Source organism: Roseibium hamelinense (assembly GCF_007830545.1).
GTDB classification, from domain to species: domain Bacteria; phylum Pseudomonadota; class Alphaproteobacteria; order Rhizobiales; family Stappiaceae; genus Roseibium; species Roseibium hamelinense.
On sequence record NZ_VLLF01000007.1, the window covers coordinates 115,344 to 173,014 of the forward strand.

At 56.3% G+C, this 57,671-nt stretch carries 49 protein-coding genes, 1 tRNA gene and 1 pseudogene (2 of these 51 cut by a window edge); 35 read left to right on the forward strand and 16 right to left on the reverse strand.

Annotated features, from left to right (window positions below):
* The 3 genes from JM93_RS14545 to JM93_RS14555 all read left to right on the forward strand — a co-directional run.
* Positions 1-2,155: the 3' portion of a peptidoglycan-binding protein gene (locus JM93_RS14545; protein ID WP_145344726.1), read on the forward strand. Its footprint begins 2,018 nt before the window's first position; the window shows 2,155 of its 4,173 coding nt (coding positions 2,019-4,173); its start codon lies beyond the left edge, outside the window; the stop codon is at positions 2,153-2,155.
* Positions 2,156-2,273: 118 nt separating this feature from the next.
* Positions 2,274-3,203 (forward strand): sulfite exporter TauE/SafE family protein, encoded by a 930-nt coding sequence (locus JM93_RS14550; RefSeq protein ID WP_145344729.1) that lies wholly within the window; start codon positions 2,274-2,276, stop codon positions 3,201-3,203.
* Positions 3,200-3,979 carry a TIGR02186 family protein gene (locus JM93_RS14555; protein WP_145344732.1) on the forward strand — a complete coding sequence of 260 codons (780 nt, stop codon included), beginning with the start codon at positions 3,200-3,202 and terminating at the stop codon, positions 3,977-3,979. Before JM93_RS14550 ends, JM93_RS14555 begins: the two co-directional genes overlap by 4 nt.
* A gap of 19 nt (positions 3,980-3,998) precedes the next feature.
* On the opposite strand, the gene JM93_RS14560 is transcribed toward JM93_RS14555, so the two are convergent.
* Positions 3,999-4,574 carry a histidine phosphatase family protein gene (locus tag JM93_RS14560; protein WP_244300848.1) on the reverse strand — a complete coding sequence of 192 codons (576 nt, stop codon included), beginning with the start codon at positions 4,572-4,574 and terminating at the stop codon, positions 3,999-4,001.
* A gap of 172 nt (positions 4,575-4,746) precedes the next feature.
* Here JM93_RS14560 and JM93_RS14565 point away from each other — a divergent pair, with 172 nt between their 5' ends.
* Entirely contained in the window at positions 4,747-5,895 is a 1,149-nt protein-coding gene (locus JM93_RS14565) for an AI-2E family transporter (RefSeq protein WP_145344735.1), read from the forward strand.
* On the opposite strand, the gene pdeM is transcribed toward JM93_RS14565, so the two are convergent.
* Together pdeM and JM93_RS14575 are read right to left on the reverse strand one after the other, a co-directional pair.
* Positions 5,875-6,612 carry a ligase-associated DNA damage response endonuclease PdeM gene (pdeM, locus tag JM93_RS14570; RefSeq protein WP_145344739.1) on the reverse strand — a complete coding sequence of 246 codons (738 nt, stop codon included), beginning with the start codon at positions 6,610-6,612 and terminating at the stop codon, positions 5,875-5,877. The two genes, JM93_RS14565 and pdeM, sit on opposite strands and share 21 nt — an antisense overlap.
* Complete coding sequence (locus JM93_RS14575; RefSeq protein WP_145344742.1) at positions 6,609-9,116, reverse strand: ligase-associated DNA damage response DEXH box helicase; 2,508 nt, start codon at positions 9,114-9,116, stop codon at positions 6,609-6,611. The genes pdeM and JM93_RS14575 overlap by 4 nt, the downstream gene beginning before the upstream one ends.
* A gap of 94 nt (positions 9,117-9,210) precedes the next feature.
* On the opposite strand from JM93_RS14575, the gene JM93_RS14580 reads away from it, so the two are divergent.
* Together JM93_RS14580 and JM93_RS14585 are read left to right on the forward strand one after the other, a co-directional pair.
* Positions 9,211-10,251, forward strand: coding sequence for a ligase-associated DNA damage response exonuclease (locus tag JM93_RS14580; RefSeq protein WP_145344745.1), 1,041 nt, complete (start codon positions 9,211-9,213; stop codon positions 10,249-10,251).
* A gap of 41 nt (positions 10,252-10,292) precedes the next feature.
* The gene (locus JM93_RS14585) at positions 10,293-10,736 is read left to right on the forward strand and encodes a DUF4440 domain-containing protein (protein ID WP_145344748.1); all 444 of its coding nucleotides are present in this window, start codon (positions 10,293-10,295) and stop codon (positions 10,734-10,736) included.
* A 27-nt stretch (positions 10,737-10,763) separates the two neighbouring features.
* Here JM93_RS14585 and JM93_RS14590 read toward each other — a convergent pair whose 3' ends face one another.
* Positions 10,764-12,836: a DEAD/DEAH box helicase gene (locus tag JM93_RS14590; RefSeq protein ID WP_145344751.1), complete on the reverse strand. Its 2,073-nt coding sequence runs from the start codon at positions 12,834-12,836 to the stop codon at positions 10,764-10,766.
* Between the two features lie 241 nt (positions 12,837-13,077).
* On the opposite strand from JM93_RS14590, the gene JM93_RS14595 reads away from it, so the two are divergent.
* The 3 genes from JM93_RS14595 to JM93_RS14605 all read left to right on the forward strand — a co-directional run bounded on the left by JM93_RS14595 (position 13,078) and on the right by JM93_RS14605 (position 16,222).
* Positions 13,078-14,727 (forward strand): cisplatin damage response ATP-dependent DNA ligase, encoded by a 1,650-nt coding sequence (locus tag JM93_RS14595; protein ID WP_145344754.1) that lies wholly within the window; start codon positions 13,078-13,080, stop codon positions 14,725-14,727.
* Between the two features lie 51 nt (positions 14,728-14,778).
* Positions 14,779-15,399: a 2-hydroxychromene-2-carboxylate isomerase gene (locus tag JM93_RS14600; protein WP_145344757.1), complete on the forward strand. Its 621-nt coding sequence runs from the start codon at positions 14,779-14,781 to the stop codon at positions 15,397-15,399.
* A gap of 115 nt (positions 15,400-15,514) precedes the next feature.
* The gene (locus tag JM93_RS14605; RefSeq protein WP_145344760.1) at positions 15,515-16,222 is read left to right on the forward strand and encodes a hypothetical protein; all 708 of its coding nucleotides are present in this window, start codon (positions 15,515-15,517) and stop codon (positions 16,220-16,222) included.
* A 42-nt stretch (positions 16,223-16,264) separates the two neighbouring features.
* Here the strand turns inward: JM93_RS14605 and JM93_RS14610 are convergent, their stop codons facing one another.
* Positions 16,265-17,137, reverse strand: a complete 873-nt coding sequence (locus JM93_RS14610; RefSeq protein ID WP_145344763.1) for an acyl-CoA thioesterase — start codon at positions 17,135-17,137, stop codon at positions 16,265-16,267.
* 529 nt (positions 17,138-17,666) lie between these two features.
* Between JM93_RS14610 and JM93_RS14615 the strand changes: the two genes are divergently transcribed.
* Together JM93_RS14615 and JM93_RS14620 are read left to right on the forward strand one after the other, a co-directional pair.
* The gene (locus tag JM93_RS14615; RefSeq protein WP_145344766.1) at positions 17,667-18,353 is read left to right on the forward strand and encodes a response regulator transcription factor; all 687 of its coding nucleotides are present in this window, start codon (positions 17,667-17,669) and stop codon (positions 18,351-18,353) included.
* 186 nt (positions 18,354-18,539) lie between these two features.
* A complete protein-coding gene (locus JM93_RS14620) occupies positions 18,540-21,059 on the forward strand; it encodes a putative bifunctional diguanylate cyclase/phosphodiesterase (RefSeq protein ID WP_170230672.1) in 2,520 nt (839 codons plus the stop codon).
* Between the two features lie 21 nt (positions 21,060-21,080).
* On the opposite strand, the pseudogene JM93_RS14625 reads toward JM93_RS14620, so the two are convergent.
* A pseudogene (locus JM93_RS14625) lies at positions 21,081-24,603 on the reverse strand (PAS domain-containing hybrid sensor histidine kinase/response regulator).
* A 252-nt stretch (positions 24,604-24,855) separates the two neighbouring features.
* Between JM93_RS14625 and JM93_RS14630 the strand changes: the two are divergent.
* The 5 genes from JM93_RS14630 (at position 24,856) to JM93_RS14650 (ending at position 29,432) form a co-directional block, all read left to right on the forward strand.
* Complete coding sequence (locus tag JM93_RS14630; protein ID WP_155197388.1) at positions 24,856-26,043, forward strand: pyridoxal phosphate-dependent aminotransferase; 1,188 nt, start codon at positions 24,856-24,858, stop codon at positions 26,041-26,043.
* A gap of 114 nt (positions 26,044-26,157) precedes the next feature.
* On the forward strand, positions 26,158-27,318 hold the full coding sequence (locus JM93_RS14635; protein WP_145344773.1) for a PAS domain-containing sensor histidine kinase: 1,161 nt from the start codon (positions 26,158-26,160) through the stop codon (positions 27,316-27,318).
* A 52-nt stretch (positions 27,319-27,370) separates the two neighbouring features.
* Positions 27,371-27,973: a response regulator transcription factor gene (locus tag JM93_RS14640; protein ID WP_145344775.1), complete on the forward strand. Its 603-nt coding sequence runs from the start codon at positions 27,371-27,373 to the stop codon at positions 27,971-27,973.
* A 164-nt stretch (positions 27,974-28,137) separates the two neighbouring features.
* Complete coding sequence (locus tag JM93_RS14645; RefSeq protein WP_145344778.1) at positions 28,138-28,506, forward strand: response regulator; 369 nt, start codon at positions 28,138-28,140, stop codon at positions 28,504-28,506.
* A 215-nt stretch (positions 28,507-28,721) separates the two neighbouring features.
* A complete protein-coding gene (locus tag JM93_RS14650; protein ID WP_145344781.1) occupies positions 28,722-29,432 on the forward strand; it encodes a Crp/Fnr family transcriptional regulator in 711 nt (236 codons plus the stop codon).
* A gap of 87 nt (positions 29,433-29,519) precedes the next feature.
* Here the strand turns inward: JM93_RS14650 and hemN are convergent, their stop codons facing one another.
* Positions 29,520-30,896, reverse strand: a complete 1,377-nt coding sequence (hemN, locus tag JM93_RS14655; RefSeq protein ID WP_145344784.1) for an oxygen-independent coproporphyrinogen III oxidase — start codon at positions 30,894-30,896, stop codon at positions 29,520-29,522.
* A 254-nt stretch (positions 30,897-31,150) separates the two neighbouring features.
* On the opposite strand from hemN, the gene JM93_RS14660 reads away from it, so the two are divergent.
* The 10 genes from JM93_RS14660 to JM93_RS14705 all read left to right on the forward strand — a co-directional run bounded on the left by JM93_RS14660 (position 31,151) and on the right by JM93_RS14705 (position 41,100).
* Entirely contained in the window at positions 31,151-32,173 is a 1,023-nt protein-coding gene (locus tag JM93_RS14660) for an AbrB family transcriptional regulator (protein WP_145344787.1), read from the forward strand.
* Positions 32,174-32,423: 250 nt separating this feature from the next.
* Positions 32,424-34,079: a cytochrome-c oxidase, cbb3-type subunit I gene (ccoN, locus tag JM93_RS14665; protein ID WP_145344790.1), complete on the forward strand. Its 1,656-nt coding sequence runs from the start codon at positions 32,424-32,426 to the stop codon at positions 34,077-34,079.
* Positions 34,080-34,091: 12 nt separating this feature from the next.
* Positions 34,092-34,826 carry a cytochrome-c oxidase, cbb3-type subunit II gene (ccoO, locus tag JM93_RS14670; protein WP_145344793.1) on the forward strand — a complete coding sequence of 245 codons (735 nt, stop codon included), beginning with the start codon at positions 34,092-34,094 and terminating at the stop codon, positions 34,824-34,826.
* A gap of 4 nt (positions 34,827-34,830) precedes the next feature.
* On the forward strand, positions 34,831-34,986 hold the full coding sequence (locus JM93_RS14675) for a cbb3-type cytochrome c oxidase subunit 3 (RefSeq protein ID WP_145344796.1): 156 nt from the start codon (positions 34,831-34,833) through the stop codon (positions 34,984-34,986).
* A 3-nt stretch (positions 34,987-34,989) separates the two neighbouring features.
* Positions 34,990-35,862 (forward strand): cytochrome-c oxidase, cbb3-type subunit III, encoded by an 873-nt coding sequence (gene ccoP, locus JM93_RS14680; protein WP_145344799.1) that lies wholly within the window; start codon positions 34,990-34,992, stop codon positions 35,860-35,862.
* Between the two features lie 160 nt (positions 35,863-36,022).
* Positions 36,023-37,477 (forward strand): cytochrome c oxidase accessory protein CcoG, encoded by a 1,455-nt coding sequence (gene ccoG / locus JM93_RS14685; RefSeq protein WP_145344802.1) that lies wholly within the window; start codon positions 36,023-36,025, stop codon positions 37,475-37,477.
* A gap of 9 nt (positions 37,478-37,486) precedes the next feature.
* Complete coding sequence (locus JM93_RS14690; RefSeq protein WP_145344805.1) at positions 37,487-37,999, forward strand: FixH family protein; 513 nt, start codon at positions 37,487-37,489, stop codon at positions 37,997-37,999.
* 25 nt (positions 38,000-38,024) lie between these two features.
* Positions 38,025-40,214 carry a cation-translocating P-type ATPase gene (locus JM93_RS14695; protein ID WP_155197386.1) on the forward strand — a complete coding sequence of 730 codons (2,190 nt, stop codon included), beginning with the start codon at positions 38,025-38,027 and terminating at the stop codon, positions 40,212-40,214.
* Between the two features lie 49 nt (positions 40,215-40,263).
* Positions 40,264-40,425 (forward strand): cbb3-type cytochrome oxidase assembly protein CcoS, encoded by a 162-nt coding sequence (gene ccoS / locus JM93_RS14700; protein WP_145344811.1) that lies wholly within the window; start codon positions 40,264-40,266, stop codon positions 40,423-40,425.
* A 9-nt stretch (positions 40,426-40,434) separates the two neighbouring features.
* Positions 40,435-41,100, forward strand: coding sequence for a class I SAM-dependent methyltransferase (locus JM93_RS14705; protein ID WP_145344814.1), 666 nt, complete (start codon positions 40,435-40,437; stop codon positions 41,098-41,100).
* 20 nt (positions 41,101-41,120) lie between these two features.
* On the opposite strand, the gene JM93_RS21760 is transcribed toward JM93_RS14705, so the two are convergent.
* Complete coding sequence (locus JM93_RS21760) at positions 41,121-41,288, reverse strand: hypothetical protein (RefSeq protein WP_155197384.1); 168 nt, start codon at positions 41,286-41,288, stop codon at positions 41,121-41,123.
* Between the two features lie 251 nt (positions 41,289-41,539).
* Between JM93_RS21760 and JM93_RS14710 the strand changes: the two genes are divergently transcribed.
* On the forward strand, positions 41,540-42,058 hold the full coding sequence (locus JM93_RS14710) for a response regulator (RefSeq protein ID WP_145344819.1): 519 nt from the start codon (positions 41,540-41,542) through the stop codon (positions 42,056-42,058).
* Positions 42,059-42,071: 13 nt separating this feature from the next.
* On the opposite strand, the gene JM93_RS14715 is transcribed toward JM93_RS14710, so the two are convergent.
* Positions 42,072-42,299 (reverse strand): hypothetical protein, encoded by a 228-nt coding sequence (locus JM93_RS14715; RefSeq protein WP_145344822.1) that lies wholly within the window; start codon positions 42,297-42,299, stop codon positions 42,072-42,074.
* A 194-nt stretch (positions 42,300-42,493) separates the two neighbouring features.
* On the opposite strand from JM93_RS14715, the gene aroQ reads away from it, so the two are divergent.
* On the forward strand, positions 42,494-42,934 hold the full coding sequence (gene aroQ, locus JM93_RS14720; RefSeq protein ID WP_145344825.1) for a type II 3-dehydroquinate dehydratase: 441 nt from the start codon (positions 42,494-42,496) through the stop codon (positions 42,932-42,934).
* 9 nt (positions 42,935-42,943) lie between these two features.
* Here the strand turns inward: aroQ and JM93_RS14725 are convergent, their stop codons facing one another.
* The 3 genes from JM93_RS14725 to JM93_RS14735 form a co-directional block, all read right to left on the reverse strand.
* Entirely contained in the window at positions 42,944-43,570 is a 627-nt protein-coding gene (locus tag JM93_RS14725; protein ID WP_244300849.1) for a sugar transferase, read from the reverse strand.
* A 332-nt stretch (positions 43,571-43,902) separates the two neighbouring features.
* Positions 43,903-45,363: a chromosomal replication initiator protein DnaA gene (gene dnaA, locus JM93_RS14730; RefSeq protein ID WP_145344828.1), complete on the reverse strand. Its 1,461-nt coding sequence runs from the start codon at positions 45,361-45,363 to the stop codon at positions 43,903-43,905.
* A gap of 837 nt (positions 45,364-46,200) precedes the next feature.
* A complete protein-coding gene (locus JM93_RS14735) occupies positions 46,201-47,508 on the reverse strand; it encodes a UDP-glucose dehydrogenase family protein (RefSeq protein WP_145344831.1) in 1,308 nt (435 codons plus the stop codon).
* Positions 47,509-47,925: 417 nt separating this feature from the next.
* Between JM93_RS14735 and JM93_RS14740 the strand changes: the two genes are divergently transcribed.
* The 4 genes from JM93_RS14740 (at position 47,926) to JM93_RS14755 (ending at position 53,675) form a co-directional block, all read left to right on the forward strand.
* On the forward strand, positions 47,926-49,581 hold the full coding sequence (locus JM93_RS14740) for a DUF4214 domain-containing protein (RefSeq protein WP_145344834.1): 1,656 nt from the start codon (positions 47,926-47,928) through the stop codon (positions 49,579-49,581).
* A gap of 218 nt (positions 49,582-49,799) precedes the next feature.
* Complete coding sequence (locus JM93_RS14745; protein WP_145344837.1) at positions 49,800-51,488, forward strand: Ig-like domain-containing protein; 1,689 nt, start codon at positions 49,800-49,802, stop codon at positions 51,486-51,488.
* A 148-nt stretch (positions 51,489-51,636) separates the two neighbouring features.
* Positions 51,637-52,920 carry an amidase family protein gene (locus JM93_RS14750; protein WP_145344840.1) on the forward strand — a complete coding sequence of 428 codons (1,284 nt, stop codon included), beginning with the start codon at positions 51,637-51,639 and terminating at the stop codon, positions 52,918-52,920.
* A gap of 215 nt (positions 52,921-53,135) precedes the next feature.
* Positions 53,136-53,675 (forward strand): GNAT family N-acetyltransferase, encoded by a 540-nt coding sequence (locus JM93_RS14755; protein WP_145344844.1) that lies wholly within the window; start codon positions 53,136-53,138, stop codon positions 53,673-53,675.
* Positions 53,676-53,751: 76 nt separating this feature from the next.
* On the opposite strand, the gene JM93_RS14760 is transcribed toward JM93_RS14755, so the two are convergent.
* A complete protein-coding gene (locus JM93_RS14760) occupies positions 53,752-54,363 on the reverse strand; it encodes a phage tail protein (protein ID WP_208995195.1) in 612 nt (203 codons plus the stop codon).
* A gap of 324 nt (positions 54,364-54,687) precedes the next feature.
* Positions 54,688-55,047 (reverse strand): DUF6916 family protein, encoded by a 360-nt coding sequence (locus tag JM93_RS14765; RefSeq protein WP_145344847.1) that lies wholly within the window; start codon positions 55,045-55,047, stop codon positions 54,688-54,690.
* A gap of 281 nt (positions 55,048-55,328) precedes the next feature.
* On the opposite strand from JM93_RS14765, the gene JM93_RS14770 reads away from it, so the two are divergent.
* Positions 55,329-55,769 (forward strand): hypothetical protein, encoded by a 441-nt coding sequence (locus JM93_RS14770; protein WP_145344850.1) that lies wholly within the window; start codon positions 55,329-55,331, stop codon positions 55,767-55,769.
* Between the two features lie 25 nt (positions 55,770-55,794).
* On the opposite strand, the gene JM93_RS14775 is transcribed toward JM93_RS14770, so the two are convergent.
* Positions 55,795-56,097: a hypothetical protein gene (locus JM93_RS14775; protein WP_145344853.1), complete on the reverse strand. Its 303-nt coding sequence runs from the start codon at positions 56,095-56,097 to the stop codon at positions 55,795-55,797.
* Positions 56,098-56,321: 224 nt separating this feature from the next.
* On the opposite strand from JM93_RS14775, the gene JM93_RS14780 reads away from it, so the two are divergent.
* Entirely contained in the window at positions 56,322-56,762 is a 441-nt protein-coding gene (locus tag JM93_RS14780; RefSeq protein WP_145344855.1) for a tyrosine-type recombinase/integrase, read from the forward strand.
* 55 nt (positions 56,763-56,817) lie between these two features.
* Here the strand turns inward: JM93_RS14780 and JM93_RS14785 are convergent.
* Positions 56,818-56,892, reverse strand: a tRNA-Thr gene (locus tag JM93_RS14785).
* Positions 56,893-57,571: 679 nt separating this feature from the next.
* Here JM93_RS14785 and murA point away from each other — a divergent pair.
* Positions 57,572-57,671: the start of a UDP-N-acetylglucosamine 1-carboxyvinyltransferase gene (gene murA, locus JM93_RS14790; RefSeq protein WP_145344858.1), read on the forward strand. 1,190 nt of this gene lie beyond the right edge of the window; the window shows 100 of its 1,290 coding nt (coding positions 1-100); its start codon is at positions 57,572-57,574; its stop codon lies beyond the right edge, outside the window.

Here is a 57,671-nt window from a genome sequence, read left to right on the forward strand (position 1 = left end):
ATCGCATCGTTCAAACGACATGAGCGAAGTCGCAACAGCTCTCGAGCGCATTGAACGCAATCTTCAAGAAACCCGCAGCGAAGTCGTCGAGATCGCCAAAGAAGCGGCACGGGAGGCAGTCTCTGATCACCAGCCACAGCGCACAGCGGAATATGACGAAGCGATTTCAAGCCTCCAAAACGATTTGCGCCGCTTGCTGGATGCTGCGGAAGGCAGCGAAGAGCGTACGCGCAACACGTTCGACGGTGTGCAATCGATCCTGGGGTCTTTGACAGAGCGGCTGGAGTCGCTTGAAAAGTCTGACATGCCCTATGCGCAAACGACTAGCAAAGCGCAGTCCGATTATCCGCAACCCGAACTCGCACCGGAGCCGATCGACAACGAACCGCCGCATAAGTACGCGCCGGATTATGCCTCGGCCTCCATGGCTGCAGCGCCTTCTGAAAGCGAGCGAAGCAGTGACCGAAACCGGGACCGCAAGGCGGATTTCATCGCCGCGGCCCGCCGCGCCGCTCAGGCCGCGTCCGAGGAAGCGGCCAAGGTCGACAAACGGTCCCGCCGCAGTCGACAAGACGAAGCCGAGAGTTCAAAGGGAAAAGAGCGGGCCGGCTGGCTGCGCAGCGTCTTGAAGCGTAACAAACCGGAAGATGAACCGGCTATTGCTGACAGTCTTTCTGACAAAACGCCGGAAGCGCCGGTTTACACGCCAAACGCAGAGCCCCGCATCGAACCGGATGCACCTCTGGCTGGCGACCGGCCTGCGCCGGAAGAGGAGACCCCGTCTACAGGGGGCGGGCGCCGCCGGGCCTTGCTCTATGCGGCCGCCGCGGTCGTTCTTGCGCTTGGGACGCTTCAGGTCTTCAAAATGGCCACTTCGGGCGGTGACGGTGAACAAGTCGCCGCAACCGATCCGGCGCCGGTCGTTCAGGAACAATCAACGGCCACCGAGCCCGAAGATACAACAACAGCGACTGCCGGCGCGCCGGAAGCCGAGAGTGATACTGTCGGGGGAACGGTCGCTGCGACTGCACCGCCGAATACAGCCTCAGCACCTGCGGGCCTATCCGGGCCGGAGGCTCAAACGCCCGAACCGCTTGAAACCGCTGCAGCTCCAGAGGCAGACGGAGCCGGTATATCGGATCCGGCGGCCGAACTGGCCTTTGCGCCGCCGGCTGCTGTCAACGGCACTTTTGCAGACGGGTCTCAGCCGGGAACAGGCGATCAACCTTCGGCATTCGAGCCAGGACCTGCGGGCGTAAGCAATGCCGGCCTGGTATCCAGCCTTCCGCCGGAGGAAGTCGGCCCGATGGCGCTGCGCAGTGCAGCTGCCGGCGGAAACCCGGCTGCTGCGTTTCTTGTTGGCGTGAAATACACCGAAGGCGGCAGCGTGGGCGCCGACTTGGGTGAGGCTGCCAAATGGTATCAAAAAGCAGCTGACCAAGGACTGCCGCCTGCACAATATCGTCTGGCCAGCCTTTATGAAAAAGGCCGCGGTGTCGATCAGGATCTTGTAAAGGCGCGGGACTGGTACACACGGGCTGCAGAAGCTGGAAACGCCAAGGCCATGCATAACCTTGCCGTTCTTTATGCCGAAGGCGTTGATGGTGCGCCGGATTTCACGCAGGCAGCAAAGTGGTTTGAAAATGCCGCAAAATACGGTGTCAAAGACAGCCTTTTCAATCTTGGCATTTTGTATGCGCGCGGCCTTGGCGTGGAGAAGGATCTGACCGCAAGCTACAAGTGGTTTGCCATTGCGGCAGAACAAGGCGATAGGGACGCGGCAAAAAAGCGTGATGATGTGGCAAACACCATGGATCAGGCACAGCTTGCCAATGCACGACTCGCGGTGGAGAATTTCAAGCTCCTCACGCCTGATCCGGCAGCAAACAAGGTCGTCACCGAGCCTGAATGGGTGGGCGCACCTTCAGCGGCAACCAACGCATCTGCGGCGGGCGGCGTCTTCGACTATGAAGCGATGGTGCTCAAGGCGCAGTCTCAGTTGAACCAGCTCGGCTTCGACACCGGAACGCCGGATGGGCAAATCGGTCCGCGGACGCGCTCGGCAGTGCGTGCCTTCCAGCGCTCGCTGGGACTGCCGGAGACCGGTGAGATCGACGCTGAGTTGATGAAAGAGCTGGACAGCCAGTCGATTTAAACGGCTTTTCGGAAACTGGTTGTATGTTTGGTTGACAGCGCTTGGCCGAAGGCGCTTTAACCAGCGTATGTAGGATGTTGTGTGCTATAGTGCACACACGAAAACCCGGCTATATCCCGTGCAATTATATCTGCCCATCGCCGAAATACCGGTCAACATGTTCGTTATTTTCGGCATGGGCGGCGCGGTCGGCTTTTTGTCCGGCCTGTTTGGCATCGGCGGCGGGTTCTTGCTCACACCCTTGCTTATCTTCTCCGGCATTCCTCCAGCGGTGTCTGTGGCAACGGTCACGACACAGGTCGTCGCTTCGTCCGCGTCGGCTGTTGTCAGTTATTGGCGGCGTAAGGCGATTGACCTGAAACTCGCGTCCATGCTGCTCGTCGGCGGTGTGATCGGTTCGCTGCTCGGTGTCTTGTTGTTTGACCTGCTGCAGCAGGTTGGCCAGCTTGATGTCGTCATCTCTCTTTCTTATGTCACATTTTTGGGCACGATCGGCGGATTGATGCTGGTGGAATCTGTCCGGGCAATCCGTCAGCGCAAAAAAGGTGCGGCACCGCGTTCGCGGCGTCCCGGCCAGCATAACTGGATTCACGGCCTGCCGTTCAAAATGCGCTTCCGCCGGTCAAAACTCTATGTGAGCATAATTCCGATTCTCGGCCTCGGGGCTGTTATAGGTTTTCTAGGCTCGGTTCTCGGTATCGGCGGCGGCTTCATGATGGTTCCTGCGCTGATTTATCTTCTTCGTGTGCCGACCAGCATCGTCATCGGAACGTCGTTGTTCCAGATCCTTTTTACGATGTCGGCTGCGACTATCTTTCATTCAATCGGAACCCAGACAGTCGACATCGTTCTGGCAATTACCTTAATGGTAGGGGGGGTTATCGGCGCACAATTCGGGGCGCGGATGGGACAAAACCTGCGCGGGGATCAATTGCGTTTGTTGCTCGCGCTTTTGGTTTTGAGCGTTGGCGTAAGATTTGCCATCGACCTGCTGCTTGTACCAGAGGACCTGTATTCGATCGCGATCACTAAGGGGGCAGGAGCATGACGCGCTTTTTCGCCCTTCTTGTAATTGCGGCATGGGCAGCGTTTGCAGTGCAGAGGGAACCCGCAGCCGAAGAGCTGGTAACCGCTATCTCGTCCGACACCGTATCAATCCAGTCGAATTTTACCGGAACCGCGATTGTCATTTTCGGACAGGTCACACGTGATGCGAATTCCGTCGGCCGCCGCGGCAAATATGATCTGGCCATCATCGTGGAAGGTCCGGCCCAAAACATCACAACCAGGCGCAAGGGTCGCTTTTTGGGGGTTTGGGTAAACCGCCACTACGAAACGTTCCAGGATGTGCCGTCATTTTATGCCCTGGCAAGCACCGCAAATGTGGGGGATCTCGGCGGCCGGGAGCTGCTGGATGAGTATCAAATTGGCCTCAACCACCTCAATCTCGCGGTGACAGGAAGTTCAGGAGTGCCGTTGTCGGAGCGCGACGATTTCCGCAAGGCGTTTATTCGGCTTCGTCAGGAGCAGGGCCTTTATTCCGAACAGCGCCAGTCTATTGAATTTCTCACTGAATCCATGTTTCGAACCACGGTTGCGCTTCCAGCGAATATTCCTGTCGGAAGTTACAAGATCAAAAGTTTCCTGTTGCAGGATGGCAGCCTTTTGTCGAAGACGGAGCAAGATCTCGCCGTCGCAAAAACCGGCTTTGAGCAGCTCACATTCGAGCTCGCACAAAACTACTCGGCGCTCTATGGCATTCTCGCCGTTCTGATCGCGATCTTGACCGGCTGGCTTGCAAGCGTGATTTTCAAAAAAGACTAAGCGGCCTCTGCGCCCGACGCTACTCCACCCGTGGCACCGGCAGGCGTCCAACCACTTCGACAGCGCCATTCACTACCCGCACTACAATGCCTTCACCGGAGCGTGGGAAAATGTCGGTCAGTGCGGTAATGTTTACTTGGTGGGTGACAACAACAAGCCCGCCCGGACCATTCCAATTTGCCAGGATCTCCTTTGCTTCACGGGTTTGCTGGGGCCCGGCGCGTCGGTTTTGGAAAAATGAATTAAAAGCGGGCGCGTCTTCAACCTGGTCTGGAAAAGCCAGCTCCGCGGTCTCCCGGCAACGGCACCATTGCGAGGTCAGAACCTGTCCGACCTCAACTCCGCGCTCCCGAAATTCTGCGCCGATGGCGCGCGATTCCGCGCGGCCCCGGTCATTGAGGTTTCTTTGGGTGGAGCAATTGCCGATCTCGAAATTGCTCGGGTCCCCGGTCCCAGGAGCGAGGGCATGTCGAAACAGGACAATGCCGCCCTCTTCAAGAGCCGCCCAGGCCTGATCATTTGCCACGGCTGATTTTCCGCCGGCGCAAGCAAAAATCATGAATGCCGCCAGGATAGCCCTTTTCACGAACAGCATCGCTGCATCCTCCTACCAGGTTTCGGTCTTGGCCGTGATAGGTAGGTCAGATCGGGGAAGCGTCACTGTTTTTAATTGCTGCATTGAGCATGTGGGTGATTGACGGGCTTGGGAAAGCCGTTACGCATAGTTATCAGCGTTTTAGCCAAATGGAAATTGTGGGTTATTGGGCATGTCAGACGGTCACGACAACGAACAGACACTCGAACCGCCCCGATCGCAAAGTGTGGACGCCAAGGTCATCGACATCGCCGTGCGCCTTGGCGTCCTTGGCATCTTTGCATATTTCTCCCTTCAACTGGTGGCGCCATTTGCCGTTTTCATGTTGTGGGCAGTCGTTCTGACCGTCGCACTCTATCCTGCTTACCGTTGGTTGGCTTCGAGATTGGGAAACCGGGAAGGGCTCGCTGCGGCCTTGATCACGTTGATTGGCCTGGTGATTGTGATCGGCCCGGTTGCCCTGTTGGTCTTCAGCATGGTCGAAACGCTCCAGGTTTTTTACCAGCATGTGTCAGATGGGTCGCTGCAAGTGGCGGAGCCTCCGCAACGACTGGCCGATGTTCCTGTGGTGGGCAAGCAGATTTCGGATATGTGGGCACTGGCTTCCGACAGCCTTGAACAAGCAATTACCAAAGTTGCCCCTTTCATCGTCCCGGCAGGAACACGGATCTTAAGCGCGCTGGCCAGCCTCAGCGGCACGGTTTTGTTTTTCGCAATATCGATCCTGATTTCCGGGTTCCTGTTCGTACCAGGACCATTGCTTGCCTCGGGGGCACGCCGGTTTGCAGATCGGATCATTGCCCCGCGGGGCGCAGAATTTGTGGATTTGGCAGGCGCAACCATTCGCAATGTGTCACGCGGCGTCATCGGCGTGGCGTTTCTCCAAAGCTTGCTGGCCGGTATCGTTATGGTCGGTTTTGGTGTGCCCTATGCGGGCTTGCTAGCGTTTGCCGCCCTGGTCTTGTGTATTGTCCAAATCGGTCCTGCACTGGTGATAATACCGGTTGTCATTTGGGCATGGTCATCGATGGGCGCTGTTTTGGCGCTTGTATTCACCGTGCTCATGATCCCGATCATGCTTGTCGACAACGTGCTTCGCCCGTTCCTGATGGCGCGGGGACTTGCCGTTCCCATGCTTGTGATTTTGATCGGAGTTTTGGGAGGCACTTTGACGTATGGCCTGATCGGGCTGTTCCTTGGCCCGGTCGTGCTGTCGGTGTTCTATGAGCTTGTTGTCGCTTGGGTAAAGGTCGGCGAATCCGAACGACCTGCGCCAGATGCTGAGCCGTACGAGAGCGCTTCAGTCGCCGATGAGACGTGAGGCAGTGAACGGGTATAGCCGGTCATTGCCGAGTAGAAACGCGGAAAACTTGCGTGCGGAGAACAGTGGCCGGAACGCTCGGTCTGTCACATTCAGCCCGCCGGTCAGCGCGCCGAAAGCCGGAAGCACCATACGGTTTCCATCCGTGACAAAACATGCACGTCGGATTGACCGGCCGTATCGGCGAACGCGTGCCGCCGGGTGTAGGTGGCCACATACTTCGCCGGCGCACTTTTCGCGATCATAGGTCTCGACCGGTTCATGACGGAAGTTCAGCTGGCCTATTCGGATTTCCTCGACACTTTCCCCGCAAAGCCGCACTGGGGCGACCGGGTCGTGATTGCCCGTTACCCATATCCAGTCACGATTGATCTGCAAGGTCGTCAGAAAGGCCCGGTAGGCTGGCGGCAGCCGATCGGAGCCATCGCGGTCATGAAAACTGTCGCCAAGCGCAATGACGCAGGCGGGATCGAATGCTTCGATCACTGCGGCGAGCTTTTCCAGTGTGGCGGCTGTGTCGTAGGGCGGCAGCATGACGCCGCGCCGGGCATAGGAAGATCCTTTTTCAAAATGCAGGTCAGCGACGACGAGTGTGGATTCTTCAGGCCACCACAAAACACCGCTGTCGTGCAGGCCAACTGTTTGGCCGTTGATTTGGATATCATGGCAAACCGGCGCAACGGTAAATTGGGCCAAATCGGTATTGAGAGCGCTCATGCCAGCGCCTCCTGCACAAGATCTTCCGCGGCGTCTTCCAAAATACTCTCCATTGCTTCGCCGTAGACAGGTTCGCGTCCGATTTCAAGCAGGACGGGAACGGCGAGTGGTGAGACTCTCTCAAGACGAGTATGCGTGATTCGTCCCCTTATCCGCGAAAGAAGTTCACCTAGTCTGGAGATATCCAAAAGTCCTTCCGCGGCGTCGTTCCATGTCGCCTTTAGAAGGATGTGATCGGGCTCATGGGCGCGCAGCACATCATAAATCAAATCTGACGATACAGTGACCTGGCGGCCGGTTTTTTCCTGACCTGGATGGCGCCGTTCAATCAAGCCGGCAATCACCGCGCAATACCGGAATGTCCGCTTCATAAGGTGCGATTCCGCCAGCCATGCGTCAAGATCGTCACCCAGAATGTCCTGCTCGAACAATGCGTCCATCGACAGGCGACCGGTTTCGCACATCTGAGTCAAGTCCATCAGGCCCCAAATGGACAAAGCATAGTCATTGGCGACGAAACCCATCGGTTTTGCCCCGGCGCGCTCAAGCCTTTTGGTCAGCAGCATACCGAGTGTTTGATGCGCAAGCCGACCTTCGAACGGATAACAGACCATGTAGAATTTGTTGCCGCGCGGAAACGTCTCGACCAGCAAGCCGTCGCGGGTTGGCAAGACCGACTTTTCCTCCTGAAGCCGCAGCCAGTCCCGTACCTGGTCGGGCAGGAACTGCCAGCTTGACGGCGTGGCAAGCATATGGCGGACGCTGTCGGCAAGGTATGTTGACAGTGGGAATTTTCCGCCCTGGTAAGACGGGATCATCGGGTTTTCCGTTTTTGCCCGCGAAACATAGACCTCCGCTTCTTTCATGCTTTCAAAGCGCAGGATTTCGCCGCCAAAGATGAATGTGTCACCAGGGGTAAGCTGTTCGACGAACCATTCCTCGATTTCGCCAAGCATGCGCCCACCACGGCCCACCGGGGTGCGCCGGCCATCTGCCTTGGAGCGCACAAGCCGGACCTTCAGCATGGGCGCTTCAACAATCGTGCCGACATTCAACCGGTATTGCTGTGCAATCTTCTGGTTTGCAATCCGCCAGAGACCGTCCTTGCCCTGTTTCAGTTTGGCGTATCGGTCGTAGCTCTTCAGTGCATAGCCGCCGGTTGCCACAAAATCGAGTACCCGTTCAAAGGTCTCCCAGTCCAGATGCCGGTAGGTTTCGCAGGACCGGATTTCATCAAAAGTGGTGAGCGGATCCAGCGGGTTGGCGCAGGCCAGGCCCATGACATGCTGGGCCAAAACGTCCAGTGCCCCTTTGCGTAAAGGGGGCGTGTCCTGGTCGCCCCGCTTCGATGCGGCCAGTGCGGCCTGGCATTCGAGGACCTCAAAGCGGTTGGACGGAACCAGCACCGCCTTTGAGGGTTCGTCCATCCTGTGGTTTGCCCGCCCGATGCGCTGGGCAAGGCGGCTTGCGCCTTTGGGAGCTCCGATGTTGATCACAAGATCAATGTCGCCCCAGTCGATTCCCATATCGAGTGAGGATGTGGCAACGACCGCGCGCAAGGACCCGGCAGCCATTGCGGCTTCAATACGCCGGCGCTGGGCGACATCCAGCGAACCGTGATGCAGAGCAATCGGCAGCGTTTCGTCGTTGATGCGCCATATATCCTGAAAAACCGCCTCAGCCTGGCTGCGGGTGTTCACGAACACCAGCGTCACCCGGTGCTGCTTGATCAGCTCGTAAATCTCCGGATAGGCGTAGCGCGCGCCATGGCCCGACCAGGGCAGGCGCTCCTCGGAATCCAGGATGTGAATGTCGGGGGCGGCACCTCCGCTCACTTCAACGATGTCGGAAAGTGCCCTCACTTCCGGATCGAGCTGGGCAACCAGATAGGCCCGCAAGTCATCCGGCTCGGCGACGGTCGCCGACAAGCCTATGGATCTGAGGCTAGGCGCCAGCTTGCGCAAGCGCGCAAGGCCGAGGGCCAGCAGGTCGCCGCGTTTTGATGTCACCAGCGCATGCAGTTCGTCGAGAATGATCGTCTTGACGCCTGCAAACAACTCTTGCGCGGCAGGGTCTGACACCAGCAGCGCAATTTGCTCGGGCGTTGTCAAAAGCATGTCCGGCGGGTTGATTTTCTGCCTTTGCCGCTTGTGTGATGGGGTGTCGCCCGTTCGGGTCTCGATGCGGATATCAAGCCCCATTTGGGAGACCGGTGTCTCAAGGTTGCGCGCAATGTCCACCGCTAGCGCTTTGAGTGGTGAAATGTAGAGTGTGTGCAGCCCCTTTTTTCCAGGTGATCCCGGGGGCAATTTTGAGCGCATGTCCAGCTCAACCAGACTGGGCAGAAACCCGGCCAGTGTTTTGCCCGCGCCGGTGGGGGCAATCAGCAAGGTGGATCGGCCGCGGGCCAGGTGATCGAGCAGGGCGAGTTGATGAGACCGAGGCGACCAGCCACGTTCGGCAAACCAGTTCAGGAATCGGTTGGGAAGAAGGCTTGCGTCCATGACGGCTTTTTATGGTGCGCGCTGCGGAAAGGCGAGAGGGGGGACGGAGAAACTTGAACTGGCATTTCGACAGGACAGACCTATTCTCTTTCCCATGTCAGAGATGCTTACCCTTACGCCGGAAGGTCTTTATTGTGCCTCGGCCAGAGCGCATATCGATCCGATCCGCCCGGTGGAGCGGGCAATCATTACGCATGGTCACGCCGACCACGCCCGCTCCGGTCATGGGGCCGTCCTGGCGACGCAGCAAACGCTCGACATCATGGCGATCCGTTATGGCAAGAATTTTGCCGGCAACACGCAAGCCGAGGCCTACGGCGCAGCGGTGCAAGTCGGAGATGTTGCCGTGTCACTTCACCCCGCAGGACACGTGCTGGGGTCCGCTCAGGTGTTGTTGGAAAACTGGTCCGGCCGCACGGTGGTCTCCGGTGACTACAAACGCCAGGAGGATCCGACTTGCGCACCGTTCGAGCTGGTGCACTGTGATACATTCGTGACCGAAGCAACCTTTGGCCTGCCGGTGTTCCGGCATCCAGTCGCGTCGAAGGAAATGAACAAACTCCTGACGTCCTTGCAAGTGTTTGCTGACCGCACGCATCTTGTCGGGGCTTATGCGCTTGGCAAGGCTCAGCGTGTGATCGCGGAGCTTCGCCGTGCCGGTTATGAAAAAACGATCTACCTTCATGGCGCGCTGGAAAAGCTAACGCGGTACTATATCGATCAGGGAATTGACCTCGGTGAAATTGAACCGGTTGGGAGGCGGGGAAAGGAACTTGCAGGCGAGATCGTGCTTTGCCCGCCGGGCCAATTGGCCGATCGCTGGGCGCGGCGTTTCGGCGACCCGGTCACAGCTATGGCGTCCGGATGGATGACCGTTCGTGCCAGGGCGCGGCAACGCGGTGCCGAATTGCCGCTTATTCTCTCGGATCACGCGGATTGGGATGATCTGTGCAGAACCCTTGCAGAAACCGGTGCCGGACAGATATGGGTCACTCATGGGGCCGAAGAGGCGCTGGTGCATTGGTGCGAGCGTCAAGGACTGCAGGCACGGCCGTTGAACATGATTGGATATGGTGACGGCGAAGAGGCCGACACGTCTGTCGAACAACCACGTGAAACCGGGGCCGCGGTCTGAGACCGGGTCTTCGATCATCGCCATGGGGGCACGTTTTTGAGATGTCTGAGAATCAACAATCCGACACGCCGGGCAACGGCCATGCGAATGGTTCGGGCCCGGACAACGGTTCGGCGGCCGAAGAGACCATTTCCCAGCTATTTGAAGACTATCAGGCAGGCTTCAACGATTTTGATGCCGACCGGATTTGCGATTGTTTCACCTTGCCTGCAACCATATGGCAGCACGACAAGGGGCATGTTTTCAACGATGACGAAGAACTTTTAGAGAACATTGAGGCGCTTTTGGCCGCTCTGGACAAGGAGGGCGTGTCGCATTCCGAGTTTCAAGTGTTGTCGAGCCATATAAGCGGCGGGTCAGCAATGGTGACGCTCGATTGGCAGCAGGAGGGCAGTGGCGGTGAGACCATTATCGAGTTCACCTGCCACTATCACCTTATCCAAGATGGCCCGGACTGGGCTATCGCGATGATCATCAATGAATAGGGCGGCGTAAGCCCGCCCCTTCCCGTTCTACTCGCTCCGGGCCGCCTTACGGGCCGCACGCGACGGCTTGTTTTTCTTCGGGGACTTCTTTTTTGGCCCGGCCGGCTTACCGGATTTAGCAGGTGTTTTGCCGCGTTTTTTGTCGGCCCCATCGGCTTCCGTACGTGCCGGACGCCCGGCGTCCTGCCTGGGCTTTTTGTCGGCTCCGGCTTTGTCCAGCGCGTTCATGTCAAGCGGCTCATAGGCCGGATGGTTTGGCCGCGCTTCGTCTTCGTCAAACCGGCGGCGTTTTTTACCTGGCTTTGAACGGTCAAAATCCCGCTCATTGGGCCGCCCGCGGGAACGGTCACGATTTTCAACACGGTCTTCACGGCCGCCCTCATAGACATCCAAGCGTTGATCGCGTTTTACACCATCGCGCCGTTGCCGGTTGCTGCCGGGTCTGTCGGGGCGCGGGGGCGGCGGCGTTTTTCCGCCGCGCGCATCAAGCAGCGAAATCGTGACATTGTCTTCGCCGGTCCCGTCCCGCTTGATAACGGAGGCGTACCGCTCAGCATGGGTTCCAGCGATTTCAAAGCGCGTTTCGTTCTGGAAAATCTTGATCGCGCCAACTTCCTTTTTGGTGACATGTCCGGCCCGGCAGATCATCGGTAGCAACCAGCGCGGATCGGCCCGGTGCTTGTGGCCGAGCGAGAGGCGGAACCAGACACCATCGTCGAACTTGCCTTTGATTTCGGCTAGACGTCCGCCCTGCGAGCCGGCATCGCGGCCGCGCATCGTGTCTTCATTTGCCTCGGAAACCTCTTCCGGAGCCGGCAGGCGAGATTGATAAAGCTTGACGAAGGCTGCTGCGATCTGTTCCGGGCCGTGCTGGCTCAAGAGCCCTTGCGCTACCTCACGTTCTTCCGGCTCCAGCTCAGCCGACAGGACCGGGTCCGCGAACAGGCGTTCCTTGTCTTTCGCGCGGATGTCGTCTGCCGTTGGTGCTGGTTTCCAGGTGACTTTGACACCTGCAAAATGCAGGGTTCGCTCTGCAGCGCGCCGACGCGGATAGGGGACCATAAGCACGCAGGTGCCTTTTCGGCCCGCACGCCCGGTCCGGCCGGACCGGTGCAGGAGAGCCGCTTTACCGGTCGGCAAGTCCGCATGGATTACCAGATCCAGGTTTGGCAAATCGATCCCGCGTGCAGCAACGTCCGTTGCAACACACACCTGGGCCCTGCCGTCCTTAATGGCGGCCAGAGCCGCACTGCGCTGTTCCTGGCTGAGCTCTCCTGAAAGCGACACAATCGAAAAGCCCCGGTTGGCCAAGCGGCTGGTCAGGCGTTTGACGGCCTCGCGTGTCGAGCAGAACAGGATGGCCTTGTCCGACTGGTGCAAACGCAAAACGTTGATGATCGCGTTTTCGCGCTCATTCGGGGCCACTGGATGGGCGATGTACTCGATATCGCCGTGCTGTTCGCGCGCATTGATGGTGGTCAGCCGGACGGCATCCTTCTGGAAGCGCTTGGCAAGTTCCGCGATCGGTTTCGGGACCGTTGCTGAAAACAGCAAGGTCCGGCGGCTTTCAGGGGCGGCATCCAGGATGAACTCAAGGTCTTCGCGAAAGCCCATGTCCAGCATTTCATCGGCTTCATCAAGCACAACCGCTTTGAGCTGAGACAGGTCGAGCGCTCCGCGCTCAATATGATCACGCAGTCGGCCCGGCGTTCCAACGACAATATGTGCGCCGCGCTCGAGGGCCCTGCGTTCTGTGCGCGGGTCCATGCCACCAACACAAGACGTCGTTTGGGCTCCGGCTTCAGAATAAAGCCAGCTCAGTTCTTCTTTTACTTGCAGCGCAAGTTCGCGGGTTGGAGCGATCGCCAAGGCGACAGGAGAGCCTGCGGGACCCAGATGGTCCGCGCCGTCGAGCAAGGTGGGTGCAAGCGCGAGGCCGAATGCGACAGTCTTTCCAGATCCGGTTTGAGCGGATACCAGAAGGTCAGCATGTTCCGGCGCGTCGTTCAGCACGCTTTCCTGAACGGATGTAAGTGTCTCGTACCCTTTTTTGGCAAGCGCTGTCTTCAGCGCCGGGGCGAGAGCGGATAAGTCGGTCATTTATGTCTTTCAATGGGGATGGTGCGCTGCAAACTGCGGCGGACGCGCCGCGGATGTTTAATTATTCGCACGGAGTTCGGCCTTATACGCGTAAAGCACGAAAACGTCCAGCTTTGTAATCAGCAAAGCCACGGGGGGCCAGAGATCGGCGCCAGGCAAATAGACGGAAATAAACGTGAGCAGTTGATCGTTCCGGGACATGATGCATGTAACAGGGGACCGAAAACAGACGCTTCATCCAATGCTCCAATTTGCTGAATTGCTGGATCGACTTTCCCTTGAGCCACGCAGGCTGGCCAAGGAGGCACTGCTTGTTCGTTATCTCAAGCAGGCATCGGACCCCGATCGCGGGTATGCTATGGCGGCCCTGACCGGTGACCTGTCGTTCAAAAACGCAAAGCCCGCATTGCTGCGCGCTTTGATCAGCGAGCGCACAGACCCCCGGCTGTTCGAACTGTCCTATGATTTCGTCGGGGACCTGTCCGAGACAATTGCGCTTATGTGGCCAACTGATCCGGACGGAGAAGTTGGCTATGCGCCAGCGCTGAAAGAGGTTGTAGAGGCACTTGAAACGGCAACCAGGTCAGACCTGCCGGGCCTGATCGCCGGTTGGCTGGATGCATTGGACGAAACCGGGCGCTGGGCGCTTCTTAAGCTTATTGCCGGCGGTTTGCGTGTTGGGGTGTCCGCGCGGCTGGCAAAAACGGCCATCGCGCGTTTAGGAGGATTTCAGCCCGACGACGTGGAAGAGGTCTGGCACGGATTGACGCCACCTTACGTCGCCCTGTTCGAATGGGCAGAAGGGCGCGCTGGACCGCCGCAAACGCAAGATCCGGCCCCTTTTAGGCCCGTGATGCTGGCCCATCCGCTGGATGAGGAAAAAGATATCGCGACGCTTGAAGCCGACACGTTTGCAGTTGAGTGGAAGTGGGACGGGATCCGGGTCCAGGCGGCTTCGGGCGTGGATGAGGATGGCCAGCGCGTTGCCCGATTATACAGCCGGACCGGGGACGATATCTCCCGGGCTTTTCCCGATGTTGTGGAGCGTCTGTCCTTCAATGCAGCGCTTGATGGCGAGCTTTTGGTTATCAAAGACGGCTTGGTCCGGCCGTTTTCTGATTTGCAGAAGCGTCTCAACCGGAAAACGGCCGGTCCAAAGCTGCTGAAGGAGTATCCGGCGGCAATCCGGGCCTATGACCTTCTGTCATGGAACGGGGAAGATCTGCGGCCTCTACCGTTCATTGAACGCAGGGGGCATCTCGAAGCGTTCCTGCGTGAGCTGAATGATCCGAAAATCGAACTGTCGCCCTTCGTGTGTGTGACATCCTGGGACGAGATTGCGGGTGCCCGAAGGTCACCTGAGAGCCATCTGGCACGGGACGATGCCGTGGCGGTGGAGGGGCTCATGTTGAAAAGGCGCGACGCACCTTATGTTCCCGGACGGCCAAAGGGGCAGTGGTTCAAATGGAAGCGCCAGCCTCATCTGATTGATGCTGTCTTGATGTATGCGCAACGTGGCCACGGCAAACGATCCTCATTTTATTCAGACTACACCTTCGGCGTTTGGCGCCAAAACGATGGCGGGCATGAGGAGCTGGTACCGGTGGGCAAAGCTTATTTCGGATTCACTGATGAGGAATTGAAGGAAATTGACCGGTTCGTCCGCAACAACACGGTCAACCGTTTCGGGCCGGTGCGTGAAGTCAAGCATGATCAGGTGACCGGACTGGTTTTCGAGGTGGCGTTTGAGGGACTCAACCGGTCTCCGCGGCACAAATCCGGGCTTGCGATGCGGTTTCCTCGTATTTCCAGGATTCGTTGGGACAAGCCACCATCACAGGCAGACCGAATTGAGTCACTTAAAGTTCTTTTGAACGCGACCGTGGCTTGATCGTGAAGGCGAAACCGCGCAGGGTCCAGTCGGTTTTTTTGGGGAAGCGCCATGAGCGTTGTGATCGACTATTTTTATACGCATATCTCGCCTTGGGCCTATTTGGGGCACAACGCGTTTATCGAGCTGGCACAAAAACACGACGTCACAGTTCGTGCCCGGCCGGTGGATTTGTCCGGCGTTTTTGCATCGTCTGGCGGATTGCCGCTGGGAAAACGTCATCCGGCCCGCCAGGCTTATCGGTTCGTTGAGATGCAGCGCTGGCGCGACAAGCGGAACGTTCCGCTTACGATGAAACCGGCCTTTTTCCCCACACCTCCGGCTTTGCCAGACTGTTGTGCAATTGCACTGGCGGAGGCGGGCAAGGATGCCTTGGCGTTCAGCGCGTCCGTGTTCAAGGCGATCTGGGCGGATGATAAGAACATCGCGGAGGAACCGGTTCTTGCTGAATGCCTTGCAGACCTTGGCCATGAGCCAGCTGCTATTTTAAAGGCTGCGCAGTCCGACGAGATCAAAGGAATTTACACTGCCAATCAAGAGCAGGCGGTTCATCAAGGGCTGATCGGATCACCAACTTACGTCTTGAACGGCGAACCGTTCTGGGGGCAAGACCGCCTCGAGATTTTGGAGGATGCGCTCATCTCAAAGCGTGGGCCATATCACCCTCTATGAGACCGGTCGCCAAAAGGACCTTTGGAAAACCTTATTAAAAGGTTAATTCCCCATGCCGCGCCTATCCGAATGTGCGATATTCGGGCAGGCAAAGATGGGCGTCCGAAGGAATGGAATGATGGGATCCGGATCGGTTTTGACAGGCACGCTGGCGTGTGCAGCCATTGCGCTTTGGAGCGCATCGGTGCAAGCGGGCGGACTGGAAAAACAGATTTCTCCGCAGGTAAAACTGGAGTTGATTGCGGGGGACGGATCGAACGGCGACTTGTCCTTAGAAGAGCTGAAAGCGTCCGCAACGGAGCGCTTTATGCTTATCGAAGCAGATGGCGACTATCTGCGCCTCGACAAGCTCAAGGGAACCGTGAGTTACTGTCAAGAAAGCAACGATAGCTGGAGGTGCCTGCCTGCGCCTTTTGCTGAACAAGCCTACGAGGCGGAAATTGAGGATCTGGCTGCCGAAATCGATGAACTGACGGCTTCGGTTGAAGATGCAGAGGCCGGGCGGCAGACGGCGGAAGACGCCTTGGAGACTGCGCGAGAGACGATAGCAAGTTTGCAGGAAGACCTTGCAGACATGCGCCGCCAGCTTTCAGAGCGTAGCGTACCCCGCAGGCCGGGCAGTGCGGTGGATGGAACGGAGCCTTTATCCTCGCTCGAAGAAGGGGCGCCCGACACGCGGGCCGCGGACGAGCCGGCGCAACTTCCCGAAGATGAAGAGGAGCTGGAGCGCATCCTGTCATTTTCTGAAAGCGCCATGAGGCGCTTTTTCGGCTTGATGAAGGAGCTTCAGCAGGACTTTGACCAGGATCAGAACGGCGGATAGCCCTCTCTCTGGCAGCAAATCGCATTTCGGCGCTGCGATCGCCTAGACTGAGATCGTTTGGCGCCTGATTTGATCCATGGCCGATCCGGGAAGGGCAACCGATTTGCGGGTTTTGAGATCAAGCACCAGAGCAACCACATCCAGGCATGCCACCAGCCTGTCAGTCCGCGCCTCGAACATATGATGGCGGAACGAGAATGTCTTTTCCCGGCAACCGGTAAAGCCCGTCAGAATATAGAATGCCTCGCCGTTTTTTAGCGGGCTGTGCCAAGTCAGCTTCATCTCTACCGCGACGCGTCCGTAACCGTGCTTGGTCAGAAATGCATGGTTCATCGGGGTCCTTTGCCAGACATGGACGACCCCGTCCGTAAAGGCTGACAAGGCAAAGCCGTCATCAGCCTTGTTGTCCGGGCCTAAATGCCGGGGCATCACCGTGCCCCTAAAGCAGATTTGCGCGCTCTGGCTTTCCAAATCGGAAGGCCCGGTTCGGCCAGGGGCGGGCGAAGCGCCCAAACCTCTTGGCGCAGCGTGTTCCGGCATGGCAACGATATGCGGCGCAAACCTGTCCCTTAGCGATTTTGCCGCATGCGTGCCCGGATCATAACCGTCGATCGCGGTGGCCGCGAGCGTCCCTGTGGCTGGGTCCAGCATTTCGTGAATAACGGTCAGCATGTGCGGACCGTCAAAGGCCAGTCCGGAGCGCACCTCTATCAGATCGGCGTCTTTCAGCTCCCGGTGGTAGCGAATGTGGCGGACCCGGCGTGGGCCAGCGACGGCATCGCTCAAACCCGACAACAAACGGAACTGGCGGTCTGCTTCTTCAAACCTGGCAAAATAAAACTGAACATTCAGATGATCGTTTTCGTCACATTCCCACCGGTTGACGAAAGAGTAAAGTGTAGACGTTTGAGGCATGTCCGGACTTCTTGCTCACCTGTCGCTATTTTTAGAATATTCAATCGATTTGTCTTTTAATTTAGAAATACATCATTTTTTTGATGATTCCCAATAGGTTTGACGTCGCTGGCTTCTAATCGTTTCTTTCGGGCTAGGTGTTTTTAAAAGACTTCTTCGTTTTCAAATGCTCTCAGCTGTAGAAATTGGGAGTTTACTGAATGCCCTCTGCATCTGAGGGTTGGGCGGAGACATAGTGGTTTCAAAATCTTGAAAATGTGCTTTTGACTTGGTTGCCTGATCAGTGCAAATTGCTCGTATAACGAAGTACCAACAACTTCGAATGAAAAGGCACTAACGCTGTGCTGTTTTGGCTGCAGGCAAGAGCCTGCTTCAGCGGCCACCAAAAGCCGGGCGGCAGCTGACAGGGAGAATGCCAGTGTTTCCGCATTGCGGGCATAGGCGGGCCGGGGACAAGCGCACTGCGCCTTGATCACGCGGCCATCCTGGAACCAAGCAGCAAAGGCGGGCAAAAGGGAGGACAAAAGGGGTGGCTGACCTAACCTATCGATTCATCATCGCCGATGATCATCCGTTGTTTCGCGGGGCCTTGAGGCAAGCGCTGGAGACGCAGTACCCGCAAGCCGTGATCGAAGAAGCGGGGGCTCTCGAAGATGTCGCCTCGCGTCTGGATGACGACGGCGAAGTAGACCTGATCCTGCTCGATCTGACGATGCCGGGCATGCGCGGGTTTTCGGGGTTGATGTATCTGCGCGCTCAGCACGCCTCGGTACCGGTGGTCATCGTCTCGGCAAATGAAGATGCGCAGGCGATCCGGCGTTCTATGGAATTCGGCGCATCCGGCTTTATCCCGAAATCTCATGGGATAGATGTTATCCGGGAGGCCATCTCATCCGTTATGGATGGTGGAACTTGGACACCGCCGGATATTGATCTGAATGGAGAAGACGGAACCGGCGATCTCGTCCAACGGCTCGCGACCCTGACACCGCAACAGGTTCGAGTGCTTATGATGCTGTCAGAGGGGTTGCTTAATAAGCAGATCGCCTACGAGCTGTCGGTGTCTGAGGCGACGGTGAAAGCGCATGTTTCCGCAATCCTTCAAAAATTGGGGGTCGAGAGCAGAACGCAGGCTGTCATCGCGGCATCCAAAATCGAAACAGGTCATCTAAATCTGACTAGTGCAGGTGATGGCGCGGCAGCTTCTTCGGCCTGACACCTTCAATATTCTGAAAAATTAATGCGTTTACTCGGCTCGGCCGGGTTAAACGCGGTTTCACCTGTGCGGTTTACCCAAGATTCAGTAGTTTTGGGCAAAGTAAACCCTTGGCTGCGATCAGTTAATCGTGGCCCTCATTGGGTGGGTGATCGTATGTGGTTGACGAAGCTATCAGAGCTTGCGATGGCATTTACATGCCGCGCGGTGAACCTCGGCTTCGGCAATGCTGCGGAACGGGGTGGGGACAAAGGCTCTGGCAACCTCATCCGCTCATCGACAGATGCGCACAGCGCCTTGACGCAAGCGCTCGGGCTTTCCAATAGCGACAGCACGACCGAACGGCGGGTTCGGGCCGCGCAATTCAATGGCGTTTGCCAGCTGCTGCCGTTTTTCCTCGGCGCACAAGTTGCCGCGGGATTGGTTATTATTTATTCTGCTCATGATTTGTTTTCCTCCGCCTTTATGGTTGGCTGGGGCAGTTTCCAGCTACTTTGTTTCGGCTGGCTGGCCTTTGTCTGGTGGCGTTCGTCTCCAAGCGCGGTTGGATCTCTTGCCCGCAAGGACTTGAGTTACTTTGTTCGGTGTGCCCAAGCATCCGGGCTTGCTTGGTCGCTTTTGCCAATCGCTTCAACTGCGGCAGCGGGCCAGGTGAACCAGAGTGTCTTGACAGCCGCGATGGTCGGGCTCTTGTGTGCTGGTGGCTTTTGCTTGTCTGTCGTGCCAAACGCCGCCTTGCCTTGGGTGGTAATGATCGGCCTATCAACTTCAACCGCACTGGCATTCGAGGGGGCAGCCAGCAACTATTTGCTCGCTGTTTTTGCCCTGGGGCTCACTGTGCTTTGCGCGGCTGCAGTGCTCTCAAGCGCTTGTGCGTTTGTTTCCAATACCTTGAATGAAGCGGAGCTCGAACAGCGCGGCGATTTGATCGCACTGCTGCTGAACGAGTTCGAAGAAAAACGCAGCGCATGGATTTGGGAAGCCGATACAAGAGGATTTTTCCGCAGGGTCAATGACCGATTTTTGATGGTCAGCGGCTGTTCCCGGGTCGAGCTTGAGGCCAAACGTATGATCGATTTGGCGTGCAGCTGTTCATCCGAAAAGGCAACGGCCGCCGCAAAACTGCTTGAAGATGCGCTTGCTCAGAAAACAGTACTCCGCGATCTTGAAATATGTGTCAACGTCAACGGGGACGTCCGCTGGTGGGCCGTGTCGGCAAGCCCGGTTACGGACGAGTACGGCTATTTTTCCGGTCATCAAGGCGTTGCCTCCGACATAACGGAAGCCAAACGGGTCAACGAGCTTGTGACACACATGGCTGAGCACGACTCGCTGACAGGGATAAGGAACCGGAGTTGGTTTCTCGCCCGTGCCAAGCGCCGGCTGGGTGTCGACGAGCTTCTTAGCGCAAACTACCCTGTCTTGTTTTTGATTGATCTCGACAACTTCAAGGTCGTCAACGACACCAGCGGACATCCGGCGGGCGATGAGCTTTTGAAAATGGTCGCGAACCGTTTTCAGGCCGTTTGCGGAGACAGCGTGGACCTTGCGCGTTTCGGCGGCGATGAATTCGCGGCCATGGGCCTGTTTGGCAGTCCGGAGACCGCAACGCACTTCGCCGAAAAACTCATAACAGCGGCGTCTGCACCCTTCAGCATTGGCGGTCGGGACTTCGGGATAGGCGCGACGATCGGATTTGCCCAAGCACCTGCCGACGGCGTTCGGATCGATGATCTTTTGCGAAAAGCCGACATCGCACTCTACAAGGCTAAACAGGTTGGCCGTGGCCGGGTGCTGGCCTTTGAGGCGTGCATGGAGCGTGAGGTCCTCGAGAGGCGTGCGATCGAGAGAGATCTGCATGAAGCCGTTTCCGAGGGGCAACTAGGCCTTCAATTTCAGCCAATTGTCGATGCGCGTTCCGAAAAGGTGGTCAGCAACGAAGTGCTGGTCCGTTGGCAGCATCCGGTCCGCGGAGAGGTGCCACCAGATGTTTTTGTACCGGTGGCCGAGCATGCCGGTTTGATCTTGCCGATTGGAGAATGGGTCCTCCGGCGCGCTTGCCAAGCCTATGCGGACCTGCCCGAGGCGGGGGCGGTTTCAGTCAACCTGTCTCCGGTTCAGTTCATAAGTCCGAATCTCGTCGAAATGGTCGCTTCAACCTTGAGGCAAACCGGTTTCCCGCCCGAGCGTCTTATCCTTGAGATCACAGAGTCTGTGTTCATTCGCGATTTCGGCAGCGCCGGCAAGATCCTTTCAGCGCTGAAGGGTCTCGGTGTGAAAGTGGCGCTGGATGATTTCGGTACGGGGTATTCTTCGCTTTCCTACCTCAGGCAGTACAAGTTCGACCGCATCAAGATAGACAAGTCGTTTGTCGAGGAAATTGGCGAGCGAAGCGAAGGCCTCGCGATTATCTCCGCGGTAATCGCGCTCGCGCATAATTTGGGCATTGAGGTGACGGCCGAGGGCGTTGAAGCGAAGTTCCAAGCAGAGGCGCTGCGTACGCTTGGCTGTGACGCATTGCAAGGATTTTACTTTGGAAAACCGTCTGACATCCCGGTAATCGGCAAGCTGCCGGGGGGCGCGCCGGAGCGGGAACTCGATGCAGCATTTGAAGCAGAGGACCAGGCAGAAGCCTTCCGGCTTCAGCAGATCGCATCCAGCTTGAACGTCACCAGCATTTCCGGATGGCAGAAAGACCGGAAGTGAGCCATCTGCCTCAACTACAGACTATTCGGCAGCATCTGTCGTGGTGCGCCAACGGCTGAGATGTGCCCGCAGCGCTGCCGGTTTGAGCGGCTTGTTGAAGATCACGATGTTCTGTTCGTCCGCTGTCGCGCGGACCGGGCGGCTGCGATCTGCTGTTATCAGCGCAGCGGGCATATCTGCGCCGAATTTCCAGCGCAGACGAATGACGGCATCAATCCCGTTGCCGTTGTCCAGATGATAATCAATCAAGATCACATCGGGCGCCAATCCCATTTCTTTGAGGGTATGGGATGCTTCGACATCATCGCTTGCCGTGATCACGAGGCACCCCCAGCTCTCGAGCAGCTGGCGCATGCCATCAAGGATATCGGGTTCATTGTCGATTGCCAGAATACACATGCCGTCAAGCTGACCGGCCGGTTGCACGACCGGCTTCGACAGCGGTTCGATTGGAACAGCGGCGGCAATCGGTACAACCGCCGTAAAGCAGGATCCTTCGCCAATTGAAGACCGGAGTTTGACCGGGTGATCCAATGCCCGGCTGATCCGCTCAACAATAGACAGGCCGAGCCCCAGCCCCTTTGCGGCGCGCATGCCGTCATCGAGGCGTTGAAATTCTTGAAATATGATTTTTTGTTGGCTGGGCGGAATTCCCAGCCCGGTGTCATGAACCTGAATTGCAACCTGGTTGCCCCGGCGCCGGCAGCCGACCAGTACTTTTCCGGATTTTGTGTACTTCAAGCCGTTCGACACCAGGTTCTGAAGCAATCGGCGCAGCAGCCTGCGGTCCGAGCGCACCGATAGCGACGTTGGCACAAGGATGAGCTCGATCCCTTTTTCGCGCGCAACCGGCTCAAATTCGCGCTGAAGCGCATCGAAAATCGCTGAAATGCGAAAGACGCTGAGCTCCGGTTTCATCGCACCTGTATCGAGGCGCGAAATGTCGAGAACGGCGCCCAGGATTTCCTCGACTGATTCCAGGGCGGCGCCGATATTGTTTGCCAATTCTTCCGGTTCGCTGTCTTTCATGCGGTCAGACAGAACGGACGCGTAGAGTTTGGCCGCATTCAGCGGCTGCAGGATGTCGTGTCCAGCCGCTGCCAAGAACCGGGTCTTTCCGATATTGGCTTCTTCGGCAACATGGGTTGCCTGGATCAGGCGCTTGTTGACATGGGTCAGCTCCTCGGTGCGCTCCCTGACCCGGCGTTCCAGCGTTTCGTTGGCGCGTGCCAAAGCATCTTCGGCCATCACACGCTCGGTGATGTCGGTGTAAGTTGTCACGATGCCGCCGTCCGGCATCGGACTGATTCGCACTTCCAGCACCAGGCCGGACTCGAGCATCCGTTCTTGAAAGGTCTCTTGGCGCACGACCAGTTTTTCAAGCCGATCGGCTACGGTCACCTCCACCGGCGCCGCACCGTATTCGCCTGTTTCTGCGCCATAACGGAGGATGGCGTCCAGTGATGTGCCGACCTGGCCATATTCAGCCGGCAGTCCCAAAAGATCGCGGAACTGCCGGTTCCAGCAGATCAAGCGCAGGTCCCGGTCGAACACGCCAATGCCCTGTCGGACCTGATCCAAGGCTGTTTGCAGAAGATCGCGGTTGTACTGAATGGCGGCCGACGCATCGTCGAGCAATTTGACCGCGCCTTTTGTGGACGGGTCATGCCGTTTGAGCATCAAGGACAGGACGAGGCGAGATGAAGCCGCGCCAATTGCGCTGGCAAGAAGCTGCTCGGAAAAGCGCAGCAAGCTTGCATCTGCGGTTGCCATTGCTTCCAGTTCTGTGCCGCGTTCGCGCGCATAGCGCCGGAAAGAGCGTTCGGTTCGCTCTTCACCCAAATACCGTGCAATGGTGACCTGCAATTCGCCGGCGGTCACGGATGTCCGCCACAGGCGCAGGTGCGGTGAGGGGGGACAGTTCTGCCGGGACAAAGATATTGGCCTGGATTTTTTCCGCAGGCTCCGGCTTGCGTGACAAAGACCCCAAAATGAAAAAGGCGGTGTTGGCAAACAGGCTCCAGAACACGCCATGAATGAACGGATCGAATTCAAAGCCGAACAGCGCTTGCGGGCGCAGCCACGCTATTCCGAAAAGGCCTGAAACCAGTATGTCCTCGGAAACAATGTCTGATTGCACAAATGTCGGCAGCAGAAGTGTGAACGCCCAAAGGCAAAAGCCCGCGACCATGCCGGCGATCGCGCCGCGGGCCGTTGCACGCCGCCACACCAGCGCCCCGATGAACGCCGGACCGAACTGTCCAATTGCTGCAAATGACAGCAGCCCGATAGACACAAGTGCGGCGGTATCACCGGCGGCCCTGTAATATGCGTAGGCTAGCAGCAAAATGCCGAGGATAGCAAACCTGCGAATGGTCAACAGGCTGCGGCTCATGTCCGCGCCCTTGCCTGCGATGATCTCGTCTTCGCTGCGCCGGCGCAGGATCATGGGCACTACGAAGTCGTTCGAGATCATGATAGCCAGGGCGACGGTCGCCACAATGACCATGGCCGTTGCCGCCGACAATCCCCCCAGAAACGCAAACATTGCCAGCCAGTCGTGCCCGGCATCAATCGGCAAGGCAAGCACGAACGTGTCCGGATTGATGTCCTGGCCGAACCGCAAAAGACCGGCAGCGGCGATCGGAACCACAAACAGATTGATCAGGATGAGATAGAGTGGAAACAACCATGCGGCCCGGCGCAGCTCTTCTTCGGAATTGTTTTCCGTCACCGTTACGTGAAACTGCCGTGGCAGCAGAAGGACCGCTAAACTCGACAAAAGCGTCATCACGATCCAGTTGCCGGCATTGAGCGGCTGCTCGAAAACCTCAGCCACTTCAGGGGCACCGGATATGGCGCGCACCAAGTCGAACGGGCCGTCATGCAGGCTGTAGGTCACCCATAATCCGACAGCAAGGAACGCGAGCAGTTTCACCACCGCTTCCGCTGCAATGGCAAGCATCAGTCCTTCCTGGTGCTCGGTCGCATCAATGTGCCGGGTACCGAACAGCCACGTGAACACGGCCATGAAAATTGCGATCAACAGAGTGATGTCGTCGGTGAAGTAGTAGATCGGATTGGACGGCGAGATAAGCGGCCCGACCATGACCGTGATCGATTGGGAAACCGCTTTCAGCTGCAGGGCAATGTATGGGATCACGCCAATAACGGCGATCAGCGTTGCAACTGCGGCAACCGTCTGGCTCTTGCCATAACGCGCGCCGATGAAATCGGCAATCGACGTAATGCGCTCGCTTTTTGCGATCCGGATAATCCGCCGGATGATCGGGTAGCCCAAGGCAAAAACCAGCATCGGTCCGACATAAATTGTCAAAAACTCAATGCCGGTTCGGCTGGCGCTGCCAACCGACCCATAAAATGTCCAGGATGTACAATAGACCGACAGCGACAACGCATAGATGACCGGGCGGCCCTTTCTGGGCAGCAGGCGTCTCGGCAACCGGTCGCCAAGGCTCGCGACTGCAAAAAGCAGCAGGATGTAGACAACGGCAACGATAAAGACGACCCAGCCTTCGAGCATCTCTGACCGCTTTTCCCCTCCCGAATATGCCGCCACCCTGGCAGCCGGATCGGCGTGCCAATATTCTTGCGCCGATCCGCAATCGGATCACACGCCGTATGGGGTTGTCTATTCGTCTTTGCGCTGACGGATTTCTGCTTGTTTGTAGGCATTCATTTCATCTGTAAATGAGCGCTTCAAATAGTTTCATGTTTCAAGGCGAAAGACGCTGCTAAGTTGCAAGGGAACAGATTGGCTTTTGGAGAACATGCGTTGGACGCTGTGGCATCATCTTCCGTTTTCAATTCTCTTAGCTCGGAGTCGCGGCTGGCACCCGAAAGCGGCATCGTTGAAGTGGTCAACAGTGCGCGGGAGCGGGCGGATTTAATCCCGCTTTGGGTGGGCGAGGGCGATTTGCCAACGCCGGATTTTGTTTGCGATGCCGCAATCGCCTCGATGAGGGCTGGTGAGACGTTTTATACTTATCAGCGTGGCATTCCGGAGTTGCGGACAGCGATCGCAGAGTATCATTCGGATTTATATGGCGGCTCCTTTGATCTGGAGCGTTTTTACGTCACCGGCTCGGGTATGCAGGCGATCCAGATCGCGGTTACATGTGTCATCAGTCCGGGAGATCACGTCCTCGTGCCGACACCAGCCTGGCCCAACTTGGCGGCTGCCGTTGAAATTAGAGGTGGCCGGGCAATTCCGGTGCCGATGGATTTTACTTCGGCAGGCTGGTCGCTGGATATTGACCGTCTGGTCGATGCAGCAACGCCCCAGACACGAGCTATCTTTCTGAATTCTCCATGCAACCCAAGTGGCTGGGTTGCGAGCCGGGACAATATTGAAGCCATCCTCGCCTTCGCGCGCAAGGAAGGGCTTTGGATTATCGCCGATGAGATCTACGCCCGTTTTTACTTCGGTGGGGGGCGGCGTGCACCGTCATTTTTCGATGTCATTGAGCCGGATGACCGCGTTATTTTTGTGAATTCGTTCTCGAAAAATTGGGCAATGACCGGATGGCGCGTGGGTTGGCTGTCGGCCCCGCCTGAAATGGGACAGGTCATTGAAAATCTCATCCAGTACTCGACGTCTGGAGTGCCGGTCTACAGCCAGCGCGCGGCCGCAGCAGCGCTGAATGAAGGCACCGGGTTCCTAGACCAGCAGCTGTCCAGAGCCGAAAACGGCCGTGCATTGGTTCTTGAGCAGTTCGCGCGGTCTGAGCGCTTCCGGTTTGCCGCGCCCGAGGGGGCATTTTATGCGTTTTTTGGCATCGACGGCATCTCGGACACTCGGCAGTTAGCGCTTGATCTTGTGCGTGAGACGGGTGTGGGGCTGGCACCGGGCAGCGCATTCGGTGATGCAGGGCAGGGGTTCCTGCGGCTGTGCTTTGCCCGACGGGAAGACCATGTCCGTGAAGGCCTTGATCGGATTGTCCGTTGGATTGATGGCCGATGAGCGACTGCAGTCTTGCTCGTATATGTAAATACCCTTAAACCATAGTGAGTGTCAGGGAAGTGGACATGCTCGTCAGAGGCATGCTTCCTGAGATTATGGAATACGGGCAAGACAATGGATCACGCCAACGTCACGGGCGTTGAGAACAAGGACGACGCGCATGCGGCTTCGACAGTGTCCGAAGCTCGGCTTGCCAGTGTTTTTGATACCGCCGCCGATGGCATGATCGTGATCAACGAGAAATGTCAGGTTCTCGCGTTCAACAAGGCTTCAGAGCGGCTGTTCGGATACACGGCTAGCGAGGTGATTGGTGACAATGTTCACAAGATCATGTCGTCGGAATACGCTGCAGCACACGACTCATACGTAAAACACTATCTTGAAACCGGTCAGAAGCGCATCATCGGGATTGGCCGAGAGGTGCGTGGCCGGCACAAGGATGGAACGGAATTTCCAATAGAATTGTCGGTTGGAGAGGCCACGACGCCGGAGGGCCGCCAGTTCATTGGCATTTTGAGGGACCTGCGCCCGCGCCGGTCGGTCGAAGAGCGTCTGGCCCAGGCTCAGGCACAACTCGTGCATATGACACGGATGAGTGCTCTAGATGAAATGGGGGCGGCCATTGCTCATGAGCTGAATCAGCCGCTTACAGCGTTGATGCTCTATCTTCAGGCGCTTTCCAGGAAATTAAGCCAGGATGGGGACCTGCCGCAGCAGGTCACCGATATCATAGGCAAGTCATTGGGTGAGGCGGAACGGGCCAGCGATATCATTCAACGCATGCGGCAGTTGGTTGAGCGCAAGGAGCCCGAGCGGCAGACCATTGATGTCAAATCCTTCACCGAAGACTGCATCGGTTTGGTCAAACTCGGGGCAAGCACAGACGATGTGCTTGTTCAGTGTACGGTAGCCGACGATTTGCCGCTGCTCGAAGCGGATCCTGTCCAGATCAGGCAAGTGTTGGTGAATCTTTTGCGCAACGCGCGAGATGCCGTGGCAGGCCAGACCGAAAAACAGATATGGATCACCGTCAGGGCGAATGGCAACGGTGTTGAATTCGTGATCGAGGACAACGGTCCTGGCGTGCCCGCCCATGCGATCCCCGATCTGTTCCGGGCATTTTCCAGCAAAAAGCAAAAGGGCCTTGGACTGGGCTTGGCGATATCGCGCTCTATTGCCCAAAACCATGGCGGCGATCTTGTCCTTGAGACGGCCAATCCGGACCGCGGTGCCGTGTTTATCCTGCGTTTGCCGGCTGGCGCCGGACCCGGATAGCAAATGAACAAAGCACTCACAAATGACGAATAGGAACCAGGGAGACGAGCAAATGGCAAATGGTGCGGAGGCAATCTACATCGTCGATGATGACCCTGCTGTACGGGACGCCTTGTCCGTAGTCTTCAATCTGGAAGGCTTTGAGGTAGAGACGTTCTCCGACGGTGACACCTTTGTGCAGTCGGCCAGCAAGACGCATCCGGCCTGCGTTCTGCTCGACGTCCACATGCCGGGAAGATCGGGCATCGAGATTTTGAAAGCGTTGAATGCCGAGCACTATCCAGCACCGATTTTCATTATTTCCGGGCAGGGCGACATTCCGATGGCCGTCGAAGCGATCCGGAATGGTGCCTTCGATTTCATCGAAAAGCCGTTCGATGCCGAAGCTGTAGTCTCACGGATCAATGATGGCATTAGCGCCATGCGCAAATCGCAGTCCGATGAGCCGGGAGTGAGTTTTTCCGGCGCGGATCAGCTCACCAGGCGCGAGCGTGAAGTGTTGAGTGAAATAACCAATGGTGCATCGAACAAGGAAGCGGGCCGGACACTCGGCATCAGTCCGCGGACGGTTGAAGTGCATCGGGCCCGCATCATGGAAAAACTCGGCGCAAAGAACGCTGCAGATCTTGTCCGCATTGTTTTGGGAAGCAATTGAAATGACCGGACCTGAGAAGCTGTGGTCCTGTGGTGTTTTGTCCAAAGGAATTGAAACCTGCAAAAGTAAGTAGTGAACCTGTGACAGTGTTTGTGCGTACAGCAAAAGCTTAGCCGGTGGGTTAGGTTTGGGTGCCTTGGCGCTTCTTTCGGAAAGTACGGTCCTTGTTCATTCACATCATCGAAGATGATTACGCAGTCGCGGATTCGCTTGCATTGCTCCTCGAGGACTTTGGCCACGAGGTAAAGTGTTATCCGGACGCGGAAACTTTTTTCGAGCAAGGCCCTCCGAATGCCGAAGACTGCGTGGTTGTCGATATCGGCCTTCCCGGCGTGACCGGTGACGAAGTCATCAATTGGTTGCGCGGGCTGGCAACGCCGCCAGGCATCATGGTCATGTCCGGCAAGTCCAAAACGCTTCTTGAACGAAGCAAGCTGGATCTAAAATCGCTGACTGTATTGCGCAAACCCCTTTCCATGCGGGCGATCGCCGAGCATTTCGGTCCTTCTGAAGCCACTGCTGCCTACCCCTGATTGGTATGCGGCAGATTGTCTAGGTAGTTGACCTTACGCATTCGACCGAATTTCTTGATTTAAATCAGGCCTCTACGGTAAAGAGCATAGGCGTTGGCAAGTCGGACGGGACTTGCCGGTCACGCAAGGAACAGCTGGACGGGCTTCCCCTTGCGGCAGGCACACGAGAGCCGGGTGCTGCGACAGCCTTATGCGATTTACTTTTGGAGGGGCTTATGGCTTACATTACTTACCCAGCTGCAGGCGACGCGAAAACGCCTGCGAACCCGGCAGCCAACCAACTTTCCTTGCGCGGATCATTCGCCGAATTTGGCGCTAAGGCACAGGTCTTCGGCGCTCACGATGTCATTTTCTATGAAGGGGATCCCGCAAAACGGCTTTACGAGCTGGCGCAGGGAACCGTCATGCTGTTCAAGCTGCTTCCGGATGGCCGGCGGCAGGTTGTCGAAGTGTTGCGTCCAGGCGATATTTTCGGGCTGGCAAATCAAAATGAGCATGAATGTACAGCTGAAACCCTGACAGGGGCCCACGTGCATGAAATTGATCTCAAGCAGATAGAAGGGTCTCCAGATCTGCAACGCAAGCTGACGAAATGCTTGATGGCGCAGATGCAAGTTCTGCATGAGCATGCTGTGCTTCTTGGGCGCAAGTCAGCGGTAGAGCGTGTGGCCAGCTTCCTTATGTATCTGGTGCCAGAACGCGGTGGTGTTGGCTGCCCTGGCCCGTCTGACGAAGAAAATGACGGCTACGACCTTCATCTCACCATGACCCGTCAAGAGATTGCGGATTACCTCGGGCTGACAATCGAGACTGTCAGCCGTGTCGTGTCGGATCTCAAGCGCCGCGGGATCATCCGGATTGATCGTGCGGACCGCATTCACCTGACGAAGGTTTGCCGCTTGTGCCAGATGACCGGAATTCACTGATCGGGCAGCCTTAGACTTAACTCCCGAAGACTTGGCCGGACTTGTTCCGGCCTTTTTCTTTTTGTTCTTGCAGAGAGACCAGCGTAATCAAACCGCCAGCGAATGGCGCGCTTTTGGACCGCGCATTGCATCATTCAGATAGGCATCAAACGCTGCTGCCGCCAATCTCACATATGGTTGGCCGAACTCCGTCACCTCGACGATGGGAGCTTTGTCCGCGCTGCCGGACAATTTGACGATGCCGTCCCTCACGAGCTCTTCCAGAAGTGCAAGGGATCCGTCCAGCATGTGGGGCGCCACAGAGAACTGGTGACACACAGCCTGAAGATCGCACCGGTAGTCGGTCATGATCATTTCAATGATCCGGCCGCGCAGTCGGTCGTCGGTAGAAAGCGCAAGACCTTTTGAAACCGGAAGCTGTCCCGCAAGGATAGCCCGCTCCCAGTGGCGGACATCGGCAATGTTCTGGATGTACCCCTGGTCGAGGCGGCCGATTGAGGAAACGCCAAGACCGACAAGCTGCTCGCCATTGTCTGTTGTGTAGCCCTGGAAATTCCGTTTCAGGGCGCGGTTCTGAAGCGCGATCGCCATACTGTCTTCCGGTTTGGCAAAGTGATCGAGGCCGATCGCAACATATCCGCCCTCTATGAGGGCTTCGCGAGCGAGATTTGCAAGTTCCAGCCGGCGTTCCGAATCGGGAAGGCGGCTTTCGTCTATCAGCCGCTGGTGTTTGCGCATCCAGGGGACATGAGCGTAGCCAAACAAGGCGATTCGGCTTGGTGCCAGATCCAGTGTCTTGTTGACCGTGTCGCGGATGGTGTCTGGTGTTTGTTCCGGCAGTCCGTACATCAGATCGAAATTCAAGGCGCGGAGTCCGGCGGATCTCAAGTAACTGGTTGCATCGCGCACGGTCTCATAGGGTTGAACCCGGCCGATCGCCTCCTGTACGGCGGGATCGAAATCCTGAATCCCCAGACTTGCCCGGTTTACGCCCATGGTGGCCAGTGTTTGTGCGAGAGATCCGGTCACAAATCTTGGGTCCAGCTCGATCGCATGTTCGAGGTCGTCTGCGAAAGTGAACGACACTCGGAGCAGGCCCGTCAGGTCCAGAAGGCTCTGTTCCGGCAAAAGGCTGGGCGTGCCGCCGCCCCAGTGAATGTGCTTGACCGGGCCGGCTTGTTCGAGATGACTTGCGACCAGCTCGATCTCCGATCCAAGGGTGCGCGCATACGCAACAAGCGGTGCCTCCTTGCGCGTTGCCTTTGTGTGGCAGCCGCAATAATGGCAGATGTCCCGGCAATAGGGGACATGAAGATAGAGCGAAAGCGTATCCTGAGGCCCGAGCCTTTCAAGCCATTGCCCATAGACGTCGCTGCCGACACCGTCATGAAAATGCGGCGCGGTCGGATAGCTGGTGTAACGCGGAACGCTCCGCATGGCATAGGAAAGGTCTGGCTGTGTCATGAGGGACACCATTTACCGTTCCGGGCGGAGCCGCCTTGATTTCGCTCAAGGCATTGATCGGCCCATGGTCCGCTGGCGTTGTTTACCGGCCTGAGCGATGCCGGCGGCCGAACATGGATGCAGGCGCATATATTGATTCAACTAATCAATCATGACGGGTATGGAAAAGCGCATTAGAGCAGCACCATTCATTGCGACAGGAGTTGCTCATGTTGTTACATCGTTTGTTTCGTAGATTTCACCCGGATAGCGCAATGACGGAATCGAGCCATTTCCTCTTTACCTGCCTGGTCGGCCTTGGCGGCGGCTATCTGGCACATCTTCTTCATCTGCCGGCTGCGTGGCTGTCTGGAGCGATGGTTGCTGTGGCCATGACCGCACTGCTTGCCGGTCCTGTACATATGCCGAACCGGGTGCGCGATGCTGCTTTTTACCTTATGGGTCTCACCATGGGGGCTGGGGTTCAGCCTGAAGTGGTCAATCGGATCCACGAATGGCCGGTGTCCATGGCCGGCCTGATCATTGTCGTCGTTTCAATCACCACCGCAGGATTTCTCGTGTTGCGCTTCCTTGCTGGCTGGAAATCCGAAACCGCGTTCTTTGGAGCGATCCCCGGAACCTTGTCTTATGTCCTTGCGCTGGCATCCGAACGCAATGCTGACCTTCCGCGGATAGCAGCGTCCCAGTCGCTACGGCTGTTTGTCCTCGTTGCTCTCTTGCCGCTGGTGCTGACCAACGGGATGACAGGCGATTTGGAAGGCTTGAACCGCATCGTGCAAGGATCTTTTGCGGAATTGATGTTGGGGGCGGTCCTTTGTTTCGCTGCCAGTTGGGTGGCAGTGATGCTGAAGATCCCCGGCGCCTGGATGACAGGTGCGTTCTTCATGAGTGCCTTCTTAAATGCATCCGGTTTGATGACACTATCACTCCCGGGGCCAATGCTGATTGGCTGTTACGTTATTCTGGGCGCGATGATCGGCTGCCGCTTCTCCGAAATGTCGCTTGGCCTGTTCCTCAACCTGATCTGGGGATCCCTTGCCGCCTTTGCGGCCGGCTTCGCGATCGCTGCTGCCGGCGCTTGGTGCACAGCCTCAATCCTTGATCTGCCGTTTGGTCAGGTTCTCCTAGCATATGCTCCGGGCGGACTAGAGGTCATGACCTTGCTGGCTTTCATTATGGAGCTTGATCCTGCTTTTGTGGCTGCACATCAATTGGTGCGGTTTATCGGCATGGTGCTCATTCTGCCGGCCGCAACGGTCTTGCTTTTCCGCAAATAAGCCGGATCGGAACGCCGGAAACGGCTGGCTGCGCCAAATCGCCTCATTTGACGGGTCTGACTGGGCCGTAGACAGACGCCTGGCCACATTTTTTCCAATTTTGACAAAAATGTGGCCCGGTTCTACCGACCATTTCCGTGGAAGCGGCCAACCTGCTTGATTTGGATCAACGCCGCCGCGCGCCCGTCATGCGCATGGTCCCGTCTATCGTTGGCACCTTGTAACGATTTTCAAGACTGGGGCGCTAAAAATGGCACAGAATAAGGCCGGGATGGTATCGCTCGAGGAAGGCGGCTTCGCTTTCTTCCTCGTGCTGCTGGCATTCGCCTGCCTCATCATCGCAGGCAAAACATTCGATCAAGTCATGGCATTTCACGCAATGATCGGCGCGGTACTCGCCGGTGCATGTGTGTTTGTTATCTTTAAAAACTACTTCAACGACGGCGGAATGCCGATTCCGCAGGAGATTGGGGGCAAGCCGAATTACAATATGGGGCCGATCAAGTTTGGATCGGTTGCCGCCATGTTCTGGGGCATCGCCGGCTTTACGGTCGGGCTGATTATCGCCCTGCAACTGGCTTATCCGGCGCTCAATTTCGACCTTCCATGGACCAATTTCGGACGCTTGCGCCCCTTGCACACCTCCGCGGTGATTTTTGCGTTTGGCGGCAACGTTTTGCTGGCGACTTCTATGTATGTCGTGCAACGCACGTGCCGCGCGCGTATGCCCGGAAAGATCCTGCCTTGGTTTGTTATCATTGGCTACAACGTCTTTATCTTGATTGCCGGCACCGGTTACTTGCTTGGCGCCACACAGGGTAAGGAGTACGCGGAACCGGAGTGGTATGCCGATCTTTGGCTCACCGTTGTCTGGGTTGCGTATTTGCTGCTCTTCCTAGGCACGATTTGGAGGCGGAAAGAACCGCACATTTATGTCGCGAACTGGTTCTACCTGGCGTTCATCGTCACCATCGCGATGCTCCACATCACGAACAACTTGACCATTCCGGTATCGATTTATTCGACACAGTCCGTAATCGTTTGGTCTGGTGTTCAAGATGCCATGGTTCAGTGGTGGTACGGCCACAATGCGGTGGGCTTCTTCCTGACCGCGGGCTTCCTGGCCATCATGTACTACTTCATCCCGAAGCGGGCTGAGCGGCCGGTCTATTCCTACCGCCTGTCGATCGTTCACTTCTGGGCGCTGATCTTCATCTACATCTGGGCCGGGCCGCACCACCTGCACTACACTGCCCTGCCGCAATGGGCCTCGACCCTCGGCGCGACTTTCTCGATCATTCTGTGGATGCCGTCCTGGGGTGGCATGATCAACGGCCTGATGACACTGTCTGGGGCCTGGGATAAGCTGCGGACCGATCCGGTTCTGCGGATGATGGTTGTGTCGGTGGCCTTCTACGGCATGTCGACCTTCGAAGGGCCGCTGATGTCGCTTCGCGCGGTCAACTCGCTGTCGCACTACACCGACTGGACCATTGGTCACGTCCATTCCGGTGCGCTGGGCTGGGTTGGTTACATCTCCTTTGGAGCGCTGTATTGCCTGATCCCGTGGCTTTGGAACAAGAAGGGCCTGTACTCGCTAAAGCTGGTGAACTGGCACTTCTGGCTCTCCACACTCGGCATCGTTCTTTACATCACAGCCATGTGGGTGTCGGGGATCATGCAGGGTCTGATGTGGCGTGCATACGATCAGCTGGGCTTCCTGGAATACTCCTTCGTGGAAACAGTGGAAGCAATGCATCCGTTCTACGTGATCCGGGCTTTGGGTGGCGCACTGTTCGTCGTCGGCGCTCTGATCATGGCCTACAATCTCTGGATGACGGTTCGTCACGGCGAGGCTGAAGAAGCCGAAGCTGCACCGACCGGCTCCCTGGCCGCAGCCGAATAAGGGGAGACTGACATGTCTGTTTGGTCAAAACACCAGATCTTTGAGAAGAACTCTTTCATTCTACTCATCGGGATCCTCGTGATGGTCTCCATTGGCGGCCTGGTCGAGATTGCACCGCTCTTTTATCTAAAGAGCACGATTGAAAAGACAGAGGGAATGCGCCCCTATACGCCTCTCGAACTGGCGGGCCGTGAAATCTATGTGCGGGAGGGCTGTTACACCTGCCACTCGCAGATGATCCGCCCGATGCGGGACGAGCTGGAGCGGTATGGCCATTTCTCGCTGGCAGCCGAGTCGATGTACGACCACCCCTTCCAGTGGGGGTCGAAACGTACAGGCCCGGATCTGGCGCGTGTTGGCGGCAAGTATTCGGACGCCTGGCATGTCGAGCATCTGGAAAACCCGCGCTCGCTGGTTCCGGCCTCCATCATGCCCGGTTATCCGTTCCTGACGGAAACACCGCTGGATACACGGGATATCGGTAATCTGTTGAAGGCCAATGTCATCGTGGGCGTTCCATACACGGAAGCGCAACTCGATGCCGCCAATATGGATATCCGGGCGCAGGCGATGCCAGACACAGATGCCGCCTATGAGTTCGAGGAGCGCTGGCCAAACGCTATCGTGCGCGACTTCGACGGAAACCCCGTACAGGTCTCGGAGATGGACGCATTGGTCGCCTATTTGCAGATGCTGGGCACTCTCGTCGACTTCTCGATCTATGACGACAAGGCAAATCTGAGGTGATGTGATGAACGAGACTTATACCGCCGTAGCGGGCTTCGCACAAACCTGGGGCCTTCTCTACTTCGTAATCCTGTTTGCCATCGTCGTGGCCTACGCCTTGTGGCCCAAAAACCGCAAGTCCTTCGACGATGCCGCACAAATCCCCTTGCGGGAGGATTGAACCATGGCAGATACGCACAACAAGGAAGTTGATCAGATCTCGGGTGTCGAGACCACTGGTCATGAATGGGACGGGTTGAAGGAACTCAACAACCCTCTGCCGAAATGGTGGCTCTATCTGTTCTACGCGACCATCGTTTGGGCCGTAATCTATTGGGTGCTCTATCCCTCCTGGCCACTGGTAAGCAGTTACACCACCGGAATTCTGGGGGACAGCCAGCGCGCTGATGCGCTTGCCGCTTATGATGAAGGCGTTGCCGGCCGTTCGGAGTTTGCCGACAAAATCAATGCAGCCTCTTTGGAAGAGGTGAGCTCAGATCCAGAACTCCGGCAGTTTGCCATGGCGGCCGGGCAGGCGGCATTTGGCGACAATTGCGCACCCTGCCACGGGGCCGGCGGCAACGGTTTCGAGGGATATCCGAACCTGCAGGATGACACCTGGCTTTGGGGCGGTACGCTTGAGGACATTCACTACACGCTGTTGCACGGCATTCGGGTCGACAACGATGAAGCGCGTTTTGGGAATATGCCCGCCTACGGCGATATCTTCTCGAATGAAGAGATCGAACAGGTTGCGAACTATGTCGGGTCTGAGGTCGGTCTGGAGCCCAAAGCCGGTGTCGATCTGGCCGCGGGCAAGGAGCTTTACCTGGACAATTGTGCAGCGTGTCACGGGGACGATTTGAACGGCATGACGGATGTCGGTGCACCGAACCTGAATTCCGCCAACTATCTCTATGGCAAGTCGATTGACCAGATTGCATCTCAGGTGAAAAACCCGCGCAACGGCGTCATGCCTGCCTGGCAGGATCGCCTGCAGCCTTCGACCATCAAGTCGCTGGCAGTTTACGTGCACTCTTTCGGTGGTGGCCAATAACCGGAAGAAGCGGACACCCTTTTACAGGGCGCAAAGCTGACTATTCGGCACGCGCATTAGGTGTTCTGCAAGATCAAACCGGGCTGGTTTCCACCAGCCCGGGACACCAACGGGATCCTATTGGGGCAGGGTCCGACCATTTTGAGAAGGACGGACGGCTATGGTTGCTGAAGCCGATAGCAACAAGGCTGAGCAGTCGGACGAATGGTTCGCCTCAGCCAAGAAAATCTACCCCATGGCCACGCATGGCCTCTTTCGCAGGATCAAGTGGGGGCTGCTGTTTGTAACACTCGGCATCTACTACTTTCTGCCTTTCATACGCTATGACCGCGGGCCGAATGCGCCAAACCAGGCTGTGCTCGTGGACATGGAAAATGCCCGTGGCTATTTTTTCTTTATCGAAATCTGGCCGCAAGAGGTTTACTACTTCACCGGACTTCTGATCATTGCCGCGGTGGCTTTGTTTCTGATGAATGCGGTCGCCGGCCGCATCTGGTGTGGCTATTTGTGCCCGCAAACTGTGTGGACTGACCTGTTCTTGTGGGTCGAACGCAAGATCGAGGGCGATCGTAGGGAGCGCATTGCGCTTGATCGGTCACCATGGACGGCATCAAAGGTCAGCAAGCGCGCGTCGAAGCATTTTTTCTGGCTGATGATTGCCTGGTGGACCGGCGGTGCCTGGGTGCTTTACTTCAATGATGCACCAACGCTCGTCTGGCAGCTGCTTACCTTTCAGGCACCGATGGTCGCGTATATGTGGATCGGCATCCTGACCGCAACCACCTATTTACTGGCCGGGTTCATGCGCGAGCAGGTGTGCATTTACATGTGCCCTTGGCCGCGGATTCAAGCGGCTTTGACGGACGAGAAAGCGCTCAACGTCACCTACCGCTGGGACCGGGGCGAGCCGCGAGGATCGCTCAAGGAAAACCGCAAACTGGAAGAGCAGGGGCTGCCCGCAGGTGACTGTGTCGATTGTCACCAGTGCTTCCATGTCTGTCCGACCGGCGTCGATATTCGCAAGGGCTTGCAACTCGATTGCATTCAATGCGGGTTGTGTATCGATGCGTGTGACAACGTGATGGAAAAAGTCGGCAAGCCGAAGGGCCTAATCGCCTACGATACCGACGAAAACATTCAGCGGCGGATTGAAGGCAAGGAACCGGTCTACGAGATCGTGCGCGCGCGCACGGTCATCTATGCGGCGGTCATCGCGGTTGTCGGCGCGATCATGTTGTACGTGTTCCTGAGCCGGGATTTTGCCGACATCAGTGTGCTGCATGACCGGAATCCGGTTTATGTGACGCAGTCTGACGGGACTATCCGCAATGGTTACACCGTTCGTTTGTCCAATAAACGGTCTCACCCCCGGACCTTTATGTTGCATGTTGAGGGTATGCCGGCAGGAACGAAAGTGTCTGCACCCGGCGTGGAAACCATCTTTGCAGACCGTCCGTTGGTGGAGGTCGGGGCGGATACGACCCGTGAGGTGAGGATCGTCGTGACCTCACCGGTCGGCGAAACCATGCCCGAAAGCACCCCGGTCACCTTCCGCATCACAGAATCAGTGATGGGTGAGGTGGTCACGACAAAAGACTTCTTCAAGGCGCCGTAGGAGACACATATGGCAATGACTCATCCCAATTTGAGTGACCCAAAGGCGATCACCGGGAAAACTGTCCTGGCCTGGCTGCTCGGTTTCTTCGCCGTGGTTTTTACAGCCAACGCAATCTTCATCTACTTCGCGCTGGGGTCTTTCCCCGGCGTCGCGGTCGAGAGCTCTTACAAGGCGAGTCAGGCCTATAACGAGGACATCGCCGCGGCCAAGGCGCAGCTGGCCCTCGGTTGGCAGATTGACGGAGACGTCCAGCGCCTGACCGGCACTGAGGTGATGATTGAGGTTTTTGCGAAAGACGCGAAGGGCAATAACCTGAACGGCCTCCTGTTTACCGCAAGGCTCACCCGGCCGGCCAACGACTTGTCCGACATAACCGTCCCGCTCAATGGAACAAGCGGCGGGCTTTACACAGCTCAGGTTCCGAATATCGCCGCTGGAAACTGGAACCTTGAAATTGAAGCCGAACGGGATGGCCGGAGAGTGTTCCGGTCACAAAATCGCGTTTTCCTGAAAGACTGAGGGGGGCGGTCCGGTGACGGTCCATATGCGCGATTGGGATGCTTTTGTAACGCCTCTGGATGACGGTTCGGTCCATATGGATCTGGCGGTCGAGGGCATCACCTGTGCGGCTTGCATGGGCGAGATCGAACGGGGACTGTCACACCTGCCGGGCATTAAGACCGCGCGGGTTAATCTGACCAACCAAAGGCTGGCGGTCGACTGGGACCAGCAGCAGACAGCTGCTGACGATATTGTCGCCACCTTGTCCAGGCTTGGCTACAAAGCCCATCCTTTTGACCCTGCCAGCAACAAGGACCGGCAGGACAAGACCGGCCGGCAATTGCTCAGATGCATGGCCGTGTCGGGTTTTGCGGGCATGAATGTGATGCTGCTGTCGATCTCGGTCTGGTCCGGAAACGCGACCGATATCACCCCTGAAACCCGCGACTTCTTTCACTGGATTTCGGCGCTGATTGCCTTGCCAACGGTTGCTTATGCCGGTCAGCCGTTTTTCAAGAGTGCCTTTTCGGCCCTGCGAGGTGGCCGCCTCAATATGGATGTTCCGATTTCGATCGGAGTGTTTCTCGCTGTCGCCTTGTCACTGTTTCAAACCATTGAGCATCAACATCAGGTCTATTTTGAATCGGCTGTGATGCTGCTGTTCTTTCTGCTTGTCGGCCGGTATCTCGACCACAACATGCGCGGCCGGACGCGGTCTTTTGCCGAAAACATTGCTGCACTCAAGGCAGAGGTTGCCGGACGTATCGATGCTGATGGCGTGGTCCGTGAAGTTCCGCTGTCAAAGATAATGGCCGGCGACCTCGTGTTGGTTACCAGCGGTGAGCGTGTCCCGGTCGATGGCATTGTTGAAGACGGACATTCAGAAATCGATCAAAGTCTCGTCACTGGTGAAAGCCGCCTCGTGCGTGCTGCTCAAGGCACCCTGGTCTATGCCGGGACGCTAAATGGTCAAGGCAGCCTAAAAGTGCGTGTTTCGGCAGCATCCGGGAACACATTGCTCGATGAAGTCAACCGGCTTTTGGAAACGGCTGCGCAAGCCAAGTCTGCCTATGTGCGGATCGCGGACCGGGCAGCACAGCTTTATGCGCCGGTGGTCCATGCGGCCGCGGCTTTGACATTTGCCGGATGGGTCCTGTTCGGGCTTGGATGGCAACCGTCTCTTGTGATTGCCATTTCGGTGTTGATCATCACCTGTCCATGCGCGCTGGGCTTGGCTGTGCCAGCGGTTCAGGTCGTCGCATCCGGGCAACTGTTCCGCTCGGGGATCCTGCTCAACTCCGGTGATGCGATTGAACGTTTGTCCGAAGCAGATACCATCGTTTTCGACAAAACAGGCACGCTGACCACAGCAGAACCCGAGTTATGTAGTGTGCCTGACCTGAGCGATGCACGTTTGGTTCTTGCTGGCCGTCTCGCATTGTCCAGCCGGCATCCTCTATCGATGGCGCTGGTTCAGGCAACCGGCGCGTTGGTGCCATTCGAGACTGTTACCGAAGTGTCCGGTGCAGGCGTCGAGACAACCCATGACGGGCAAATTCTGCGATTGGGCAGTCCTTCGTTCTGTAATGTACCAGAGCAAAATGTGGAGGCGGTTCTTCGCGAATTCCCCGGTGCATCGTTGCTTGCCGTTCGTAGCGGTGACACGGAACCAATAGTGCTGCCCATGCGCCAAAAGCTGCGCGAAGACGCCGCGGCAACGGTCGCGCGGCTTGTCAGCAATGGCTACCGGGTTGAAATTCTGTCAGGAGACCGGACCGGCGCGGTACAGGAGGTTGCCGAAGAGCTGAACATTGCGGAGTGGCGGGCCGAGTTGCAGCCTGCTGCAAAGATTGCGCGCCTTGATGCATTGAAGGCCGAGGGCCGGAAAGTTCTGATGGTCGGCGATGGCTTGAATGATGCCCCCGCACTGGCCGGGGCCTATGTCTCGATGTCGCCGGTCACGGCAGTTCATCTCAGTCAAGCCGCTGCGGATGCCGTGTTCCTTGGGGACAAGTTGGTCCCGGTTAGCGATGCGCTTCGCATATCGAAACGGGCCCGGCGCGCGATAGAGGAAAACCTTTGGATTTCAGCGCTCTACAACGTCGTAGCCGTACCCATCGCAGTGGCAGGCTTTGTCACGCCGCTGATGGCAGCTGTTGCCATGTCGGTTTCCTCGCTGGCCGTGACCGCAAACGCCTTGCGCTTGCGCATAGGGCACCATACCTCCGGGTAACAGGGCGTGTGCGCCCGCCAAAGGTTGTTCGTGCAAGGAGAAGCGTCCCGTGGACGTCCTGATTTATCTGATTCCGATCGCTATCTTTCTGGGGCTATTGGGGTTGATCGCCTTTTTGTGGTCATTGAAAAGTGGCCAGTACGACGATCTTGAAGGCGCCAAATGGCGCATTCTTGAAGACGATGATCTGCCGGAGGACAGGCAGAAGTAGAGATCGCAGATGAATTCGTTTCCCGAACAAAACCGAGCTGGTTACGCGGTTTATAGCGAAAAGTCCCTCAGAGTTTATGATGCATTGGTTCTGGGGTTTTCAAATCGGTTTTTGTGGCGTTGTCCGAGCCGGAATCTGGTCGAGCATTACCAGGAGAACGTATCAGAGCAGCATCTCGATATCGGAGTTGGCACCGGTTATTTTCTCGATACCGCAGATTTCGCGTCTGTGCGTCCGGATATAACCCTGTTTGATCCAAATCGATCCTGCCTTGATGTGGCTGACAAGCGGCTGGCGCGGTTTGATCCAAAATTGGTTCAGGCAGACGCCCTGACCCCATGGCCAGCAGAACTCGGCACATTTAAGTCAATCGGATTGAATTACCTGCTGCACTGTCTGCCCGGAACAATGGCGGACAAATCTCGTATATTTGACTTTATGCGTCCGCATCTAAAACCGGAAACAATTGTTTTTGGCTCAACGATTGTTCGGGGCGATGCGCCACGAGGGTTTCTGGCAGAAAAGCTGATGCGAATCTACAACAAGAAAGGCATCTTCGGGAACATGTCCGATACGCGCGAGGGGCTGGAAACAGAACTTTTGAGCCGGTTCAAGAATGTCGATATCCGGCTCATAGGATGCGTCGCGTTGTTCAAGGCCTATCGGCCAGTATGATGCAGGAAAGACGCTATTGTCTAACCTAGTGCCGCGGTCAGAACCATGCTGCCGGCGATAAAGACAAGGCCGACCCCCGACCACAACAAGAGGTTTTCGCGCAAGCCACGGCTTCCATCCAGTGGAGCTGGTGCATCAGGCACAAAAACCAGGTTTTCTTCCGTATGGTCATTTTTGCGCTTGGCCATTCGACATCCTGGGGTCGCGAGATACGTAAGTCATTGAATGTGGAGCTAAAAAGCATGCCAAGTTTAAACAGCGGGTTAATTCAATCGCGGACACTCCGGAAAACCCTCGCAGCATTACTTACTCGTAAATATTAACGAAGACAGACATCTACCTTTGCGTGTAATCTGAGCCAATTGTGCTTTCGCTCTTGTGAAATAACTCTCTTTTCAGAATTCTATGATTTGCTGCCCCGCTGAACACGGAGGACACAGTGAGTCTTGATCTTGCTTCGCTGACATTTCTGCTGGTTGAAGACAGCGCCTATATGCGGACTATCCTGCGCACCATGCTGCAGGGGTTCGGCGCCCGTCGGATTGTTGAGGCAGAGGACGGCGCTTCCGGACTGGAGGCGATGGACCGGGCGAACCCGGACATTCTCATACTGGATTGGGTCATGCCGATCCTTGATGGCGCGGATATGGTGCGTATGATCCGCACGCCAAACAATCCGTTTGCCTACATTCCAATTATCATGGTCACGGCCCACACGGAACGGAGCCGCATTGTTGAAGCCCGGCGTTTGGGGGTCCACGAGCTCCTGTCCAAGCCGATATCTGCAAAGTCGCTCTATCAGCGGGTTTCAAGTGTTATCCTGCACCCGCGTGATTTCATCAAAACCGCGACATATTTTGGGCCTGCGCCGCGTGAAATCCGCAACCGGCAGAAAATCTGGCAAGGTGCTCCGGGCGGCGAGGACGGCAACAACAAAGACGTAACTGCGATCGGCTAGGTTCTGGCGACTGTTAGGCGACGATCCGCGTGTCGGTCGCGGCCGTGAGCTCAGCTTGTTGTGCAAGCCGGGTGGCTTCAAGCGTTTTCAAATGCCGCGAAAACGCGGCCAGCATGTCGAGATCGACGACATAGTGTTCAAGCAGGAACTTGTAAATTAGCTCGGGCGGGTAGTGCTCGTAGCCCTTAATCGCTTCGGCAAAATCTTGAGGGCTGGCCAACGGCTTACGCAAACGAACCATGGAACTCATCTCTACTTCATTACACGCGTATCATCCACGATTTATAGTAAATAAATCCTAAAAACCTTGCGGTCCAATACCAACAATAGCTCTGCTGTCTTGCTCGAAGCTGACGGTTTAGCGTGGATTTGACCGTTTGTTTCTGGCGCTTTTCCTGTTCTAAATGAACTGCAAACACAGGAAACAGAATCGACATGCCGAAAACCATCTATGTGCTGAATGGACCAAACCTCAATCTCCTTGGTCAGCGCGAGCCAGACATCTACGGCCGGGAAACGCTTTCCGATATTGAAGCCAGCTGCCGCCAGCTTTGCGACGCGGAGAGTGTTGATCTGGTTTTTCGGCAAAGCAATTCTGAAGGGGACTTGGTCGACTGGATCCAGCAGGCTCGAACCGAGGCGGCTGGAATTGTGATAAATCCCGCCGCATACACACACACTTCAATTGCCATTCTGGATGCGCTAAGCGCCTGCGAAATGCCCGTGATCGAGGTCCATCTGTCTAACATTCACAAACGTGAGGCGTTCCGGCATCATTCCCACGTGTCCAGCCGAGCGGATGCGGTCATCGCAGGCTGCGGGGCGCAGGGCTACGAATTTGCGCTGCTTCGGATCTTTGAATTGATCTCGAGTTGAGCGCCGAGCTCAAGAACCGCTACAGGAAAGAAATTCCTGCACAACGGTGCGGCCCAGGATCTCCAGGTCGAACGTCAGAGACTGGTTCTCGATGTAGTAAAGATCGCAGTGCAATCGCATACTTGCGGATGTCGGGTCGCGTGTTTCGCCGCGCCAGCCATTGACCTGAGCCCAGCCGGTAATGCCAGGCTTGACTGCAAGGCGTTGATGATAGCGACGATCGAAATTCTCGTAAGGGACGCCTGCTGCGAGTATGCCGTCCACATGTGGGCGCGGCCCGACCAGTGACATGTCGCCGCGCAGGACATTTATGAGCTGTGGAAGTTCATCGAAATTGCTTCGGCGGAGAAAACGACCAACGGGAGTGACGCGCTCATCATCCTGGAGTGTTTGCCTGACCCCGGTCGGGTCGCAAGCATCAAGACGCATCGTGCGAAACTTCATGATGACGAACGGTTTGCCATCTTGACCCAGTCTTTTTTGGCGGAACAAAACACGGCCCCGACTGGTCGCCTTGATTGCACCTGCAATGAGCAGCAGCAGTGGTGCAAGCAGCACCAGGCCCATGCCGGCACCGAATATGTCCACCATCCGCTTTGACAATGGAGTGGCTTTGGACTGATGCAGGGAGCGCACATCATCGTTTGCACTGGTTGGCGCATCTCGCCGCTGTATTTTTTGGGAGTTTCCTAACGATCCCCCGGGGCTATGAACCCGCATTAATGGACCGCTATCCGTTCGCGTTTCGTAGCACCCGTCGCTTTGGGGCAGGTATTCCTGCTTCATTTTCTCAGACCCGCATTATCTTTTGCCCCACGGGTAGGGAGACTAACTCGAATTATTGGTAAACGCTACGTTAATATTTACAAATAGTTAATGGTTGCAATAAACTTTGAAATAAAACTTAAGGGAGTTTTCCATTCGTCTAGGCCCGCAAATGGGTTTTACGCGGGCCTAGAAAATGTGTTTTAGGGATGAACCAACCGCTTCAAAAGCTCGACTTCCTGCTGCAATCCTTTGTCGGTTTTGATTTGTTTCTCGACTTTCCGGACTGCATGGAGAACAGTGGTATGGTCGCGGTTGCCGAAGCGCCGGCCGATTTCCGGCAGAGACCGCGACGTCATGACCTTCGACAAATACATGGCGATTTGCCGTGGCTTGACGATGGTTCGCGCTCTCCAAGAGGATAGGAGGTCGGCACGTGCTACGTGGTAGTGTTTGCAAACGGTCTGCTGAATGTCTTCGATCTTTACCGAGCGGGTCTCGAGCGTGCCAACCAGATCGTGGAGCGTTTTTTCCGCGATATCGAGCGTCACGGCCTGTTTGGTCAGTTGGCTCTGTGCCAGCAGCCGGTTCATTGCGCCTTCAAGATCCCGTCCTGAGCTGACAACAAAACGGGCGATATAGTTCACCACGGCGTCCGGCAGTTCAAAGCTCGGGTAGTGCCGTTGGGCAGCTCTCAACCGTGCCTGAAGAATCTCCTTGCGCAGGTCGAAGTCCGCGGGCTGTATGGAGGCGGTTAAGCCCCCGGACAGCTTTTCGACCAGTTCGGACGACACCGTCACCAAGTCCGACGGCTCACGGTCGCTCGCCACGATGATGCGTGCCGGGGCAGCCAACAGCATCTCAACCGTTTTCTGGAAATCCTGCGGAAGCTGTTTTCCGTGAAGAAGCTGAATATCGTCGATCAAAAGGACATCTAGGGTATCAAGGGAAGACCTGATCGCATTGAACATTCGGGTTCTGAGTGCAGGCACAAATTGATACATGAAGTACTCTGCGGTCAGATACATAACCTTCTTGCCGCGCGCACGTGCTGCTGCCGCAGCCGCCTGAAGCAAGTGTGTCTTACCGGAGCCGACGCCGCCGCGGACAAACAGAACATCAAGCTCGCTTGCATCATTACGGGCGATCTCCTGTGCCGCGCTGTACGCCAAACCGTTTGAGTTGCCTTCAACAAAGGTATCGAACGTGAATTTGCTATTAAGGGGCGCGCCTTGCACCAGGTCTGCGGCAGCATTTTTTGCAATGTCGGTGGCGCTCGCGCGGCGAAGGCCAGAACGCAAGGTTGCTATGGTTTGATGGGGCCGGTTTGCGTTTGCGTGTTCTCCGGGGATGCTGTGACTGCCGAAGACCGGTCCGGCGCAGAAGTTGGGGCGTGGACGCAAGGCTCCCCGAACGACCAACTCGATCCTGTCTACATTGCCACACTCGCGCTGCCACAGGCCGACCAGCCGGTCATTGTAATTGGATTGGATCCAATTCTTCAAAAACCTTGTCGGTACCGACAGCTTGACTGTCGCTCCGTCGTTTTCTTCAAGGTTTACACGGCCGAACCAATTGAAAAATGCGTCGTCGCCGAGTTCAGCTCTTAGTTTTGTTTTTACGCGGTCCCATCTGTCCGAACCGGTGGATCTTTGTAATTGCATGTTTCGCCTCCTAGAGAAAGGATAGCGGTCAAACACACACCCGCTGATGAGTTGTTCCGGAGCCGTCGATAAAACGAGCACCGGTCATATGCGGTTCTGTGGCCGCTAGTTGGGGCATTGCACGTGCCAGTATTGTTGTTGAGTAAGCTTAAGACGCTGGATTATTGAAGTTGGTTGAACATGAACGCTCCCGCTTGGGTCCGGGAGGACGTTTTCCAACATTGGGTCTGAAAGTCGTCATAGTTTAGCCCCTACCGCTTCGACTGCCGCCTGTCAGGTTTCCGATTCTTTCCTGATCTGATCGGCTTCCGTCGTCCGCCTACGTTAACCATTGTTAACCAATTTTTTGGTTTTTGGAAATTTTTAACGGTTTTTTCAATGAAAAATTCAGCAAGAGGTAAGTAACGCTATTTTCTTGCCGAGTGCAGAAGAGGTGCTTGTTAGAAATACAGCGATTTATCCGGATTTTTGCTTTGATATATCTGTCAAGAAATCCGGTGAGGATAACGGGGAAAATCTGGTGAAAATTTCCGAGCCCAGATTTGAGTTTTTCCCAAAATACGAGAGTTTCCGCCAAAGCTGTTGAGAACACTTGATGCTTTGCCGTGTGCACTCATACCTTGAGTGTTTTGGCATGGTGATAATTAGCCGGAGAAAGAATATTTTGAGCCTTGAGCCACCCTCGAACGATTACTATCAAGTGTGGCGGATTGACGCATATTGGAAAAAATAGCCTTGAATGATCCGCATGTGCCCGGGGTGCGCTTGACAAGCCCGTTAGGGATTGTGGCGGAACGAGTAAGGAATTGTTACAGGCTGAAGGCTACGGGAACGGCGCTAGTACGAACGTCCAACGCTGGTGTACCGGAACCCGCGGGCGGTCATGTCGCCGGGGTCATAGATATTCCGTAGATCAATGACGTTCGGCACCCGCAAGCTCGAAATCACCCGGTCAAGATCAAGCGCTCTGAACTGGTCCCATTCGGTGACGATCACAAGGGCCTCCGAATTCTCGATTGCGTGATAGGGGCCGTCACAGAACAATACATTTTCCATGATGTGCGCGGCCTCGCCCATGCTGGCCGGATCAAAAGCGCGAATGTGCGCGCCGGACGCTTGCAGCTTGGACACAATGTCGATGCTCGGGGCGTCACGCATATCATCCGTGTTCGGTTTGAAGGCCAAGCCGAGCATGGCGATGGTTTTGCCGGAGACGTCCCCGCCCATGAACTCGATCACCTTGTCGGCCATATTCTTCTTCCGTGCCGCATTCACTTCGATGACCGAATTGACGATTTTCAGCTCAACACCGGCATCCGTCCCGATCCGCGAAAGAGCAAGCGTGTCTTTTGGAAAGCAGGAGCCGCCATAACCGGGGCCCGCGTGAAGAAATTTTGAACCGATCCGATTGTCGAGGCCAATGCCGCGGGACACTTCCTGCACATTTGCACCGACGGCCTCGCACAAATCTGCAATCTCGTTGATGAAAGTGATTTTCGCGGCAAGAAAAGCATTGGCCGCGTATTTGATCAGCTCCGATGTACGGCGTTTTGTCACTATTATAGGTGTCTCATTGAGATACAGCGGGCGGTAGAGTTCGCGCATGACCTTGACCGCTTCGTCGCTGTCCGTCCCGACGACCACTCGGTCGGGGCGTTTGAAGTCATTGATCGCGGCGCCTTCGCGCAGAAATTCCGGGTTTGAGACGACCGCGAAGTCTGCTGCAGGATTCGTCCGGCGGATGATCGCCTCGACTTCATCTCCGGTGCCGACCGGGACCGTGGATTTAGTGACAACCACGGTGAAGCCTTCCAGGAGGCCGGCGATCTCCTCCGATGCTGCATAAACATAAGTGAGGTCCGCATGGCCGTCACCGCGCCGGGTCGGGGTGCCTACCGCGATGAAGACCGCATCAGCGGCCCGGATGGCTTCGGCTGGGTCTGTGGTAAAAAACAGTCGTTCCTCATCCACGTTCTTGGCGACCAATTGCTGCAGCCCCGGCTCATAGATCGGGATCTCGCCATTGTTAAGGGCGTCGATCTTTGCTGCGTCCTTGTCAATGCAAGTCACCACGTGCCCAAAGTCAGCAAAGCAGGCTCCTGAAACCAGCCCAACATAGCCGGTACCGATCATTGCTACACGCATGCCCAAATCCTGTTGTTTTCAGGCGCGACGCTCCACCTGATGTGGCACGCCCTTAAAAGACTGGTGAGGAAATCCCCGATATCCGCGTCGCTTAGCATGAACCGGCTCGAAGTTTCCATAAGGGAAAATCCAAAAACCGGGGATGGCGGATGAATCGGGTTTCGCCAGTATTTTTTGGCAGGGAAGCGTAGTGCGGATGCCAAAACGAAGACTGTTCGTAGGCCGCCGTAGCTCCTTGGGTTTGTTTTCATTGGACTTTGGGCGTTGGTAGCCGGTTCCGAAAGGGTATTTTCGTTTAAAACCCATGATTAATTTCCAGAAACAATGCATTCCCTTAGGGAGGTCCGTGATGTGAAGCACAGAAATATTCGGCCTCAGGTGTATTTTTAACATGTGTTTTAGCCATAGGAGGAGAAGATGCCAAACACAAATACACCTACCGATGAAGACGATTATGTATCTGGAACAAAAGGTGCAGATGTTCTTACTGGTGGGGCTGGTAAAGACCAGTTTTCATTTCATACAGATTACCCAAACGACTTTAATCGTGACACTCTGGATGACGGTGACCGCATAACAGATTACGAGTTTGAAGAGGACATCGACATCACGGGTGTCAGGCTCGTCGATTCCAACGTTTCGCTTGAATACGATGCTACCAACAATCAGACGCGGCTCAAGCTTGACCTTGACAAGGACGGAACCGTTGACCGGACCATCATTCTTGACGGCGACAAGCGTGGTCAGCTTCAAGTCGATGCCAATTGTTGCACGACCCCGACAACAACGATCAAGATCAAACAGGCTGCGCAAACCAACGTGACATATGTTGAGCCGCCTGAAACCGATGCGACCATGATTGACCTGGAAGACATCGGATTTCACGAAGGTACGGACGGGATCGACGTTATTTTTGCGCTGGCAGGAACCGATGTTGTCTTTGCAGCTGCCGGAGCCGACACGATCATCGGCGGCGATGGCGACGACACTTTGAATGGCGGTGACGGGCCCGATCTGATTAGCGGCGGCCGCGGTAATGACACGCTGAATGGCGATGCCGGTAATGATGAACTGCATGGCGGTCTTGATGATGATACGCTGAATGGCGGTGCAGACAATGATTACCTGGCCGGTGAAGAAGGGGCCGACACGCTTAATGGCGGTACCGGTAACGATACCCTGCGCGGAGGAGCCGATGCGGACACGCTGACTGGCGGCGAGGGTGATGACACTTTCGTGTTTTCACCAGGTGACATTGCAGCGGGCGAAAAAATCACCGACTACGAATACGGCGAGAAAATTGACATTGGCGGGATCTCCAACGGTAACCAGGTCAAGCTGACAGCGAATGGCACTGGGTCGACCCTTGAAATGGATCTCGATAATGACGGCACGTTCGAAACACAGCTCGGTCTGGACGGTGTTACTGGCGGGACGATCGTCGTGCTACCGAACGAAGGAGGGCTGCGCATCTTGAACCAGCAAGCCGGTACAACCGGAGACGACACGGTACAAGATACAGACACGGCATCCTATTTTGTCGGGGGGGCAGGTTTCGACACCTTTGTCACCGAGTTGCATTCTTCAGATGCATTTGTCGATGACTGTAATGATCTCGTTTACGTCAACAACTTCGGTGAGCGTGATCTGTTGAAAGACTTTGAAGCAGTCGTTTTCTCCGATGCGACCGTTCGCCTTGACACGGATGGCAGTGCTGGACAGTGCTACCGAGTTTACCAAGCCGCGTTCGATCGGACGCCGGACGCTGCCGGGGTCGGCCACAACATCGGACTGATGGATGCAGGGATGTCTTTGAAAGACATGAGCAGTGCGTTCATCGGCTCGGCCGAGTTCACCGAAACATATGGTGCCGACACGACCGACGCAGTGTTTCTAAATGCCCTGTACAACAACGTGCTGGACCGCGATGCGGACGACGAAGGCCTTGCCGGATGGCTCTCGCGGCTTGAGGACGGGTCATGGGATCGCGCGGACGTTCTCGTTGGCTTTTCGGAAAGCGCCGAGAACCAGGCAAGCGTATCGGACGCCATTGCCTGTGGCATCTGGATATGATGTGCCAATGGAAACTGTATTCGGGACGTTGTATTGAAATCTTTACGTCGGCGAACAAGGTTTTGTTAATGGAAATCCGAGTTCTTGTCTGTCGGACACACTTAACAAACCAGCCGTCCTATATAGCGTTCCGAACAGCTTGGAAACTAACCGGTTCGGCTTTCTGGAACCGGTCGAAATAAACTGCCGAACGCTTTGCAAAACTGACGGAGAGTAGAATGTCGAGCACCTTCGATGACGACAGCTACCCGGGCACAGCAATTGTTTTTATCCGCGTATCCTGGGGAAGTCAGACGTATGTCGGCACCGGGTTTTTAGTCGGACGGAACGATGTACTTACTGCATCGCATGTTGTTTACGATGAGCGCCTTGGCGGACTTGCAGATACAATCGAAGTCATTCCGTCATACGACCCATACGACAACTTCAATGAACCTGTCTATGAGCCCGTATACGCTGACTACTATACAAATTTCGACCCCGACAATGACGGTCTGATCTATACCGGTGACAACAGGTTTTCCACACAGGCAGGCAGCGAGATCGATATTGCCCTATTGTCCATGGATGTCGCATTGGGCGACACCTACGGTTGGTTTGGTATCGACTACAATGACGCGGGCGGATCTGTCGAGGTCCTCGGCCACCCGAGCGTCTACGATAACAGGCTCACCTATGACACAGGATGGGCGAACCTGGACCCGGTGGACGATGTCTTCAACATTGCGAGCAATCTGGAAATAAACGGCGGCAACTCCGGCGGACCGATCTACTACACCGGTGCGAACGGTCCGATGGCGATCGGCATAGTCTCCACCAGTGCAGGGGCGACCAGCATCGGTGGTCATTCGAGTTGGCTAGCCGATGCACTTATTGACAATGACCAGTATTTGACAGGAGGCAATTTCGCGCCTCAAGCCGTTTCAGATGCATATGGCACCAGTTATTTTAGTTCGATAACCATCGGTGCGCTGGCTGGTGTTTTGTCTAATGACACCGACGCCAACAACGACACTCTGTCCGTTCAGTCACACAATTATTCGGGTTCGGGCAGTGTTTCGGTCAATTCCGATGGATCCTTCACGTATACGCCCGGTTCCAGTTTTTCCGGGACCGACACGTTTACATACGTCGTTTCGGACGGAAATGGCGGAACAGATACCGGTACCGTTTCCATAACAGTCGCGGCGCCCGATGCGGTCGAGCTTCAGATAGCTCAATACTATGCCCACATACTCTTGCGATCTCCTACCTCGACCGAGATGGACAATTTCTCAACGCTCGTTGATACGGGAAACACAAGTTTGACTGGGGTAAGGGATACACTTGCCGGTTCAAACGAGGCCGTGACCTATGTCGATCAAGTGATCCGTTTGTATCAGTCTGCATTCAATCGGGTTCCGGACGCGGTTGGTATTGACGGCTGGGTTGACGGAATGAGTGCGGGGACGACGGATCTGTTTGCCGCCTCTGCCGGCTTCACGAATTCACAGGAGTTTTTGAATCTGTACGGGACGAATTCAGTCTCAGAAGCGTACCTCGCAGCGCTTTACCAAAACGTTCTTGGGCGTTCACACACAAGCAGCGAAATTGCCGCCTGGTTTGCGACAGGGCAGGCGGCCCACGAAATCCTCATAGGCTTTTCAAATTCTCAAGAGTTTCAGAACCGGTCAGCCGACGCCGTTCTCGCCATCAAGAAAGCCGCCGGTGACACTTCGGATCTCGCAAGTGTCTATGACGGAACCGGTCCGCTGCTGTCGGCGAGTGTAGCCCGCTCCTCACTTGAGGAAGTCAATCTTGTAGACAGTGAACCTGTGGGTTCAGGCCACTGGCAGGACGGGGGCATTTATGCAGATCCCATCGAGCGCATCGGCATCGTCGACATTGTGCCCGTTGAATTGATCTAGGAGTGTATGGTTCACACCCATTGCAGGTGGACTTGCGGCAAGATGAAAACAACCATAAGAAAACCGCGATGAGGCCGGGCAGTGGCATGGTTTGTTGTCCTTTGCCGGCCACGTAAAATCGGTTCTTTTTGGTGCAAGGCCTCTCACAATGACATCATCGTTCCCCTGGAGCTCGGATCGTGCGTTCGAGAGGCTTGGTGACACATTCAGCCGCGCTGACAACGACCCTGGTGCGCAAGCTGTGTTCACGAAACTCTTGCGCCGGCGTGGCAAACACCAGGCGCAAACGGCCCCGGAAAATCCACACTCGCTTGCCGGTGCAATCGTCTCGATCAAGGCGCTTTTCGATGTCGCGGGGGAAACAACCACATCCGGCGCAAAAGTGCTGATGGATGCGCCTCCAGCCACCTCAGATGCGGTGGTAATTGCGCGTCTGGACAAAGCGGGCGCGGTCTTCGCCGGTTTGACCAACATGTCGGAGTTCGCCTATTCCGGGCTTGGATTGAACCCGCATTTCGGAACGCCGCTCAACGCGGTTTTTCCCGGTTGCGCGCCGGGCGGATCCACCAGCGGCGGGGCGGTTGGGGTCGCACTCGGGCTCTGTGACATTGCGATCGGCAGCGACACTGGCGGGTCCTTGCGGATACCGGCCGCGTTCAATGGCATAGTCGGTTTCAAACCAACTCAGGGCACCGTTCCAATGACAGGCGGACGGCCGTTGTCAGACAGTCTGGACAGTTTCGGTCCAATGGCGCGCAGTGTTGCCGCCTGTGAGCTGGCCTGGCAGGTGATGGCGGGCACAGATCTTCAGCCGGTAAACAAACGGCCCTGCCGCCTTGTTGTGCCGGCAAACTTTGGCTTGTCTGAAATGGATCCGGTCGTTGCCGCAGGGTTTGAGCATCTCCGGCAGCGCTTGTTGGCATCCGGCCTGGAAATAGTCGAAAAACAATTGGTCTCGATAGATCTCTATGGGCAGGTGCCGCCCTGGCACATGACATCTGTAGAGGCGAGGGCGCACTATGAACGTTGTTTTCAGGACCGACCCCAGGACTTCGATCAACGCGTCCATGCGCGGATGGCGCGGGCAGATGAAATCTCAGCTGTCCAGTACCGCCAGACCCTAAATCGCCGCTCAGAGTTCATCGGCGCATTTTCTGAAGAGGTGTGGGACGACATCCTTCTCCTGCCGACAACACCAATTCTGCCGCCTGAAATCGACTCCTTGAAAGATGATGCAACTTTCAATCGTCTGAATCTGCTGGCCTTGCGCAACCCGTCACTTGTCAATGTTGCGGACGGATGCGGTATCGCGCTCCCGTTTGAGCACCAAAATTGTGTATTGAGCGCGATGCTCATTGCGCCGCACGGTCGGGACGAGACGCTGCTTGCTTGTGCGAAAGCGGTTGAGGCTGCATTGAGTGGGGAAGCCTAGCTTTTGCACTTTCCCGGTTCGGTGGTTTTGCCGTCACAAACCAACCCTGACGAGGGACCAAGTTTGAGCCTGTTCACCAGCGTTGCTCGGTGAAATCAGTTTGCGCCGGACAATTATCCGGGCCGCGATCCCGGGTATGCGCAAGGCGCCTTGATTTTCCACATATGCAATTGCTAGTTTTAATTTTTGAATTCTAACTCTTATAAGGCGTCAGCATGCTTCAGGGACTGAAAGCACTACCGAAGGGATTGTCGATGCGCCCGGCACGCCCGGTGGACGCGGCGTTTGTCCGGAAACTCGTCGACGACCGCTACACCGACCTGAAAAGCCATCCAAACCTTTCGCGTGATCAGTACGAACACCTCATGGAAATGCAGGTGATCGCACAGAGCAACGGGTACGGGTCTGCCTATCCAAATGCGATCTATCTGGTGATCGAGAAGAACGGCCAGCGGATCGGATCCCTCACGCTGGATTGGGAAGGCGGCAGCGCGCATGTCGTGTCTCTCGGTTTCGTCAAGAAAGCGCAAGGCAAGGGATATGGCCAGGTAGTTGTTCATGCCCTGAAGGAGGCATGCGTTCAATCGAAATGCCCGCTATCGGTCACTTGCTGGACGCAGAATCTGGGTCTCATGACCTATCTGAAAATGAACGGGTTTAAAGCGGAACCAGCGGAGCCGGACGCGGCCCAAATCCGCCTGTACTGGGTGCCGGCATCCGGCGCGCCGGCGAGAGAACCCGCGACGCCTGCCTGACGACAGCCGCGGATCCTTGGCAAGCGCCACAGCAAAAAACTGCGGCCCTTGCAATCTTCAAGACCGCGAACAGGCCTCAAGTTCTGGATGGATAAATGCCTGAAATGCAGATACACCAGTTCACGGCCTGGACCGGCTGCATGATCGAGAACGCCTGCCCTCCTCCCGTCGAGCCTATTGCGGCAACCAAATCGAGAGACGACGTTGTGGAAGCTCCGGACAGCGCTACTGTTGTTCCGGCAAAATCCTTGGGAACATAGGCTGGCTGCGGCGCGCCGAAGGCCGGTCCCGCTCCGATATAGTCTCCGTCGCTTGGTATCGCTTTTGTCCCCTGCGTTGTTGAGGCACGGAATTCAGTTTGGCTTACCACTGATTTGGAGTCAGTTATGAAGTTGTGGTTGTGAACAGGCAGTTCCAGCATATTGAGTGCTTTGTATTCTTGTCCAACTTGGTCGCCGAGGCGCCAGAGTGAAAACCCCGGCTGTTGCCCGTAACCAACCGGTGCGCGCCCTCTCAACTCGGGCAGGGCGAAAACGGTTCGCCCGTCGCCGCCATAGGCTGTTCCAAGCAACGAGTACAGGGCGGTGTTTTGTGATATCGACACCAATTGACCAGAGCAAAACGCAAAATTGCGCGGCGCAAATCCGAATCCAAGGCATGCAAGCATGCCCAAATACTGGTCTTCCATTGTTTATCTCCCGATGCGCTCCGCCTTCACCGGCTTTTGAGCTGAACCTGAGGGGAGGCGCGGGCCTGCCGCGCCCTATGATTGCACGGCCATGGCAGGCCGCAGAAAGACTTGAAACAATCCGCCTTGTGCGATGTCCAAGACGGCAGATGTCCCCACGTTCCGGAAAACCCTTGTCAGCGGTGGTCTCCGCCAAGTGGCTCCGGTTTCTGTTTGCCGGTCTAGAGCATCGGGCGATTAGATGAAATCGCCCAAAGATGCTCGACCACTTCAAGAGCGATCAGCTTTGGGCGTGAAATCAATCCCGATTTAACGCCCGCTGATCTAGTTGAAACAGACTTCGAGATAGGCGTCTTTCAGCCCAAGTTCGGGTGGCAAAACGCGCGTCACGAGAAGCGGCCCGAGACTGCCGAAGCCTTCCTTCCGGATCATGTCCGACCCGAGGCCCGCGATATCCTGAAACTCAGGTCCGCCTTTGAACAGAACAGAGAATGGCATGCGCGCATGTCCGGGCAACCGGGCATGATCCTCGTTTTCCGTCACACTGACCAGAACAACGCTCTGGGCATCCTGGCCGGATACTATTTCAAACTCCGTCCCCACATGGTCCTTGAAATGATCGGCCGCCACGGCCGCCATATCCCTATCGCCTTCCCAAGGGGCGGTTTTGTCATCGTCAGGCATGCAAACTCTCCATCTGGTTGAAAGCATGGATTATGCACGCAAAAAGGCGTTGTGCGAGGAGTATTTGCTTCCCCAGAGAGTTCCGCCCTGACTGGAAGGTCTCGTCTCCAGCGCACCAACAACTCCTGCTCGGATGGGGGCGAAAAGCTGAAGGAATGGATTGAGGGGCTGGTGGACCAGGCCCCGAGGCTGGCAATGGTGATGAACCGAGGCGTTGCGCGGGCGGCAGGGTTTGATCCAGATGCGCGCAAAGAAGTGATGGGCCCGTATGGGGCGTATGAGTGGAAAGCGGAGTTCTTGTGATGGCGTTTTGCAGGTTTTCGGATGAGGACTACGGGTGCGACCTTTACATCTATGAGGATACGGATGGAGGGTATGTGACGCACGTGGCAAGCTTTCGGTATGATTGGAAGCCGCCGAAGCCCAGCCCGTATGATTTTGATTACATGAAGAAGGCGCATGAAAAGACGTGGAAGGCGCAGCTCAAGAAGTATCATGAGAAGCTGAAGCACGCGCGGCAGGTCACGATTGGATTGCCGTTTGACGGGCATACGTTCTGGGATGAGGATGTTGAAGAGGTGATTGAGAGGGTCGTGCTGCTGCACGACCTCGGATATCAGGTGCCCGAGTGGGTGGTGACGGCCCTGAAGAATGAGCAGGAGGATATAGATCGGGCGACGGAGGCGCTGGAGACAGGGCAGAGCCCGATCTGGGAATTGTAAAGGGGAGGCAGAAGCCTCCCCTTTTTCATTCGAGGCCTCGATCGCGACGGATTTTCTGGAGATCGCGCTGGTATTGACGCTCGCGCTCGCGGTCGCGAAGCTGGCGCTCGCGCTCTTCGTTCATGCCTTGGACCACGGAACCCCAGCCCCCGCTTCCGGTGGAATTTGAGCGCAGGTTCTGGTTTGTGATGGTGATCATGTCGTTGGAGGGGCCGCCTGTGCAGATGACGGTGCCGTCGTTGTAAGTGGTGCAGTTGTATTGGCCGGCGATAGCCGGCCCAGAGGGGGTGAGCAGAAGGGCGGCGGCGAAAAGGGCAGGGGTGCGCATGAGTGCAGCCTTTCGTGTGGGTGCATCCTTAGAGTGTGCGGTTTGGCCGGGGATTTCAAGGGGAGGGTTGGGGGGCAGACTCGAAATACCTGCAGGCGGAGGCGGTGCGGGGGAGGTGTTGCTTGGTGTGGGTGCCGAGAGCTCGGGCCTTGCGGCAGTGGGACTTGCCGGATTTGGCGGTGGTGTAAAACGTGCAGGCCGCACATTTGAGGCCGGAAGAGGGGATGGCGAAATGGGCTTGTCCGACGTGGGTCTGGGCGGGTAAGGACGGGGACAAGGACGATCCCGCCGATGACCTCGTTTTCTTGAAGGAAGATGGTGAAGAGTGGGATCGATGGATCATGCGGGGACGGATGCTCAAGCCGTCGCAGGCGGCAAAACTGGACCGTCCGGTGTTGCCGTATGATTTGAGGCACACGTTCGCGACGATGGCGACACGGAAGGGCGTTCACCCGGCGACGCTGCAGAAGATGATGGGGCATTCAAATATTGAGATGACGATGCGATACGTGCATGCGAATGAGGCAATGGTTCAGTCTGCGGTTGAAATGATGGATGAAGATAATTGTGCGGGGAAGGGCGGGACGGCAGCCCAGAGGACGGCGAAAAATGGCACAGGTCAGGCACACTTGACGGGTATATCCGCTCCGCCGGGGTTGGAATAGATTGAGATTTTGGCGTTACGTAATTGTATTGTTTATGTTTTTAGGCGGGGAAGTATGGTGCTGCCGGAGAGATTTGAACTCTCGACCTCTCCCTTACCAAGGGAGTGCTCTACCCCTGAGCTACGGCAGCGATGTGCAATTCAGTCATCAATATCGCGCGGGCGAGGGGGACTAAAATGCTGTTGCCGGTAAGCGGTGCCGACCGGAATGAGGCGGCTTTTGCCACACTTGTTTTCATCACGCAAGCGGTTGATGTGGCTTTTTTACGCTTTGGGGTGCGCTTCCCGGCAGGTCTGCCGATAGAAGCCCCTCTGCGGGCTTTCAAAGGGCCAGAGAGGCACCTTTGCGACGCCGTTTGCAAGCAGATCATTTGCGGGCTGGTTTGTGGATAACCTCTACGGCTTGATGGGGGATAGTGCTTGGCTGCGGAATTGGGTATCTAAAACCGACACGGATTCACAGGAGGGAGCGACGGGCGCATGACTGAACAGGATGACCGCGCAAACATCGATGGCAAAATCAGCGCCAAGTCTGCTCAAGCCTCTCAAAAGCAAGATAAAAGCATGTCCCGTGAAGACCGTCTTGCACAGGCTTTGAGAGCGAATTTGAAACGCAGGAAAAGCTCCGCAAAAAAGACCTCCGCCAAATAGGCTGAGGCCGCAGGGCCGCATTTGCAACTGCAGTGGACCGGCTTGCGCTGCTTGCCTTGCATGAGCCACATCTTGCGTGTAGATCGCGGCTCTGATTGGTTTAGGCGTCGGGCATCGCCGTCACGGGCACGCTTTTCAAAGCGCGGTAAGGTGGGATTAATGGACATCATCAAGGTTACTGGCGGCAACGAACTTAACGGTATTATTCCGATCTCCGGCGCGAAGAATGCGGCGCTTCCCCTTATGATTGCCTCACTTC

Excerpts from the sequence above, each read along its gene's own strand:
- pdeM (WP_145344739.1), bottom strand. The coding sequence starts at position 6,612 with ATGAGCGCTCTCAATACCGATTTGGCCCAATTTACCGTTGCGCCGGTT.
- JM93_RS14620 (WP_170230672.1), top strand. The coding sequence starts at position 18,540 with ATGGCATTTACATGCCGCGCGGTGAACCTCGGCTTCGGCAATGCTGCG.
- JM93_RS14590 (WP_145344751.1), bottom strand. The coding sequence starts at position 12,836 with ATGACCGACTTATCCGCTCTCGCCCCGGCGCTGAAGACAGCGCTTGCC.
- JM93_RS14755 (WP_145344844.1), top strand. The coding sequence starts at position 53,136 with ATGCTTCAGGGACTGAAAGCACTACCGAAGGGATTGTCGATGCGCCCG.
- JM93_RS14695 (WP_155197386.1), top strand. The coding sequence starts at position 38,025 with ATGCGCGATTGGGATGCTTTTGTAACGCCTCTGGATGACGGTTCGGTC.
- JM93_RS14705 (WP_145344814.1), top strand. The coding sequence starts at position 40,435 with ATGAATTCGTTTCCCGAACAAAACCGAGCTGGTTACGCGGTTTATAGC.
- JM93_RS14585 (WP_145344748.1), top strand. The coding sequence starts at position 10,293 with ATGTCTGAGAATCAACAATCCGACACGCCGGGCAACGGCCATGCGAAT.
- JM93_RS14715 (WP_145344822.1), bottom strand. The coding sequence starts at position 42,299 with ATGGTTCGTTTGCGTAAGCCGTTGGCCAGCCCTCAAGATTTTGCCGAA.
- JM93_RS14750 (WP_145344840.1), top strand. The coding sequence starts at position 51,637 with ATGACATCATCGTTCCCCTGGAGCTCGGATCGTGCGTTCGAGAGGCTT.
- JM93_RS14600 (WP_145344757.1), top strand. The coding sequence starts at position 14,779 with ATGAGCGTTGTGATCGACTATTTTTATACGCATATCTCGCCTTGGGCC.
- JM93_RS14660 (WP_145344787.1), top strand. The coding sequence starts at position 31,151 with ATGACGGAATCGAGCCATTTCCTCTTTACCTGCCTGGTCGGCCTTGGC.
- JM93_RS14580 (WP_145344745.1), top strand. The coding sequence starts at position 9,211 with ATGTCAGAGATGCTTACCCTTACGCCGGAAGGTCTTTATTGTGCCTCG.
- JM93_RS14760 (WP_208995195.1), bottom strand. The coding sequence starts at position 54,363 with ATGGAAGACCAGTATTTGGGCATGCTTGCATGCCTTGGATTCGGATTT.
- ccoP (WP_145344799.1), top strand. The coding sequence starts at position 34,990 with ATGGCAGATACGCACAACAAGGAAGTTGATCAGATCTCGGGTGTCGAG.
- JM93_RS14775 (WP_145344853.1), bottom strand. The coding sequence starts at position 56,097 with ATGCGCACCCCTGCCCTTTTCGCCGCCGCCCTTCTGCTCACCCCCTCT.
- hemN (WP_145344784.1), bottom strand. The coding sequence starts at position 30,896 with ATGACACAGCCAGACCTTTCCTATGCCATGCGGAGCGTTCCGCGTTAC.
- JM93_RS14595 (WP_145344754.1), top strand. The coding sequence starts at position 13,078 with ATGCTCCAATTTGCTGAATTGCTGGATCGACTTTCCCTTGAGCCACGC.
- JM93_RS14555 (WP_145344732.1), top strand. The coding sequence starts at position 3,200 with ATGACGCGCTTTTTCGCCCTTCTTGTAATTGCGGCATGGGCAGCGTTT.
- JM93_RS14765 (WP_145344847.1), bottom strand. The coding sequence starts at position 55,047 with ATGCCTGACGATGACAAAACCGCCCCTTGGGAAGGCGATAGGGATATG.
- JM93_RS14690 (WP_145344805.1), top strand. The coding sequence starts at position 37,487 with ATGGCAATGACTCATCCCAATTTGAGTGACCCAAAGGCGATCACCGGG.
- JM93_RS14735 (WP_145344831.1), bottom strand. The coding sequence starts at position 47,508 with ATGCGTGTAGCAATGATCGGTACCGGCTATGTTGGGCTGGTTTCAGGA.
- JM93_RS14780 (WP_145344855.1), top strand. The coding sequence starts at position 56,322 with ATGGCGAAATGGGCTTGTCCGACGTGGGTCTGGGCGGGTAAGGACGGG.
- JM93_RS14675 (WP_145344796.1), top strand. The coding sequence starts at position 34,831 with ATGAACGAGACTTATACCGCCGTAGCGGGCTTCGCACAAACCTGGGGC.
- JM93_RS14745 (WP_145344837.1), top strand. The coding sequence starts at position 49,800 with ATGTCGAGCACCTTCGATGACGACAGCTACCCGGGCACAGCAATTGTT.
- ccoG (WP_145344802.1), top strand. The coding sequence starts at position 36,023 with ATGGTTGCTGAAGCCGATAGCAACAAGGCTGAGCAGTCGGACGAATGG.
- dnaA (WP_145344828.1), bottom strand. The coding sequence starts at position 45,363 with ATGCAATTACAAAGATCCACCGGTTCGGACAGATGGGACCGCGTAAAA.
- JM93_RS14635 (WP_145344773.1), top strand. The coding sequence starts at position 26,158 with ATGGATCACGCCAACGTCACGGGCGTTGAGAACAAGGACGACGCGCAT.
- ccoO (WP_145344793.1), top strand. The coding sequence starts at position 34,092 with ATGTCTGTTTGGTCAAAACACCAGATCTTTGAGAAGAACTCTTTCATT.
- JM93_RS14605 (WP_145344760.1), top strand. The coding sequence starts at position 15,515 with ATGATGGGATCCGGATCGGTTTTGACAGGCACGCTGGCGTGTGCAGCC.
- JM93_RS14740 (WP_145344834.1), top strand. The coding sequence starts at position 47,926 with ATGCCAAACACAAATACACCTACCGATGAAGACGATTATGTATCTGGA.
- JM93_RS14640 (WP_145344775.1), top strand. The coding sequence starts at position 27,371 with ATGGCAAATGGTGCGGAGGCAATCTACATCGTCGATGATGACCCTGCT.
- aroQ (WP_145344825.1), top strand. The coding sequence starts at position 42,494 with ATGCCGAAAACCATCTATGTGCTGAATGGACCAAACCTCAATCTCCTT.
- JM93_RS14650 (WP_145344781.1), top strand. The coding sequence starts at position 28,722 with ATGGCTTACATTACTTACCCAGCTGCAGGCGACGCGAAAACGCCTGCG.
- JM93_RS14610 (WP_145344763.1), bottom strand. The coding sequence starts at position 17,137 with ATGCCTCAAACGTCTACACTTTACTCTTTCGTCAACCGGTGGGAATGT.
- ccoN (WP_145344790.1), top strand. The coding sequence starts at position 32,424 with ATGGCACAGAATAAGGCCGGGATGGTATCGCTCGAGGAAGGCGGCTTC.
- JM93_RS21760 (WP_155197384.1), bottom strand. The coding sequence starts at position 41,288 with ATGGCCAAGCGCAAAAATGACCATACGGAAGAAAACCTGGTTTTTGTG.
- JM93_RS14575 (WP_145344742.1), bottom strand. The coding sequence starts at position 9,116 with ATGGACGCAAGCCTTCTTCCCAACCGATTCCTGAACTGGTTTGCCGAA.
- JM93_RS14565 (WP_145344735.1), top strand. The coding sequence starts at position 4,747 with ATGTCAGACGGTCACGACAACGAACAGACACTCGAACCGCCCCGATCG.
- JM93_RS14560 (WP_244300848.1), bottom strand. The coding sequence starts at position 4,574 with ATGCTGTTCGTGAAAAGGGCTATCCTGGCGGCATTCATGATTTTTGCT.